Source organism: Ramlibacter sp. (assembly GCF_050250995.1).
GTDB lineage: Bacteria > Pseudomonadota > Gammaproteobacteria > Burkholderiales > Burkholderiaceae_C > Ramlibacter.
In genome coordinates this window covers 1-53,608 of the sequence record NZ_JBFWNP010000021.1, presented here as the reverse complement: position 1 = coordinate 53,608, position 53,608 = coordinate 1, and the positions used below count along the sequence as shown (strand labels likewise).

Sequence of the window (53,608 nt, the reverse complement as noted above, 5' to 3'; positions counted from 1 at the left end):
TCCAGGAAGGCATGGCGGCCTTCCGCGAAAAGCGCAAGCCGGTCTATCGGTCGCGTTGACTCTCTAACTCGGCTCGCGCGGCCCGGCGACTTTTTCCAGCAGCTTCTGCATGCGCTCGGGATCGGGCGGCTTGCCGAAGAAGACGCTCGGGCCGGGCAGCCACGCACGTGCGCGTTCGAAGGCCGTGCCGCCGTCCTTGACGACGACGACGTGGGGGATTTTCGGCTCCGCCTCGTCGAGCGTTCGCAGCAGCTCCCAGCCGCGCCCGCCGGGCAGGGCGTGGTCGATCAGCGCCACGTCGTAGGACGTCCCACGGATCAGCTCCATCAACTGCTCCGCCGTAGCGGCCTCGTCGGCCAGAGGAAGCCGCGACAGGGCGAGCTTCGCCCGCCAGTAGAGGCGCTCGTCGCGGTCGGCGCTGGCGATCAGGGCACGCTTGCGCGGCTCCTCCAGCTGCGACGGCTGCGTGTCGGGCGCATCGGGCGGAACGTCGTCGCCGCCGCCGAATTCGAGGTCGAAATCGAGCGGCGCGGGCGCGAAGCGTTGTTCGATCGTCTGCACGACCTCGGCCCAGGCGATGGGGCGATGGAACACGCGCCAGGCATTCGCCGGTGCGCCGTCGCCGACCCAGACCAGCGGCACATCGTCGCGGGCAAGCGCGTCCGCTTCGGGGTGCGACTCGGCGGTGTGGCCGTCGAGCAGGCCCAGCCGTGGGGCCTGCGGCGCGTCGGGCATCCACAGCGTGTACGCCGTCTCGCTCTCCTCGGAGAGCCGGAACACGGTGTTGAGCGCGTGCCGCTCGACGTCGGTGAAACCCACGACCTTGATGAAAACGCGCTCGGCCATCCTTATCCGTCCGCCTCCGTAAAACGCCCGCGAAACCGCACGGGGCGCGGCCCATAAGCTTATCCGCATAACGGGCGAATTAAAAAGTAGTTGGTTTCCATAAGGGTGGCTCGTAGATTCGCTCCCCATGTATCAGTACACCGAATTCGACAAGCAGTTCGTGCGCCAGCGCGCAGCCCAGTACCGGGACCAGCTCGAGCGCTGGCAGGCGGGCACGCTGGGCGACGACGAATTCCGGCCGCTGCGCCTGCAGAACGGCTGGTACATCCAGCGCTACGCGCCCATGCTGCGCGTCGCGGTGCCTTACGGCGAGATCTCGAGCCCGCAGCTTCGGACCCTGGCGAAGATCGCGCGCGAGTACGACCGGCCGGACCCCGAACTGCTTCGCGACGCGCAGGAAAAGCAGCTGGCCCTGGGCGAAGTGCCCGTGCCCGGCGGCACGCCCGTCGTCACCAAGCTCAAGTACGGCTATGGCCACTTCACGACGCGCACCAACGTCCAGTTCAACTGGATCCCCATCGAGAAGAGCGCCGACGTGATGGAGCTGCTGGCTTCCGTGAACATGCACGGCATCCAGACCAGCGGCAACTGCATCCGCAACATCACGAGCGACGAGCTCGCCGGCATCGCCCCCGACGAAGTGGCGGACCCCCGCCCCTTCTGCGAAATCCTGCGCCAGTGGAGCTCGCTGCATCCCGAGTTCAGCTTCCTGCCGCGCAAGTTCAAGATCGCGGTCAACGGCGCGACCGAGGACCGCACGGCGCTCGGCTGGTACGACATCGGCCTGCAACTGCACCGGAACGCCGCGGGCGAGCTCGGCTTCCGCGTCCACGTGGGCGGCGGCATGGGCCGCACGCCCATCATCAGCACGGCGGTGCGCGAGTTCCTGCCCTGGGACCAGGTCATCAACTACGTCGAGGCCTGCATCCGCGTCTACAACCGCTATGGCCGGCGCGACAACGTGTGGAAGGCGCGCATCAAGATCCTCGTGAAGGCCGAGGGCCAGCGCTACATCGACCAGGTCGAGGCCGAGTACAAGGCCATCGTCGAGCAGGACGGCGGCCCGCACACGATCACGCAGGCCGAGTACGACCGCGTGGCCGCGAACTTCGTCGCGCCCGAGCGCAAGAGCGTGCGCACCGGCGCCGACAAGAACCTTCACGAGATCGTGCGTGCGGACGCCGAAGCCGACCCCGCATATCGCCGCTGGATCGAGCGCAACGTGCAGGCGCACAAGAACCCCGAGCTCCGCGCCGTTACCCTGTCCTTCAAGCGCCTCGGCCAGGCGCCCGGCGATGCCGATGCGAGCCAGCTGGAACTGGCCGCCGACCTCGCCGACCGCTTCTCCGCAGGCGAGGCGCGCGTCACTCATATCCAGAACCTGCTGCTGCCCTGGGTGCATGTCGACGACCTGCCCGAACTGTATGCGGCGGCGCGCAAGGCCGGCCTCGCACGTCCCAACATCGGCCTGCTGACCGACATGATCGCCTGCCCCGGCGGCGACTTCTGCTCGCTCGCCAACGCGCGCTCGCTGCCCATCGCCGAGGCGATCACCCAGCGTTATCAAGACCTCGACGAACTGTTCGACCTGGGCGACATCGACCTCAACATCTCCGGCTGCATCAACAGCTGCGGCCATCACCACGCGGGCCACATCGGCATCCTCGGCGTCGACAAGGACGGCAAGGAGTGGTACCAGGTCACGCTGGGCGGCTCGAACGGCTCCACGCTCTCGGGTCCGGCGACGCCCGGCAAGGTGGTCGGCCCGTCGTTCTCGGCGGCCGAAGTGCCCGAAGTGATCGAGGCCGTGCTGGAGACCTACCGCCGCGAGCGCATCGGCGCGGACGTCGACGGCAAGGCCGAAACCTTCATCGCGACCCTGCGCCGCGTGGGCATCGAGCCGTTCAAGGCCGCCGCCAATGGCGCGCGCATCAAAGAGAAAGTGGAGGCCTGATCATGGAACAGGTCCTGAAGATCATCGACGCCGCGGCGCATGCGGCCGACTCGGCCGGTCACGTGCTGCGCCTCGCCAACGACGCCGATCCGGCCACCGTCTCGCTCGACGGCGTGACGCGCATCGAGCTCGACTTTCCGAAGTTCACGGATGGCCGCGCCTACAGCCAGGCGCTGCTGCTGCGCCGCCGCCTCGGCTTCAAGGGCGACCTGCGCGCCACCGGCGACGTGCTCATCGACCAGCTGGTCGCCATGCAGCGCAGCGGCTTCTCCACGGCCGTGCTGAAGGCGGGCAAGGACGTCGGCGAAGCGCGCCGCCAGTTCGAGCGCTTCGCCCGCTACTACCAGGGCGACGTGACGGCGAAGCCGCACTTCCTGGCGCTCGAGGCGGCATAAGCATGGGCGCGATCGCACTCTACGCCCGGCCTTCCGCGGCGTACGGGGAAAAACTTGCCGCCACGCGCGCGCTGCTGCTGCGCGCAGCCACGGAGTTCGCGCCGGTGACGCAGGCGTCGAGCCTCGGCGCCGAGGACGTCGTCATCACGCACCTCATCAATTCGCTGGCCGTGGACATTCCCGTGTTCGTGCTGGAGACGGGCACGCTGCATCCGCAGACGCTCGAATTGCTGGAGCGCACGGTCGCCACGTCGCGCGTGCCGGTGAACGTGTACCGGCCGGTGCAGGAACACGTGGTGCGGTTCGTCGAGCGCGAAGGCGCCGAAGCCATGTACCGCAGCATCGAACTGCGCAAGGCGTGCTGCCACCTGCGCAAGATGGAGCCGCTGGAGCGCGCGCTCGCCGGGCACCGTGCCTGGATCACCGGGCTGCGCCGCGAGCAGTCGAACGCGCGCGCCGACGTGCCGGCCATCGACACCTCCGACGCACGCCGCGTGAAGATCAACCCGCTGGCCGACTGGACCAACGGCGACGTGTGGCACTACATCGCGTCCAACGCGGTCGACTACAACCCGCTGCACGACGAGTTCTACCCCAGCATCGGCTGCGCGCCCTGCACGCGCGCCGTGGCGGTGGGCGAAGACTTCCGCGCCGGCCGCTGGTGGTGGGAGGACGAAGCCGCGAAGGAATGCGGACTGCACGTGAAGGACAACCAGGAAAGCGCGACCGCATGAACGCCCGAGCCGAACCCCAGCTGCTGCGCCAGATCAGCAACCGCCACCTCGACTCCCTCGAGGAAGAAGCCATCTTCATCCTGCGCGAAGTCGCCGGCGCCTTCGAGCGGCCGACGCTGCTGTTCTCCGGCGGCAAGGACTCGCTCGTGCTGCTCAAGTGCGCCGAGAAGGCCTTCGGCAGCGGCCGCCTGCCGTATCCGCTGCTCATGATCGACACCGGGCACAACTTCCGCGAAGTCACCGACTTCCGCGACGCCCGCGCGAAGGAGCTCGGCGCCGAGCTCATCGTGCGCAGCGTCGAGGATTCGATGAAGCGCGGCACGGTCCGCCTCGCGCGTCCCGACGAGAGCCGCAACGTCCACCAGTCGGTGACGCTGCTCGAAGCCATCGACGAGTTCCGCTTCGACGCCCTGATCGGGGGCGCTCGCCGCGACGAAGAAAAAGCGCGCGCGAAGGAACGCATCTTCTCCCACCGCGACAGCTTCGGCCAGTGGCAGCCGAAAGCGCAGCGCCCTGAGCTCTGGACGCTGTTCAACACGCGCCTCGCGCCCGGCGAGCACTTCCGCGTCTTTCCCATCAGCAACTGGACCGAGCTCGACGTGTGGCAATACATCGAGCGCGAGAACATCGCCCTGCCCTCCATCTACTACGCGCACCAGCGCCAGGTGGTCGAGCGCAAGGGCCTGCTCGTGCCCGTGACCGAACTCACGCCGCCGCGCGCGGGCGAAGAGGTCGTGACCCGCACCGTGCGCTTCCGCACCGTGGGCGACATCACCTGCACCTGCCCCGTGGCGAGCCCCGCGGCGAACGCGAGCGAAGTGGTGGCCGAAACGCTGGTCGCCGACGTGAGCGAGCGCGGCGCCACGCGCATGGACGACAAGACATCGGACGCCTCGATGGAAAAGCGCAAGAAGGATGGGTATTTCTGATGAGAATCGATTACGACGCGGTGGCTGCGCACGCCGGCAACGGCAGCCCGCATGACCCGGCCCACGACCACGACGCCGCGCTGCGCTTCATCACCTGTGGCTCGGTCGACGACGGCAAGAGCACGCTGATCGGCCGCCTGCTGGTCGACAGCCGCGCGGTGCTGCAGGACCAGCTCGCGAGCGTCTCGAAGTCCGGCGAAGCCGACCTCGCGCTGCTGACCGACGGCCTCACCGCCGAGCGCGAACAGGGCATCACCATCGACGTCGCGTACCGCTATTTCGCGACGCCCCTGCGCAAATTCATCATCGGCGACGCGCCGGGCCACGAGCAGTACACCCGCAACATGGTCACGGCCGCTTCGAGCGCCGACGCCGCCGTGGTGCTGGTCGATGCGACCAAGCTCGACTGGCGCGATCCCGCGCTCGTGCTGCTGCCCCAGACGAAGCGCCACACGCTGCTGGTGAGCCTGCTGCGCGTGCCGTCGATCGTGTTCACGATCAACAAGCTCGATGCGGTGGAAGACCCCGCCGCCGCGTTCGCGAACATTCGCGGCGCGCTCGAAGCGTTCACGCAAGCCGCCGGCATCGAAGCGCACGCGATCATCCCGATTTCCGCGCTCAAGGGCCACAACGTGGTGGAGGCGCAGCCGGGCTGGTGCGGCTACGCCGGCCCGTCGCTGCTCCAGGTGCTGGAGAAGCTGGACGTGACGCCTGCCGAGACCGCCGAAGCGTTCTCGTTCCCCGTGCAATGGGTCGAGAAGTTCTCCTCCTCGTCCGACACCTCGCAGGGCCGGCGCGTGTTCTGGGGCCGCGTCGCCACCGGCGTCGTCGAACCCGGGCAGCAGGTCACGGTGCTGCCGGGCGGCCAGACCGCCACGGTGGCCCAGGTGCTGAACCACGTGCGCGAACCGGGCGCCGTGCCCGCGCGCCACAGCGCGGGCATCGTGCTGGACCGCGAGGTCGACGTGTCGCGCGGCGACTGGCTGCTCGCGCCCGGCGCCATCGAAGCCACGCGGGAAATCTCCGCGACCGTGGCGTGGCTCGACGACGAGCCGCTGGTCGCGGGTCGCGCCTACTGGGCGCTGCACGGCCATCGCTGGGTCAAGGCACGGATCCGGTCCATCGCACACAAGCTCGACGTGAACACGCTCGAGGAACATTCCGCCGAGCAGCTGGAGCCGAACTCGATCGGCCACGTGCTGATCGCGCTGCAGGAACCGCTTGCCACGCTGCCCCACGCGCGCTCGCGCACGCTCGGCGCGCTGGTGCTCGTGGACACGGCCACGCACAAGACCTCGGCCGCGGTGCTGGTTCGCTGACGAGCCATCCGGCCGCGCGCCGGCCCAAAGTTAGAATGGAGGGCTTCGTTGCCCTCGCTGCACTTTCGCAATTCGAATTGCCTGCATTGCCATGACCCACGTCGTCACCGAATCCTGTATCGAATGCAAGTACACCGACTGCGTGGACGTGTGCCCGGTCGACTGCTTCCGCGAAGGGCCGAACATGCTCGTGATCGACCCCGACGAATGCATCGACTGCGCGGTGTGCATCCCCGAGTGCCCGGTGAACGCGATCTTCGCGGAGGAAGACACGCCGCCGGACCAGATCGCCTTCATCAAGATCAACGCCGATCTCTCGCGTGCGGCGGGCTGGACCAGCATCACCAAGCGCAAGCCGGCGCTGCCGCAGGCCGACGAGTGGAAAGACAAGACGGGCAAGCTCGACAAGCTGGTTCGCTGACGGCCGCGACCGGCGCATGATCGAGACCGATGCGCTGATCGTCGGGGCCGGCCCGGTCGGCCTGTTCCAGGTCTTCGAGCTCGGCTTGCTCGAAATCCGCTGCCATGTCGTCGACTCGCTGCCCCACGTGGGCGGCCAGTGCGTCGAGCTCTATGGCGACAAACCCATCTACGACATTCCCTCGGTGCAGGTCTGCACCGGGCGCGAGCTTGTCGACAACCTGATGCGCCAGGCGCAGCCGTTTGCGCCGGTGTTCCATCTCGGGCAGGTCGTCACGCGCGTGGAAGTGCGGGACGATGGCCGCTTCGTCGTCGAAACGTCGCGCGGCATCCGGTTTCTCGCGCGCACCGTGTTCATAGCCGCGGGCGTCGGCGCGTTCCTGCCGCGCACGGTGAAGGTCGACGGCATCGATGCGTTCGAAGGCAGCCAACTGTTCCATCGTGTCGAGGAAGCGGGCGATGCCGTGGGACGGCACGTCGTGATCCTCGGCGATGAGGATGCGGCGGTCGATGCTTCGGTGGCGCTTGCGAACGAAAGCCAGGCCGCGAGCGTGACGCTGCTGCATCGTCGCGACGTATTCCGCGCGGCGGCGCCTACGGTGGATGCGATGCGTGCGCTTGTCGCCGCGAAGAAGCTGCAACTCGTGATCGGCCAGGTCACCGGCTTCCGACGGCAAGACTCGAAACTTACCGCGCTCGAAGTCGCCGCCAGCGATGCGACGAAGCGCGACATCCCCGCGGACACGGTCCTCGCCCTCCTCGGCCTTTCTCCCAAGCTCGGGCCCGTCGCCGACTGGGGCCTCGACATCGAACGCAAGCAACTGAAGGTCGACACGGAGTCGTACGCCACGAGCGTGCGCGGCATCTTCGCCGTCGGCGACGTCAACACGTATCCGGGCAAGAAGAAGCTCATTCTCTGCGGCTTCCACGAAGCAACGCTCGCGGCCTTCGGAGCGGCGGCGCTGATCTTCCCGGATCGCAAGACGCCACTGCAGTACACGACGACGAGCCCTCGCCTGCACGAGCTGCTCGGCGTGTCGCCCACCATCGAATAGAATCCGCACGCGCTCCCGCTCGCGTGGGTGCGCATCCGCTAGGGGTGTTGCCGCGTGTTCGCCATCGAACGCGCGTCGACTGAGAAAGTCCCTTTGAACCTGATTGAGGTAATCCTCGCGCAGGGAAGCAAGCTGTTCGCCGAGTAGCACGCCTTCCTGCCATGACTTTGAAGGAAGAAGTCCGTGGCGCCATTCAAGCCCTCCTGTCTCGCCGTCGCCCTGCTCGCGACATTCCCTGCGCTGCACGCGCAGACCACACTGAAGCCGGTCACGGTCACCGAGCGCGCCGCGCCCGTGGCCGACGTCACGGGCTTCGGCGACTTCCCTCTGCGCGAGGTTCCCGTCTCCGCGACGGTCGTGGACCGTCGGCAGATCGAAGCCATGGGGGCGCGTCGCCTGGCCGACCTGACCGTCCTCGACCCCGCCATCGCCGACGCGTACAACTCGCCGGGCTACTGGGACCAGATGAGCATTCGCGGCTTCACGCTGGACCAGCGCTTCAACTACCGGCGCGAGGGCCTGCCGATCAGTGCCGAGACCTCGATCCCGATCGAGAACAAGGAGCGCGTCGAGTTCCTCAAGGGCACGAGCGGCATCCAGGCCGGCACCAGCGCGCCGGGCGGGCTCGTCAACTACGTGGTGAAGCGGCCGACGCAGAACGACATCCGCGAAGTCCGGCTCGAAGCCACGCAGCGCGCGAGCCTGCTCGGCGCCGCGGACATCGGCGGCCGCTTCGGCGCCGACCGCGCTTTCGGCCTGCGGCTGAACGTCGCGCACGAGCAGCTGCGGCCACGCGTTCGCAATCTCGACGGCGAGCGCAGCCTCGTCGCGGCCGCGGGCGACTGGCGTGTGAGCCGCGACTCGGTCGTGCAGGCCGAATTTGAATGGAGCCGCAAGACGCAGCCCAGCGTGCCGGGCTTCAGCCTGCTCGGCAGCGCCGTGCCCCGCGTCCCCGACCCGCGCCTGAACCTGAACAACCAGCCGTGGTCGCTGCCCAATGAATTCGACGCGCTCACGGGCACCTTGCGCTACGAGCAGGCGATCAATACCGACTGGCGCTGGTGGGCGCAGCTCGGCTCGCAGCGACTGAAGACGAACGACCGTCTCGCCTTCCCCTTCGGCTGCAGCGCGGAAGGCGCGTTCGACCGCTATTGCTCGGACGGCAAGTTCGACCTCTACGACTTCCGCAGCGAGAACGAAAAGCGCCGGCAGGATGCGGCGTCGCTCCATCTGCAAGGCAAGCTCGCCACCGGCGGCGTCACGCACGACCTGTCGTTCGGCCTGCTCGCGAGCCGCGTGCGCAACCGCTTCCAGGGCGAGGCGTTCAACTACGCCGGCGTCGGCAATGTGCAGGGCACGGCGTTCACGCCGCCATCGCCTGCGATCACGGGCGCGAGCACGAATCGGGACGAGCGCTCGCTGGAGTTTTCCGTGAGCGATGCCATCCGCTTCGATCCGCGCACCACGCTGTGGCTCGGCGTGCGCCACACGCGGCTGGATCGCGACAGCGTCGCGACGGACAACACGCGGCGCACGTCCTACGGCCAGTCCCTGACCACGCCGTGGGCCGCGCTCAGCTATCGGCTCGCGGACGCGACGACTGCATATGCGAGCTATGGTCAAGGCGTCGAGTCGCAGGTCGTGCCCAATCGTGCGCTGCAGTACACCAATGCGGGCGTCGCATTGCCTGCGCTGAAGTCGAAGCAGTGGGAGCTGGGCGTGAAAGGCGGACGCGAGGCATTCGACTGGCAGGTCGCGCTGTTCCACGTCACACGGCCGATGTCGAACATCGATGCGTGTACGCGTCTCTTCATCACGCCGTGCGTCGGCCAGTACGATGGCCAGGCCGTGCATCGCGGCATCGATGCGAATGCGCAGTGGACGCAAGGGCCGTGGCGCCTCGGCGGCGGGCTGATGTGGCTGGATGCGAAGCGCGAGGGCAGCGTGCTGGAGCCGGCGAACAACGGCCGGTCGGCCGCGAACGTGCCGGAGCTCGCCCTGCGAGCGAACGTCGCGTATCGCTTCTCGTCGGTTCCGGGCCTGGAGCTCGAGGGGCGTGCGTCGCACGAGGGCTCGCGCTCCGTGCTGCCGGACGGCTCGATCACCCTGCCCTCGTGGACGCGCGTCGACGCGGCGCTGCGCTACGAGCGCAAGTGGGGCGGCGTGCAGACGAGCTGGACCCTGGGCATCGACAACCTGCTCGACCGCCGGTACTGGCGCGAGTCGCCGTACCAGTTCGGCCATGTCTACCTGTATCCCGGCGCCCCGCGCACGGCCCGGATCACGTTCACGGCGGCGCTCTGAGGAGCACCGAAAAAATGACGCTATAATCGAAGGCTTGTTCCCCGATAGCTCAGTCGGTAGAGCGCCGGACTGTTAATCCGTAGGTCCCTGGTTCGAGCCCAGGTCGGGGAGCCACCTACACGTACTGCGAACCGAGGTCCCGGAGCCTGCATCCAGCAGGGCCTCCGGGCGATAGTCGACCGTGACGCCATCGGCGTTCACGGTCACCCGCTCGAGAAGCGCACCCAGAAAGGCGCGCTTTTTTTTCACGTCAGCCCGTAGCACGACTTCGCCCATCACCTCGGCGGCGATCCCGGGCTCGATGTTCCGGCGCCGTGCCGGCATCGGCGCAGCTTCGAGCGCCACCAGCTCGGCCTGCAGCTGCTGCAGTTCCGCCTCGCGTTCACGCAGCCGGCGGGTGACCACGGGAAGGTCGGGCGTGTCGCGCCCGCCACGCTCGAGCAGGTCGAAAAGCCGCTCCTGGCGCCCTTCCACGTCCCGGATGCCCGCCACCAGCTGGGCGCGTCGCGTTTCTCGCTCCTGCACCCATTCCTCGCTCGCGCTGGCCAGGTCCTCGAGCGCCTCACGCATCGCCGCCGGCGTCAGCACGTGCTTCAGGATCTGGTCCAGCAACCAGTCGTCGAAGACGTCGGCACGCATCGCCCGGAAGTGGCAACGCGGCGCACCCGACTTGTGCGCCAGGCACGCGTAGTAGCTGTAAAGGCCGCCATTGCCGTTCCCAGTCCGGATTTGCAGTCTGCCGCTGCAAATTCCGCAGTGGATCAGGCCCGTGAACACGAACATGCTCCGGTGGCCGCCGCCATGCTCGTGGTGGGGAATGCGTTCTTCCATCATCGCTTGAGCCCTTTCGAATTCGCCATCGCGTACGAGCGCGGGATGGCTGGCCACCTTCACCCATTGTTCGGGCGGCTTCGTCTTACGCGTGCGCCTATGTGTCTTGTTGAAGATCCTCACGCCCGTGTACACCTCGTTTTTCAGCAGGTAGTTCACGCCGTTCTTCGTCCAGCGGCTACCGCGGCGAAGCTGCCCGGCCTCGTTGAGCGCGAGCGCGATCGCTTGGCTGCCGCTGCCGGCCAGGCACAGCGCAAAGATCCTGCGCACCACCACCGCCTCCTCGTCGGCGATCGCCAGCCGGGCCCTTGCCCCATCCTTCACCGTGCAGTACCCGAACGGCACCCCGCCGCCGGTGAAGTAGCCCGCGGCGGCCGCCACCTTCTGCGAGCGCAGGGTGTCGCGTGCGACCTGGCGGGAATACATCTCGTCCATCAGCCCGTGGATCGCCTTGTTGACGAAGCCGGCGTCGGTCTCGTCATCGATGTCCGCGTTCAGGCATTCGAGCTTCGTGCCGATCTCCTTCAGCTCCTCGCCGCTGCGGAACAGGTCCAACATGTTGCGCGCGAAGCGCGACGTCGACCAGGTCACGAAGAAGTCGACGTTGGTCGCCTCGCAAAAGGCCTTGGCGCGCTGGAACGCACTGCGGTTGCGCGTCTCGCGCCCGCTGATGCCCTCGTCGAGGAACACCTTCACGACGTCGGCGCCCAGCTGGTGGGCACGCGCCGTGCATTGCTGGATCTGCGCCTCGATCGAGACGCTCTCCTCGCGCTGCTTGCTGACACGGGCGTAGATGACGGCACGCTTCATCGCTGGCCCACTTTACGGCGACCGGCTAGCCGAAATATGTGAGAGAGGCTCAGCGTCTCACCAAGCTGCCGAGCGACCATCTCCTGAATCGCTTTGTCGTCGAAGCCCATCGTCACCAGGCACTCGATGAACCGGTTTCGCTGGAAGCGGTGGAACGACGACAGCCGGCGCAGCTTGACCTCGATCATGGATTCGCTCTCCGAGCGAAGCACGAGCGACCGGTCCAGGATGCGCCACATCGTCATGAAGCTCTCGTACCCGATCGCGCGCGCGACGTCGATCCACACGCCCGGCATGCCCATGACTTCGAGCTCGCGGATTTTGGCCACCTCCCAGACATCCGAGGAAGTGCGTTCGTTCAGGTACCCGCCCCCCCTCCGGCGGCGATGGCCCCCTGACCGCCGAGCCCCCACCCCCTGCCCAGGTGCCTGCTCGAGCCCGTCGATCTCTGCTTGCGCCTGCCAGCTGCTGCGACTTTCATGCATCGCGGACCCCCATCGCTCCCCCTGAGAGCTGCCCCGACGACTGCGCCTTTTGCCAGAGTGCGCAGCGGACCCCGTTCCGACTTTGGCCGTTCCTGTTACAGCTTTGGGAAACGCACGAGATCACGCAGCGACGCCGTGTGTAGCTTCGTCGGAGGGTCACCCTCCTGGATTTGTGTACCCGTGTTGTGAGGACGCGCATGGATGGCTCTCGTCGTGGTGGTCAGGGGGTGGACCCGGCTATCCGGGCGGCAGGCGCTTGAGCAGTTCGCTCACCGGCGTCCGGATCTTGGCCAGGGGTGCGGCTCGGTCGATCGTGGCTGCCTTGCGGCGCTGCGCCAGGTGGATGTAGACCTGGGTGGACTTCACGTCGACGTGGCCCATGAGCTCCGCCGTGCTGGCCAGGCTCACATCCTCCTCGGTCAGCTCGGTGCCAAACAGGTGGCGGAACGCATGCGGGTGCAGCTGCTCTGCCGGCACGCCGACACGGTGGCCATATCGCTGCACCATGTCGTGTATTGCCTTGCGCGTCAGGCGGCGCTTCTCGCCGCGGTGCTCGTGCGGCTGCAGCTTGGTGTTCCTGGTCGACACGAACAGCACGTGGTCGCGCCTAGTGTTCCCCGCCTCCTTGACGAGGATCTCGCGGTCGATCGCCTTCAAGTCCTCATGACCGAGGTAGACGCGAACCAGCATCTCCGCTTCCTTCGGCATCGGGATCAACCGGGTGCGGCCGCCCTTCTCGGTGAAGCGGATCGCGAGCCTCACCTCTCCTCCGAGTTGCGTCGCCTGCAGGTCGCTGTCGTTGAGACGGGTCACGCCCGACACGCGCGGGCCGCACCCGACCAGGATGGCAAGCATCGCCGCGTCCCGGATCCCGATGAAGGTGTTCATGTCCGGCGCCCACATCAGCTTCTCCGCGTTCGAGAGCGACAGTGCCCGGGGCAGCGGCGGGATGTAGCGCGGGTGCTCGAGGCCCGTGGCCGGGTTGCCCTTCACGATCGCAGCCTTCTTCCCCGATGCCCAGGCGAAGAACCCACGTACTGCGCTGATGTAGGGCACCCGGCTGCGCGCGACGACGCCCTGCTTGTGAAGGAACACCCCGGTGAACACCTCCAGGCGCTCGTGGTCCGCATCGAGCAGCGCAATGCCGTCCTCGGCCAGGAACTCGCGCAGCTTGCGTAGCGCCATGGCGTAGGCCTCGACGGTTCGCTTGCTCCGGTTCTTGTTGATCCGAATGAACTCTAGCCACGCATCAATCGCGGCGTCGTCCGTCCAGTGCTTGTCACCCACGGCCACCTCCTGCCTGGTCCGACGCAGGGTACCCAGGGGCATTCGACCCGTGGACACGTGGATCGCACCCCCGATAGGCCGCAAGTCCGCGTCGGCATTGGGAATTGCTCATTTTTTGAGCCACGGAAAACCCGTGACCGCAGAGCTGAACCCGTGGATACAAATTTTCGCGCGAATTCGAACCCGTGGATCGCCTTGCTCGGCGTCGATCGACCCTTTTCTCCTCTCTTTCCTCTGAAATTTCAAAGAAGAATGAAGAAGAAGGGGCGACACCTCGAAAAACGACACATGGAAAAAATTGCCCAACCCGTGGAAGGAACCACCGAACCCGTGGAAGCTGGAATCTTGCGAATCGGCCGATTCGCTTAGTCGAACCTCGATCAGCATGGTGACAGTGGGCTCGATCCACGGGATTCTCCCGCACTCCCTGCCTCCCTTTGCCGATAAATTGGCTCAATCGGTCCACGACCCACCCCTCCCACCTGGCGACCGGGCCTCCAAACCTTCGCGTGGGGGTGCGGGGGAGGACGGGCAGATTGATGCGCGGATGGAATCGATGGTGCGAGCGCCGCGCGGTCGCGGAGCCGCCCTGCACCTGGTGGCGCGTGCGAATGGTCATGAGGGGGTCCGGGGGATCTGAGGCGGCCAGCGCCATCGCTTATGCAACGCGGCTGCGACGCACGCCGGCGAGCAGCGCCTCGAGCTCGTCGGGGTCGCAATCGAGGCCGGCGCCGCGCTCGACCTGCAGGAGGGCCAAGGCTTCGTGCTCGTGGCCACGCAGGGCCTCGGCGACCGCGCTCCAAGGCCGTGCGCCCTGGTCTTGTACCTGAGAGTCCAGCCACGTGAAGAGCGCGCCGTACGGGCCAGCCTGCCCGCACAGGAGGCCCTGATCGTCGTGGCTGAGGGATTCCCATGCCGCCGAGTCCACGAGGAGCACCTGCAGGAGCCTGGCGAGCCGCGTTTCGGCCGGCGACGTGCCGCTGCCGGCCACCGGCGGGGCGCTCAAGCCCGCGCCACGCGGTCGCGCCGGCGCCGCGCCTGGCGCCTGCAGAGGGACGCCCCACAGCGCCAAGATCTCGCGCGCGCCAAGCCCGACCAGGCGCCCGATCTCCGCGAGCAGCTGGTGCTTCAGCGCGCCGGCCGGAAGCTGCGACCACAACGGCTTCGCCGCCGCGGCGAGCCGGGCCCGCCCTTCGGCGGTGGCCAGGTCGCAGCCTTCGCCGGCGACGTCGACGAGGAATCGGGACAGAGGCGTCGCGCCCTTGACGCGATCGCCGAAGGCGTCAGCGCCGTGCGCCCGGATGAAGCTGTCGGGATCGTGCTCCGCCGGCAGGAACAGGAAGCGAACGCTGCGCACGTCGGTGGCGAACGGCAGCGCGCCCTCCATCGCCTTGCGTGCCGCGCGCTGCCCCGCCGCATCGCCGTCGAAGCTGAAGACGACGTTGTCCGTGCTGCGGAAAAGCTTCTGCACGTGTTCAGCCGTGCAGGCCGTGCCGAGCGTGGCCACGGCGTTGGCGAAACCCAGCTGCGCCAGCGCGACCACGTCCATGTAGCCTTCGGTGACAAGCACGAAGCCCGCGGCCTGGATGGCCTCGCGCGCTTCGAACAGTCCATACAGCTCGCGCCCCTTGCTGAAGACCGCCGTCTCGGGCGAATTCAGGTACTTCGGCTTCTCGTCGCCCATCACGCGGCCGCCGAACCCGACGCACTCGCCGCGCACGTTGCGGATCGGGAACATCACGCGATCGCGGAACCGGTCGTAGCGCCTCCCGTCTTCCTCGCTCACGATCACCAGCCCGCACTCGCCGAGCAGGGGGCTGTCGTACTCCGGGAACACGCTGGCCAGGTTGCGCCAGCCTGGCGGCGCGAATCCCAGGCCGAAGCGCCGCGCCGCCTCGCCCGAGATCCCGCGGCCGCGGAGGTAGTCGATCGCGGGCTGCGCGCTGCGCAGCTGCGTGCGATACGCCGCCGCCGCGCGCTCGAGCACCTCTGTCAGCGCCACCTGCTTCTCCCGGACGGCAGCCGCCCGCTCTCGATCCGCCGGCGTCGCACGATCATCCGGCATCTGCAGGCCACAGCGATGTGCCAGGTCCTTCACCGCGTCCACGAAGTTCATTCCGGCGAAGTCCATGAGGAAGCCGATCGCGTTGCCGTTCTTCCCGCATCCGAAGCAGTGATAGAACTGCTTCGACGCGGTCACCGTGAACGACGGGGACTTCTCGCCATGGAAGGGGCACAGGCCGGCGTGGTTCGTGCCGCCCTTCTTGAGCTCGACGTGCTGGCCAACAACGTCGACGATGTCGACGCGCGAGAGCAGCCCGTCGAGGAACGACTGCGGGATGGCCATGCGTCAGTCCGCCGTGGCGGCCGCCGACAGCACCTTCGACGTCGACGTGCCTCCCGTCCCGCCGATCGGCTTCTCGACGGGGATCGTGGCGTGCAGCCCATAGTGCGCGAGCTGCTTGAGATTCAACGCCACCATGTGGCTCACCCGCTGGCCCTGAACGGTGCGCTCCACGTGCATCGGCTTGTTCGGCGCGCCGCGCTCCATGAGCAGCACGCCGGCGGACTTCAGCTGCTCCTTCAGCGCCCTGTCGCTCTTGATCGTCATGCGGTCCCAGAAGGGCCGCAGGTTGTTCGACGAGCTCAGATGCGCCATCACGTGATTGGTGCGCACGCAGAGCACCTCGGCACCGTCCTCGGTGTCGAACTTGAAGGGGAAGCGGAACTGGTTGCTCGCGATCTCCGACAGCATCTTGTCGACAATCAGCGCCCACGGCTGCCGCTCACTCGTGCTCTCGGTGATGTGCGTGTTCATCTCCTCGACCAGGCTGTCCATAAGGTCGTACGAACCCTCGGGACAACCGGTGAAATCGCAGAGCAGCCGCCACGCCAGACCGAGCGCCGCGTAGTTCGTCACCATGCGCTCGGCGCCGGTGTCCGACGCGGCCACGCAGTTGGCCTGGAAGTGCTGCAGCAGCTGTGCGTGCATCTCCAGCACGGTGTCCTTCGACAGGCTGGCTAGGTACTGCAGCCACTGCCGCACCGGGAACACCGGGAGCTTCTGGTCCATCAGCGGCCCGCGCTTCGTGCGAGTGAGCTGGCACCGCACCAGCTTGCCCGTCAGCCCCTCGACCGGAACGTCCTCGCCGGCAAGCAGCACGGGCGCGCATAGCAGGAACTCGGTCATCTCCGACCCGCGTCGCGTGTGGCTGTGCTGGTAGCTTTCCTGCAGCTGCGCCACGGCCTTGTCGATCAGCTCCTGCTTGCCCGCGGAGATCTCCTCCCAGCCCACGGGGTGGCTCGTGTAGCTGATCGAGGTCAGCATGCGAAACTCGCTGCCCATGCTCTGCCGCGAGAACATCGTGAACGCCAGCGACCGCTCCATGCGCTTGATCAACGTCGACTTCCCCGAGCCCTTCTCCGCCTGCATCACAAAGTGCGGCCAGAAGCCGAGGAACGCTTTCAGATGGCCGCCGAGGGCCCACACCAGCGGGATCGCAGCGGCGTTCTGCTTGAAAGTCTTCTGGTACTCGCGAATCACCGCGCGCCCCTGCTCGGGTGTCCCCGACGGAAACGTCAGCGAGTGATACGGGCACTGCTGCCGCGGATCCTGAAAGAAGCAGTCCGGCCCCTCGTTCACGATCGGCCGGCCATCGCGCCAGGCAATGCCTACGAAGTTCACCGCCTCACGCGCCCCGATGTCCGCCGCCCGCTCCCACACGTTGACCAGGCGCGAGAATGCCGCCGGCGCGAACACCGGACCCACTTTCTTCCAGCCGTCGAGGTTATGCAGCTTCTCGTCGTCGACAACACGGCGCAGCAGGCGCGCGCCGTGCCGGGCGGTCTGCACCGAGATCGAGAAAACCGTCGTTGGCGAAAGATCCTTGTCGCCCGTCATGGTGGACGTCGCGCTCGCGATCTGCACGCGACTGATCGCTGCGATCCTGAAGCCGCACGTGTCGTTGTACGTCCAGCGCATGGTGCCCGTGTCCTCGTCCTTCACCTGCTTGTCCAGCGTGCGCGTGAAGTCGGGCTGCACCCGGTACCGGCGGTACGCGAACCAATCGTGGGAGGGAAGGTACAGCCTTGACTTCCCCTCGCGCTTGCCTTCCGCCGGCAGGCCAGGGACCACCCACTCCTCGAGCGCGCGCAGCGCCACGGCCAAGTCCAGGTGGCCACGCAGCTGCAGGAACGCATTCACGTCGCGGATCGGCTTCTTTCTCTCCTGATCCTCGTACCACGCCGCCTGGTCGACGTGCATGCAGCTGGTGTCCAGTGCGGTCAGGATCTCGTGCAGCCGCCACCCCGCGCGCGCGCCAGCGCTGTAGCCGAAGTCCGGCCCCTTCTCCGCCGGCGGATCGTTGCTGAAACAGGCCACCACGGACTTCCCGCGCATGAAGCTCCAGTCGATCCGTGCGACGTTGGCCAACCCGCGGGTGGCCACCACCGCCGAGCCCGGCAGCACACAGCTCTCGATCGACAGCGCATCGATGCCGCTGGCCACCACGTACACGGTCCTGGCGTTCTCGAACTTCTGCCAGTCGCTGCACCACGGGTAACCCGTGCGCTCGCCCTTCACGCAGATCTTCTGCCCGCCGTTGGTGGCCGGCTCGATGTAGTGCATGTCCACCGCGACGGCACGACGGTGCGTCTGGTCGCGCACGATGAAGGCCGCGGCGGGGCCGCCGTAGCCGATCGCACCTGGCGCGATCTCCGCGTGGTGCCAGGTGCTCAGGCTGAGCGAGCCGCGGTCCACGGCGCGCTCCACTGCCTTTTTTTCGATCTTGCGCTCGCCGACAAGGAAGTCGAACAGCGCGTTGTCGTCCTGCTGCGCGGCCGCTGCGCAGCGCGCGACGATCGCGTCGACGAGCACGTGATCTTCCGCTGCTGCGCCGGTCGCCTCGTCTCCGCCGGCGCCGGGTTCTTTTGCTGTTGCCATGTAGTACCGCTATTTCTGGTGATAGCTGTCTGCACGCCGGCCGCGTGCGGGCCAACGCACTAGCCGTTGAACAAACTCCCGCTCGACCCTGTCTGGGCCTTGCGCTCCTGCTTTTCCTTGACCGCCGCCACCGCCCTCGTCACCGCATCCCTGTGCAATGCCGTCGCGCCAGGCTCGCCGGCGACGCGCGCCATGTTCGAAGCCACCACCTCGCGCCGCAGCGCCGCCGGCACCATGCGCCAGTGGTCGACGCACATGAGCAGGGCCATGCTGATGACGTGCTGACAGCCGCTCGCCGCGCACTCATGGGTCTGGAGCGTTCTCCTCACGAGGCCCCCTCCCCGCCCGGGACGGAAGCACCGGCGATCGCGGCCTGGGCCGTCTTAGCTCGCCGCTTGGCGGTGCGGTTCACCATGCACGGCATTTCGCTGCAGCACTCTCCCGTCTCGGGCAGGCCTGCGCCAGCCGGCAACTCACGCACCCAGGCCCACAGGTCGGTACTCAAGTCGTGGTTCAGCGCTTTGCAGTGGATGCGCGCCTCGTCCCGCTCGTCGTCGTCATAGATGTCGATGAGGTCGCCCGTCGCCAGTCCTACGCGTGGGTTGCGCAGGTCCAAGCCGCCCCACAGTTCCAGCACGATCCATTGGCCCTCGCGCGCCTCGCGAATGGTGAAGTGCTCCTCAGGCACAGGGCATCTCCCCACCGCCGCCGCCCCCAATTGCGCGCATCGCACGCAGCTTCGCGCGGGCCCGCTCCATCACCTCGGGAAGCTTGTCCGCCTGCCACTCGGTATCGAGCAGCCATGCGAGCTGGACCAGCGCCTTCACCGATACGGCCTGGTAGCCTTCCGGCGCCGCCGTAGAGGCGCTCGCATTGCCGGCACGCAGGAAGATCTCGACCTGCTCGACATCGGGAAGCAGCCGGAATTCCTGGCGCTCTCCGTACACGACCGCGCTGCCCTCTTCGAGCAGTTCCGCGAGGTCGTCTTTGCAGATCCAGCCGACGCGGACCGTGCCCGGAGGGGCGGCGCATCCGCAGTCACTGACCTCGACCTGCTTTTCGGTGGGGACGTTCTCCGCGGCCATCAGTGCGTTCCCGGGTTGAACCGGCTCGGATCCGGCGTGAAGCCCTTCTCCGTGTGTTCCGCACCGAGATGTGCGTCGAGCATGGTCGAGAGCTCCAGGAACTGCAACCCGCAGCCGGCCATCGAGGTGCCCAGCGTGTACACCATGCCCGCAGTGTTCTGCTGGTGCTCTCGCTGCACCTGCACGTTGCCCAGGTAGTCCGCCAGCTTCGACTTGACCCGGATCGCAGGGAAGTCGCCGATCAGGCACGAGTGCGAAGGCCAGATGTTCCAGAACGTCTCGCCCCACCCGGGCGCGTGCAGGGTCACGAATCCAGCGATGTCGTGCTTCTTGAGCACGCTCTCGATCTCGGCACGAGCGGCCTTCAGCATCTCTTGCGTAGGGTGCAATTTCGTCATCGGTTTTCCTTCGAAGGTTCGGTCGACGCGGCGAGCACGTCGCCGGTGCGATTCAGGTCAGGCCACGGGAGTCCGCCGCGGCGGAATTCGAGGATCAGGTCGCGCAGCACAGCGCACTGCATCGCGTCCAGGTCCGGCGACTCGCCGCGCGGGGCGGCGCGCTCGAGCTCCCCCAGAATCTCGCCCCATTCCTCAGGCGCGCAGAAGGTCAGCAGCGGAGCGGCGTCGGGCAGCGCGGCTCGGGCGCGGCCGTACCAGCGGAAGCCCTCACGACCCTCGCCGACAATCGGCGCGCCGGCGCGCTGCAGGTCATCGATGTAGCGGAAGACGCTGCGCTGTGAGACTCCGATCTCATTCGCGACGTTGCGGCTCGTGATCAGCCCGGCCTGCCGAATGACGAGATACGCAGCTTCGAGACGCTGTGCGTGCCCGTTGCCGCTTTGCAGGACGGCGGCACCGACGATGTGCTCCACGCTGGGTGCGGCTGTCGTGCGTCGTTGTTCGCTCATCGCAGCACCTCACCCAGTGCTTCGTCACGCGCGGCGTTGAGCTCGGCCATCTTGACGGGGTCGCCACCGCGGTCGGGATGGTGCTGCGCCGCCAGGCGCCGGTAGCGCACCTGCACATCCTCAGTCGTGAGTGCGCGCGGGGAGTCGAAGAATTCCAGCACCTCGCGCCACGGCCGCCTCATCCCCGCGACGATCGGCGCCGGCAGCGCGGTGAAGCCCGTGAAGGCGCGGTCCAAGATCGCCGCGCCGCCGTGTCGCTCGATTGCGCGCATGGCTTCCAGCGTCGCGGCGATCGCCGCCAGGTTGTCGGCGACTCGGTCGTAGCGGTCGATCGCCATCACGCGGTCTTCCCTCGCCCTGGTCCGCCAGTACACGGCAACGCCGGGATCGCCGGGCGCCGCGCGATCCGAGCGCGGCAGGCCGTCGAGCCGGGTCTCGACGTTCGTGCTCACCACGACGTCGTTCTCTCCGATTCCGATGCGCTCCAGCTCGCGCAGGACACGCATGACGCCGTCATAGATCGAGAGTTCCATCTTCCCGCGGCTGTCGTAGCTGGACTTACCGAACTTCGCGGCCTGGCGATGATGGCCCGCCGTGCGCTTCCAGCCGATCGGCCACTGCAGCGGGTATCGAGTCGGTGTCGTCATGCGTGCTGTCCTCCCTGCTGGGTCCAAGTCGGCGCAACCGGGCGAACGAAGCGCGCGGTGCGCCAATACTCGGTCGCCCGCGCTCGCAGCCCGGCCCTTGGATACCGCCAGCCCCCGCTCGTTTCGATCCGCTCGAGCTCTCCCGCCTCCACCCATCGCATAAGGGTTGTCCGGCTCACCTTCGACTCGCGCGCTGCCTGGTCGAGGGTGAGGCTGTCGGCGGGCGGCGGAGGCAGCGGCTCGGGCGCTTCCAGCGCCGCCTCAAGCCGCGCCAGCTGCGGCTTGGTCAGGTACTTCCGCCGGCGGTCCCACGGCGCGCGAGCCACGCGCACGGTGCCATCGGCAATGCGCGCTTCCACCCACTCGATCGGCTTGCGCACGATGCGCGCGGCATCCGCCAGGTCGAAGCCCTCACGCGAGGCCAGGCGCTTCTGCACAGCCTGCAGTGTCACGAGCGGGATCTTCGGGCTCGGCCGCCAATCCACGCCCTTCAGGAACCGCTGCAGGCGCGGGACCGAGATTCGCAGCCGCTTCGCGGCCTGCTGCTCGGTGAAGCCTTCGCGCTCCCGCAGCTCCGCGCACTGCTGACGCAAGACGTAGCAGATGCCCCGCATCGCCCCGTCGGTGCCCACCTTCGACTTCAGTTCTCCGCTGCGGATCTTCGCTTGCATCTCCGTTGCGGTGAAGCAGTATTGCCTGCACGCGGCTTCGACCGAAAGCCACGACCGGCCACCATCTCCGGTCGGGCATTTGCGCGTGATCCACCGGGTGGCATCGGTTTGCGTAACGTGCTGGCTTCCACGGAAATCGTGAGCCTTGAGTGCGCCTTGGACAACTGCACGCCGCACTTCGCTCAGCGGGCGCTTTGCCAACTTGGCCACGGCTGCGAGCGTCAGCCCCGGGGTGAAGACGCGCGTGAGGTGGCGCTTCGCGCCGAAGGCCAGCGGCGGGTATCGCTTCGCATAGTCCTCGAACGACGTCGGCGGACCTTCTGCGCCCCAGATCGCAGCGCAGGTCTCGCACTCCACGGGATGCACGCGCTCCTGCAGCAGCCGCCAAGTCACCTGCAGGTTGTGCAGGTTCGGCTTGCCGTGCCAGGGCATCGGCTTGCCCGCATGCCGATCGGCGACGAGTTTCTTGGCAACGTCGGGCGCGATGAACCAACTACCGCGCCCGCTCCGGTTCTCGCTGCCAAAGGGGCGGCACAGCACCGCCGTGGGCACGAGCCCGGACTTCGCGAACTCAGGGAGCTTCGCATCGCTTCGAATGCCCAGTTGCTCGCGCAGGCTGGCCAGCGGCACGAAGCCAGCCGGCGGCAACGCGCGCGAGGTCTTGAACGCCGTCCACGCCGCGCGCGGAATCACCAGCCGGTGGCCAACGCGCTGCGACTGCAGTTCGCCGGCGGCGATCGCGCTGTAGACCGTTGCCATGGAATCGATCTCCTGCGCGGCTTCCTGCACCGTCAGACCACCGACCAAGTCGCCCGCCTGCATCCCCACGCCGTTGATGCGCATCCGAACCGTGTTGACCGAACGCACTGCGGCCGGATCACCCGTGAGCTTCCGCAGCCGCTCGGTCAGCAGCGCCGCAATCTCGGGCACGCTCGACCTGCCGACAAGGCTCACCAGCAGGGTGAGCTCCCTCTCTTGCCATTCGTAGCAGCCGTTCCGGTACTGCGCCCGATGGGCCGGCCAGTCCGCGTCGATCGGCGCACGGCCGTGCCACAACATGAACAGCTCGGGAAACGACTTCCCTCTCTCCACGTCGTCGCACACGCCCCGGCCGCGGAATACCTGCACCTCGTTCACGGTGCGTCCGAGCACGTGCGCCAGCTCGTACGCCTGGGCGCGCGCGCCGTGTCGCACCACGAACTCCTCCCAGGGCTGAAGCGCCCTATCTGGTGCGCGCCTCATGTCCGCAGCCCCAGCTCGTCCTGCAGCGCATTCGCGCCGTCAACCATCTGCTGCGGGGTGAGGCCCGCCACGGCGCCCATCAGGCTCACGACGTCGTCCGACAGCGCCTGCAGGCGTGGCAGCGGAATGGCCGACATCGCGCGCGCCCACTGGCTGAAGTTCGCGGGCAGCACTCGCTTCGGCGCCCGGGCGCGCCGCGCCACCTTGCTCAGCGCGCCGGCCATGGGCATCTTCACCTTCTCCACGCCCTGCCGGCTGAAGCAGAAGAACTCGCCCGGGCTCAGGCTGTTCACGTCGCTGAAGGAGATCTTCGAGCCGCGGAACTGCGGCGCGAGCGAGGACCACACCGTGGGATCCTCCTGAACGCCGATCAGCGTCAGGTTCTTGTTCGCGAACACCTCTCGATGCACCGTGCCCGTGTACCGCAGCGCCGTCATGAAAAGATCCAGCGCACGCTTGCGGCCACGGCCGACGAAGTCGTTGATCAGGTCCGTGGCCCGGCCGATCTCGCCCTTGCGCTTCTTCACCGCGGAGAACAGCTGGCCCTCGTCGATCATGCAGAAGATCGGCTGGCGGTGCGTGTCCGCCGCCTCCAGGATGGCCTCGCCGTACGGGACGAACTCCTCGGCGTCTTTCGCGCAGACGACGAGGATCTTCCGGTCTCGCGTTCGCAGGCACCGCTGCAGCTCGCCCGGCGACGACATCGCCTCGCCGTACAGCGACTCGAGCTCGAGCTCCGGATCCACCAGCACGCTCACCCAGCCCTGATCCGCGAGCTGCTCGGCGATCAGCAGGCCCGCGTTCGTCTTGCCGCTGCCGCGCGGGCCTACGGCCACGCCCACCAAGCCGGTGGTCGCGTAGTCGGCCAGGTCGATCGGGCCGCCGCCCAGGTCCAGCACCGCCGTGAGCATCTCGTCGCGCCGGATGACGGGTCGCTTCGTCATTGCTCGTCTCCTCGGTCGGACAGCAGCGTGTCCTTCAGCGCCATGACCTGGCGTGCGTTCAGCCCCCACACGACGGCGAAGTCGTCGATCACCTGTCCCGTGACCTTGGCGAGCACGCCGTCGCGCTTCGCCACCGCGAGGAGCTTGCGCAAGCTCGCCCAGTCGTGGCCACCGGCCGGCGCCGTCGGCGCGACGCGGTCGACGATTTCCTGCAGTTGCGCCATCGTGTACGGCCGCGCGTCATCCCCGAGATCGCTGCGCAGACGATCGTTCAGGATGTCGAGCAGCTGCTGGGCCGGCATGAAGCCATGCACCTTCGCGATCAGCGATTTCTCGGCAAGAGTGAACTCGCGCGCCGACCGGACGGACAGGGAGCTGGCCACGTGCGCGCGCTTCGCCGCGGCAGGCGCACCATCGCCGCGGGAGTAGACGTAAACGCCCTCCTTGTCCCGCTCCCGTTTCACCTGGCCGGCTTCGACCGCCTGCGCCAGGCACGTATGCGCCGCACTGCGCGCACCGCCGAACTTCGCCGCGATGTCCTCGGCGGTCAGGATCTCGTCCGGATTGGCACTGAAAAACGCCACCGTCTGTTCGGCAATCCAGCCAGGTGGCCGCCCGGAGGGGTCGAAGGCGCGCGCCGGCGCCGCTGTCAGAGTCGCATTCATGGTTGTCCTCGGTTGTTGTCGTTGCAAAGCCGCGGCGCCACCAGCCAGTTCCAGGTGCCGTCGACCGCCAGGATGAAAAACACCAGGTGCTGGGCGAAGAACACCCAGTTGCCCTGCAGCGCCATGAACGTCATGGCGGCGGGGTTGCTCACGAGCCAAGCCACGAAGCCCCACGGCGCCGCGGGTCCGGGCTTGCGCAGGAGGTAGGTGCCGAGCAGCGCGAAGCCGCTGGCCAGGATCTGCAGCGCGAGCATCATTCGGCCGGCTCCCCCTGCACCAGGTAGCCCAGCCGCCATTGCGCCGGCGGCCGACCCTGCCGTCGGCCCGTGGCGGCGCGTTCGTCGGGATCGGCCCGGTCGACCAAGCCGATCTCCTCCATGCGCTGCAGCTGCACCAGCATCGTCGACACGCTGCACTTCAGCCGCTGCGCGAGTTGCACCGTATCCAGCGAGTCGCCGGCCTTCAGCTCGCCCAGCGCGGCGATCACCTCGCGGCGCGGCTCGTGCAGGCGCACTGCCCGGCGCGCGAGCTGCAGGGCCCGCTCCGCGGCCGCGCAGCGCGTCTTCCAGTACTCGGAGCTGGCCGGCTTCATGTCGAGAGCTCCTCGGCGCGGGGCGCGGCCTCCGCCGCCGGGGTTTCGTCGAACGGCCGCAGCCAAGCATCGGGAATGCCCACGCACTCGTACACGTCGGTAGCCGTGACTTCGCCGAGCGGCGACACAACGCGCCGGACCAGCGTCACGCACTGGGATGGCGTGACGTCCCAGCACGGCCCGTTTACGGGGTCATCCGGGCCGACCAGGCGCACAGTCCGCACCACGTGGCCATCGATCTGGTCCAGGCCCCAGCGCAGGTTATGCGGCGTGCGCGGCACCGCGACCCACGCCAGTTGTTGCGGGCGGCAGTTCAGGCTCGGCATGCTTCCTCCTGCACGGCCAGGAACAGCACCGTGTCGGCCTCTGCCAGCGGCTTCGCACCCCCGGTGTAGTGCCAGTTGCCATCCGACGTGCGCCGAACCAGGTGCGCAGCCGTCAGCGCGGACATCATCGGACCCACGTCCCACACGGGCACGGAGATCGCCGCGGCGATCTCGCGGGGTCCCAGCCCGGCGGGCGCGGACTTCAGGGCGTCGACGATCGCGAGGCGCTGCAGGCTCTCGGGTCCCGACGGCGAGTCGAGACTCTCCGCGGCCACCACGCCGAACTCGTACATCCGATCCACGAGCGCGGCAAAGTCGACGCCGTCGACCATCACCTCGTGCGTCACGCGTTCGCCGACAACCGTCTCGGACACGCCGACGCGAAACTCCCGCCCGAGCCGCTGCGCGATCGCGGCCGCCGGCACGCCGCGCTCGCGCATCAGCTGCGCCGCGCGGCGCGTCAACGTGGTCCCGGCGAGCCGGTATCCCACGCTCTGCCAGAACTCCACCTTCCGCTCGACGACCAGGTCGGCGAGCGTATCCTCGAGTGCAACCTGGCTGCAGCTCAGGCGATCCTGCAGCTCGGTCGACGTGAGCCAGCCGCCCGACTCGATCAGCTGGTCGACCACGTTGGACCGCAGCGTGCGCATGCCGCGTGTCATGTGTGCGCCGGCGCCGCGTCGGACTCGATGGAGTCCGCGCGTGGCGCGGTCATGCCATCGAGCGTGCGGCCGGCGGACCAGCGCTCGTACTCCGGGCTCCCCGGCGGGAAAGTCACGAGCAGCACCGCGATGCAGCGCCCCTCCTCGTACAGCCGGGTCTCCTGCTGCACTGCGCCGGCGACCTGCTTGACAGGGCTGTGCTCGAGGCGGTCGGCCCTGAGCATGATGAAAGCGTTCTTCGACATCGCGTCTCCTCAGGATGAATGGCGCTCGACGTGCTGGCGCTGCGCGATCCGCAGCAGTTCCATGTCGGCACTGCTTTCGACGAAGCGCGCGCGCACGGCGAGCCAGTTGCAGGCCCTGGCCACGGCGCCGGAAAGCCCGGCCGCGCAGTGCAGCACCGTGCGGCGCAGTACGGCGGGGCCGGCCAGCGCGCGCACCAGGCGCACGATCACGGCGCGCGAGGCCTGCGCACTCGACTCGCACGCACGACCCTGAACGCACGTGCGCGTGCAGCCTTTGCAGCGATGGATCGGCCGTTCCATCACCCAGCCCCCTGCGGCAGCGGCACGGGCAGGCGCATCACCATGTCCGCCGGGTACATCAGCGTGAGGGCCCGGCCGTCGTGCAGCGTGAGTTCCAGCACGGCACCGCAGCGCAGCTGCCTGTGATTGCGCACGCGCACGCCGCGCCAGATCTCAGCCTGCGCCGGCCGAGACGCCAGCACGACACCCTGCGCATCGAGATCCCACTCGGTGAACGCCTGTCCGGCGTCGTGCAGCCGCACCCTGGTGGCCACCGGGGTGGTCGGCGGCACGCGTTGGGCACGCGCGATGGACGCGATCGCCATCACACGGCACCCGCCGTCGCCGCTTCCCGCCGGGCGGCAGCGACCTGGCGCAGGTGCTGTTGCATGTCGTCGAGGGCGGCCTTCTTGCACCGCCCGCGCAGGCGCTGGTCGAACCCCCACCGCTCGAAGATGAAGCTCATGAGCCCTTGCGGCTTGGGCAGCACGATCGCCAGCTGCACATGCACCTCGCACTGCGGCGCGTAATCCATGTGCAACACGCGCATGCAGGCTTCGAACATGCCCAGGTCGAGCCGGCGCAGATCGGTGAGGCCGAAGGGGAATCGGGCGCCGTTGTACAGGCTCAGTAGAAACCGCTGGCAGACCTTCGCACCGCCGTGGTCGCCACCGTCCGCCATGTTGAAGACCTGCACGAGCGCGGCGAGCTGGTCGCTGGTCGGCGTTGCCATCACGCAGCTCCCTGCGACAGCGCGATCGCCCGGGCGAAGCGCCGCGGCACGCGGCCGCCGTCGACGATGCGGATCTCGTTCTCGTACTCCTCGCGGCTCATCTGGGTGTAGATGCCCGTGGAGCGCAGCGACTGGTGGTTCAGCGCCAGCTTGGCCACGCGCAGCGCGTCCTTCCCGCGGCTGCGCCGCATGATGTTCATGCCACGCGTGTGGCGCAGCCAGTGCGGGCTGATGCGGCCATCGAGGCCCGCGGCGGTCGCCCACTGCTTCAGCCGCGCCTCGTAGCTGCGCACCGACAGCGCGCCGGCCACGCCGTTGCGATCGCGCCCCCACACGAGCGGCTGCATCTGTCCGTCCGACAGCTCCAGGTGGGCGGCCAATTCGTCAGAGAGCGCGAGCAGCGCCTGCAGGTGCTGGCGCAGCGGGTGCGTGACCAGGTAGTCGTTGGCGTGCCGCTTGCCTTTGCAGTGCTCCTTCAGGCTCACGAGCCAGCCGTTGTGCAGGGCCAGGCGCACCTGCGCGGAGGTCAGCCGGCTCCACTCCTGGATGCGCATGCCGGTCAGGATCAGCGCCGCCATCCAGTGGTAGTCGCGCTGCGCGAGCGGGTCCGCCGTGCGCTTCGCGGAGAGCAGCAGCTGGCGTTGCTCGGTCTCGGTCAAGTACCTCTTCATCGTTCATCCTCGGTTCGTTGTGGCGATGTGCTTCGCGGGGATCCACGGTCGCCGCGCACATCAAGGCGGCAACCGCGAGGGCGCCCAACACCGAGGCGGTGAGCGATTTCTCTTTGACGAAGAGCGGGCGCATCAGCGGCGGGCCCGCTTAGGGACGTTGAGGAAGCGCGGGCCCGAGGCGCGCGGCGGCGGCATGTGCTGCACCGCCAGGCACAGGAGGCGGCGCGTCAGCGGGTCCTGCATCGCTTCCTCGTACGGCTTCGGGTGCCAGCGGCTCCACTGCGACTCGAAGAGCGAGCGCATCTCCTGCTCGAGCGCGTCGGCGTGATCGAGATCCAGCTCCGGCTGCGGAGACCGGTGAGGGTCCAGGGGGTTGCTCGACATCGGCTTGCCTCCTCTCCACTGCCGCGACGAACTCGCGGCCGAACAGGGACACGAGCGCGGCTCGAAAGACGATGCCGCCGCGCTGGCGGTGAGTGACGGGGAGCTGGCGCGGGTCAGTCATCGAGCAGCGACTCCAGACGCGCCAGAAACGCCATGACCTCGCTCACGAGATCGAAGGCTTCCGCTCTTACTTTTTGCAGATCGTCGACGGTGAATCGCCGAGCGCCGAGCGCGCGACGCACAGCCTCATGCAACTGCCCGTTCTCGCTACCGACGCGGCACAGAATTTCGAGGAGGTGCTCGTCACTGCAAACGCTTTGAGGTGGCAGGTCGAAACCCGCTCGGTCAAAAAGGCGGTCGAGACTTTCGAGGATTCGCGTATCGCCCGTGGCCCGCGTAACGTTGATGACGTCCCGCAGCGTCGGCTGGTGATGGCTTTCCGCATCGGCGTCGGCTTTGTTGTAGAGCGTGCCCTCGCGATAGCCGAGCTCCGCCGCGAGTTCCTGAACTCCGAATGCGTAGACGACATCGCGGAAGGCGTGCAGCGGGTTCACTGCCACTGCGGCCTTCGGCGATGTTGGTGACTCGACGAGACGTCGGTCACTTTTAGCTCGAGCACGGGCGCGAGATGCTCTCATCACGCCGCGAGCCTCAGAGGGTTTTTCTCCTTGAGGCTCGCCTGCAATCGGAGTGAAACTTCGGACGAGCGATCGCGTTCTTGCGCTTTGGCAGCTGCATCGATTTTTCGAAGAAGTGCTTCAGGGATTGAAAGAAGAACTTTTTTACGCTTTTGTTTCATTGTCGGTATATCCGTGGATATCCATGGATAGCCGAGCATATACGTTGTGACGGTTGGACGCAACACCGGCGGACAAGTCGTCCATTTGCCTCTGAAAATGACGAGGCGAGATCCCATGAAACCTGCAAAGAAACAAGCTGACCCAGCTGAAGAACTTGACGCTGCGTCCGGAGCAAAGCGCCCCGGACGAGTTCTGCTCAAGTTGCCCGATGAACTACGCGCGAGCCTCCAGCGCAGCGCATTCGTTGGCCATCGCACCCTGACGGCCGAGATCACAATGCGACTCGCGTCAACGTTTACGGTCGCGGACTTCTCCACTTCGCACCGAGTGGCTGAGCCTGCGCCGCAGTTGGGCGGACTTACAGCGGAGGATCGCCTGTTGATCGAGCGTTTCCGCGACCTCCCAGAAGAGAAGCAGCGCGCGTTGCTGGCGCTATTGGCCTAGGCGCTGGCCGTGAGACAAGGAGGCCACGCAGGCGCACACACATTCGAGCGAGATTAGGAGAAACGTCTGATGGCACTCATTGCTTGCTGGGAATGCGGGCGACAGATAAGCGATGCAGCAATTGCATGCCCCGCGTGCGGAGCACCAGCTAGGGCGCGCACGCTGACCACCGAGATCACCCGCCATCCTGACCCAGACTGGGACGCGACTTGTCCAAACTGCAAGAAGGGAGTCATGTCAGACGCGACAACGTGCGCACGGTGCGGGGCGATGTTCGAGGGCACTGCTTGGAAGCCAACTCCAGGAGCGCCTGCACCGACGGTGGGCCCGGCGAGTGCCGAACCGCAGGCCGCACTGCCCCCGAGGAAGACCAACTGGATTGCATGGGTTGTCGGGGTGCCTGTCTTGGCATTCCTGGGCCTGCTGCTCATCGGAGCGTTGATACCCAAGGAAGAGGCGCAGCGGCTGGCGCGAGAGAAGCGTGTGGATGATGAGTGCGAAAAGATGATGGCCGATAGCGCGCTCGGCGACGAGCGACGACTAACAAGGCAGATCTGCGAGCAAGCCAAGGCAGCGGCACGAAAGTAAAAGGGCCTCCGCAGCTCGCACCGCGGAGGCCGTGAAGACGGGCCAGGACCGACCCCAACCCGCCGCGCTTCATGGCTACCAACCATGATCACTTCGGAGGCGGGTGCCTCCGGTCCTCGATGTCGAGGATCTCGTCCAGCTGCTTGCTCACCTTCCCGTATTCGGTCCGGCAGTAGGCGATGTAATTTCCGACGCTGATGTTGCTGGCCCAACGAAGTCCGCCTCCAGCGGCCGAAGCGGCTTCGGCCGGACGCGCAGGTTCGCCGGCAGCGGCTCCGCGGTTGTCAGGCACCCCTGTGTCGTTGAGCACGCGGACAGTCCGATCGTCGAGACAAGCAGCGCGATCGAGGCGAGCGATGTGCGCATAGGCATCTCCCAGCTTTCCGTTGAGAACTTCGAGCCGCGCCGCGTGACGGCCGGCCACCAGGTCGTTGAACTGCCGCTGCTGGCGCGCGTCGGTCTGGCGCGCCAGCTGCGCCTCGACGTCGCGCTGCGCCTGTTGCCCCAGCTCCCATTCGCGGCCCGACCATGCGCCGGCGGCGAAAACGAGCACGGCGGCGACGAGCGGCCACGGGCTCACTCGTCCCTCCACTCGGCCGGCAGCTCCGGCAGCGGAACGGTCTGGCCGGCCAATACATGGGTGCAGTCCGGCAGGAACTGCACCATCCCGTCGCGGACGAAGGTGTGGCAAACCTTGTGCTCGTCGTACGCCAGTTCCTCGTTGGTCATGTAGCGGCCGTGCTCGAGATAGTGCTGCCGGTTGCGCTCGCGCCCGGCGGCGCTCATCTGGTCCCACGACACGCGCACCGACGGCGTGAAGGTCGGCTTCTCGGGATTACCGTTGTAGCCCCAGCGAGGTCCCGCGCCCTCGCCGATCGCCACCGAGTGCAGCATGTCGCAGCCCTGGCAGAAGTAGCCGAGGCGCCCTCCCTCCATGCTGCGCAGGAACCGGGATAGCTGGATCACATCAGGCCCCGGTACCGCGGCATCCGCGCCCAGACGTCGCGCACGTGGTGCCGGTTGATGTCGCAGGCCGAGCGCTGCCCGTACATGGCGGCCTGGCTCTTCATGCAGTAGCGCTCCACGTGCGCGAACCATCGGCGAGGGTCGCAGTCCGGGGCGAGCTTGCACGCGCGCATCTCCTGCCGCACGCCGCCGGCGCCGCCGTTGTACGCGGCGTCCGCGAAGGCCAGCGCCTCCATCGTGTCCGCGGCGCCGGGCGCGAACCGTTCGAACTCGCCGCGGGCCAGAAGCACGACAGCGCGCACCTGCAGATCCGCGCGCTCGAACACGTTGGACCACGTCCACCCCTGCAGCTGCGGGTGCTGGTCGACCAGCTCCTGCAGCTTGTCGAATCGCTGCGTTCCGTCCTTGCGCCAGGTCCGGGTGATCTGCCCGAGGCCTGCGCCCTCCTCCCTGGCGCTCTTCAGCCGCGCCTTCGCGTTCCAGCACTGGGTGCGGCGCGGGCAGGCGCTCTCGTGCGAGATCAGTGCCGGCACGTACTCCCGCCGCGGCGCGCCGGGCCAGTGCGCCTGCAGCTCGCGCTTCACGGCGGGCAGGTGCTGCGCGGCCAGCTGCAGCTCGAGCTCGCCGGCGGCCGCGCGCGGGCTGAAGATCAGCGCGAAGCCGAGGAAGAAGATCGCGATCGCCACCAGCGCCAGGCCAGCGCCGTTGGGCGTGCCCGCGGCCGTGGCGAACAGCTTGCGCATGTCCGTGTGCGCGCCGTAATCTAGGTAGGCCTTCCGAGCCACGTGGCAGATCGTCACGAGCGCGATGCCCGTGCAGACCTCAATCAGCCAGGCGGCGCTCTTGGCGAGCCCTCCGGTGTCGGTGAGCATGCGCACGAGCAGGATGGCCAGCGCGGCCACGAAGACGAACCAGGTGCGGTGACGGGGAATTTTCATGGGTAGGCCCTCCGGTTGAAAACTGCTACTGCCCGCGCTTCGGCGTGGCGCTGCGCACGATGTCGTTGACGGTGCGCTGCACGTCCTTCACGTCGTTTCGGATCTCGCGGATCACCTCCTTCTGCTCGGCGACGCGCTCGTTCGTCTGTGCCTGGCGCTCCTCCTGCAGCGCCAGGCGGCGCTCCGTGGCCGACCAGATGCCCGCCCCGCCGCCAGCGATCGCGATGGCGGTCAAAACGTGCCCGAGGTTGATCGTCGGGTCGAAGATCGGCTTTCTGGATTCGTTGTGCATGGCGTAATCCTCCTGTCCTTGCCATCCCATGGGCGGCTGCGGTAGATCGGGCTCGATCGACGTCGGGTGCCGGTTCATCACCATGCTGGCCAGGTTGGCCGCACGCAGCGCACGCGCGCCATCCGTTTCCTTGGCCTCGACGTCGACGACGCTCATATCCAGTCTTTCCCCACGCCGCGCGCCGGCGCGGCCGGCGGCGGCTGCTGGAAGCGGCGCTGCTCGCGCAGGGTGGGCCCGGTGCGCCAGGACTTGCATTCGCGGCTGTACGGGTCCACGCCCGGCGGGCTCATGCACTGCACGCCCGTCTGCAGCGGCGGCGGCTTCGATGCACAGCCGGCGAGCGTCAGCATCGCGACCAGGTAGAGCACGTGCTTCATGAGGGTTCCTTCGCGAGCTGCCCGCGGATCTGGGACTCGGTGAGGCCGAGCATGTACAGCCGGCCCGACAGCGCGCGTGCGCAGCTCTCGATCGAGCGGCCGCCCGCGATCTCCTTCTGATAGGCCTCGACCTCCATCAGCAGCCGAAACGCACGATTCGTCGCATAGCGCCACCAGAACGTCGCTGTGCCGAAGCGGCGCATCTGGTCGCAGTGGACGGTCTCGTGCGCCAGCAGTTGCTGGTCACCCTCCAGCCGCGCGTTGATCAGCACCAGGTCGGGCGTCAACGTCATGCCGTCGGCCCAGAAGATCAGTCGTGTGTGGATGATGCGCATCACGCCACCTTCACGATGATGCGGGCGCGGCCGTCGTCGCCGATCGCGATCACCTTGCCCACTGCCTGCCCAAACTCCTCGAGGCTCAGCTCGGCCAGGTCCTTGGCCACAGCACCGATCCCAACGCCGTCTCGCAAGGGGATGATGTACTGCCCGGGTGCCGCACCGACGACGTTGACGGGGACCTGGCCAGCGAAGGCGATCCGATCGACTTGCTGGCGAGCGGCTTCCAGCGCCGCGTTGAAGAGCAGGAGCTCGGCCTCATACTGCGGCAAGTCGGTAACCGTGTCCGGCTGCACAGGCCGGCTCATGCCCAGTGCTGCCTCTGTCCCCCAGACGTCGCCGCCCACGTAGCTGGGGTCCGTCGACTTCACAACGAAAGAGATCGCATCGTCCCACAGGTCTGTGAGCTCGCCGTGAACGTCGATCCCGCAGATTTGCCCTTTCACGAGGACGCCGCAGGCAGGCGCCTTCCGCATGTACTCCGCATAGTCAGCACCGCTCGCGTTGACTGTGCCGCCTGCATTGATCGTGCGCGAAGTCGTCCCGTCTTTGCCGAGGACGAGCGAGCAGGCGGCACCACTCGCGGTCGCTGTTGATCCGGCCAACGGATTCAGCGTCATCACGGCCGTGAAGCTGATCGTGTTTCCAGCCGTTCCAGAGGGGGCGGTGTACCACGAGTAGTTTCCACTCGTCTCGAGGCCGTAGAGCAGCGCGGCACCCGTGCCGAGATACTTCCACACCCCGGACTGCCGGATGCCGTTGTAGACGCTGTATCCAGCGGCTCCAGCGTTGTTCTCCAGTGCAAAATTCGCACCCACTTGGACTACGTTGCTTGACCCTGACCACGCGCCCGGGCTGACGCCGATACCCAGGTTCCCGCTCACCGTGCGATCGCCGACCGCGGGCGAAAGATTCGTTGCGTATTGCACGGCAAGAGCACACGCGTTGATGACCTCCTGGGACATCGCAATGAAGAGTGAGTTGTAGCCGTAGCCGTTGCTGCTGGCCATGCCATTCGCGCCGGTGCCGTCGCTGTATGCCGTGTTGGTCCCGCCGAGCGCGATCGGGATGGTTACCGTTGCCATCAGAGAATTCCTTCCACTTGGAACGCGGTTTCGAAGTTGGCGAACTTGGGGTGCGTGACGCGATCTAGCTTCGCGAGGCGGCCCATCAGGCTTCTCTGGAACCAGTACGCGGGGTCGCTGTGGTCCCAGATCGCAAACACCTCGCCATGGGACTCCACGGTCGCGTCGAGCTGCAGCTTCTTCATGCCCTCGATCGCGCTGAGCTGCGGGAACGCGAAGGGCATGACCAGGTTCGCCCGCATCACGTCAAAGTACGGCGTCCCGTCGCGCGCGACATCGACGCGCGTGCGTGGTTCCAGACCGACGGCTGCACCGTACTGCGCGTTGCGCCGCGGCTGGAAGGCCTGCGCGCACATGAAACGGCCCGCACTGAAGTACCCATCGGCGTTGGCCGAGTCGAGCAGGCGGAACTCGCCGTACTGCGCGTACTGCCAGGTCGAGAGCACGTGCGCGATGTTGCGCTGAAAGAGCGCAATCTCCGACGGCAGCGGCCGCCCCGTCCACCAGTTCGGCGCACCCCACGGGATCGCGCCGAAGGGGATCGTCCCCAAGGGGTACAGGTCAAGCACGCCGCTGTCGTACTTCGCCGTCGTGAAAGTGTTGTCCGTGTAGAGCAGCCACTGGAAGCGCGCGTCGACGCTCGCGTTCGTGTTGGCCAGGGCAAGCATGCTGATGAACGCCGGCGCGGCGAGCGAGAAGCGGAACTTCGTGTTGGCCACCGCAGCGTTCGCCGTTTTCGCGAGCTTCTTGACGCGGTAGTCCTGCAGGTTGATCAGCGGATACGGCGTCTGCCAGGCCGCGCTCCCCGGCGCCGCCGAGAGCGTCGCGCCATCGGCCTGGTTGTCGTAAGCAACGAGGAAGTTCTTCACATCATCCCCACAGCATCAGGGCCACGCGGTTCGTGGCGTGATTCGGCGTCATCTCGAAGACGATGGTCTTCTTGCCCGCAGCCAAGCCATGGCGCGGGTCGACGAGCTTCACGCAGTCGTTCAGCTGCAGGGTGGACGTCGGCGTGGGCAATCCGCGCGTGACCTGGATCGGCACGTCGACGGCGTAGAAGCGGCGCCGCACACCGAGCCGGGCAAGCAGCGCGTCAGCCTGGTCGGCCGCGCCGGCGCTCGTCGCCAGGTGCGACTGCAGGTTGAGCTCTCGAGCCTTCGGGTACTGAGTCTTAATCGCCGCGCTCTCGCGAGTCACGGTTCGATAGGCCCGTTCGCAGAATGCCAGGTCCGCATCGCTCGCGCCGGGTATGTCCGTCTTCGACATCACCGTGCCGTTGTGCGCGTAACCCATGTTCACGCGCCAGATGGGCGCGCCCTCGAACTCGTCCTGCGGGGGCAGCGCCTGCAGGTTCTCGCCGAGCTCCGTCGCGGTCAGCGTCAGCACCTCTGTGGAAGTCGCCGGGTCGACCGGGACGACCAGGTCGACGCGCGGATCCACGTTCGCGCTGGTCGCGGTGCCGTAGGCCGGCGTGCCGGCGCCGACGCCACCGGCCAGCTGCGCCAGCAGCTCGCGCGCGGTGATCTCCTGCGTGATGAAGATCCCGCCGTCGCTGTCGCCGGGCAGGTTGTAGGTGTAGACGCCGGCGTCAGCGATCCGCGACAAGATTTCGTGCGCCACGTAGCCCAGGGAGACGCCGCTCGTGCCGAAAGGCGAAAGGTAGCTGGGCGCGTTGTTGCGCGCGTTGAAGGTGACCGCACCGGCCGGCTTCGAACCGAGCCGGAAGTAGACGCCGGTGCCCACGTTGCAGACGTCGTAGCGGCCGAAGGGCGTGCGGTTGATGCCGACCTGGATTGCGCCGCTCCCGGTGCTCGAGATGCTCACCTTGTTCGTGTTGGCCACGGCATCCGCGCTCGTGGGATGCAGTGAGATCACGTACGTGGAGACGCCGCGGGCGTAGTAGTACTGGGTGTCGCTCAAGCCACCCGGCATCGTCGTGTCGCTATGCACATGCACAGCCACGCCGTTGCCGCTCACGTAGCCGACGGTCAGCGTCAGCGTATCGGTCACCGTGTCGACGACGCTGACGTCGTGCTCGTACGCAGCGGTCTGGAAGTCGCCGAGCGGGCGCAGCTCGCCGAGGCTGAGTGGAATGCGCCGGTCCATCACCTCCAGGCTCCACGGCGTGCCGGTGGACGAAAACTGGAACAGCTTGTCGTGGACCTGGTAGATCTCGCGCACCGCGTTGACGCGCACGGGCGTTTCGTTGAAGACGATCCCTTGGCAGACCGGGATCGGCTGGCCAGCGATGTCGTCGGGGGTCCCGTCCAGGCCATTGGGCGCGACGTTGGTGCCGCCGTACTTCAGGGGTTGCACCGGCTGGTCGAGCCCATACAGCTTGTCGCGCACGGGCACGGTGACCACGCCGCGGTCGAAGTCCGGACGGCCCATGAACCCGACGAATGCCACGTCGTCCGCCGTGGTGATGACGCTGCTCGGCGCATAGCGCACGAGGACGGGCTGGCCATCGAAGTTGTAGTCGTCCCAGCCGTCGAGAGCGCCGTTCCTGTTCTGGAACTGCAGCGAGCCGGCGCCCATGTCGGTGCGTCCGATCGCGCGGTTGCCGCCGAAGATCGCCCGGCGGATCACCCCGGCGTTCAGCACGAGCCCTTCCATCCACACGTCGTAATCGTCGTAGGCGACCGTGCCGAAACTCACGATATGCGGCGCGTAGACGCCGCGGGTCGCAAAGCGCAGCTTGACCTGGTTACCCGAGGCGTCGAGCGGGTACATCTCCACCCAGTAGAGGTGCATCACCGGAGCCGTCATGCAGCGGCCCTCTCTTTCACCGGCAGGCCGCGCGTCACCAGTTGCTCGGCATGGCTGCGCTGCGCGCCGACCGCCATTGCGGCCGTGTTCACGCTCACCTCGCCGAAGCCCTGGGCGCTCACGTTGGTGAGCCTGTCGAGCTTGTCTCCGAGGAACTTCACCTGGGCGATCAGCGCGGACATCAGCGACGGCATTGCGTCGGCCGTGCGCGCCTGGTCGGCGGTCAGCACGCGCTCGGCACGGTGCAGCGTCGCGGGATAGTTGTCGTACGGCACGTAGTGCAGGCCGTCCGCGTGGCTGTTCGCCCGCATGGCCGCGATCTCTGCCTGGGCCTGCTCGAAGGCTTTCGCGTAGTTCGAGGCCGTCGCGCCGATCGCGTCGTTGTAGCCGCCGCCGTTGACCTCCAGCAGGGCGGAGATCATGCGTTCGGCGGTCACCCCGCTCTCGATCAGACCGCGCGCGATGTCGACGGCAGAGGATCCGGCGCCGATCGCCTGGTTCACGCGACCGATCAGATCCGCGGACCCGTACTGCCAGCCGCCCGACGTTGAGCCGCCGGTGTCGTCGGGCACGATCATCGAAAGTCCGCCGCCGCCGATCACCGGCACTGACTTCAGGCCGCTGCCAGGCGTGCCCGCCTTCTCCTGCAGCAGCTGCTCGGCGAGCTTCAGCACGGCTTCGCGCACCGACAACACGCTGCCGTCCACCTTGATCATTGGTGCGGTCAGCGCGCGCAGCGCATCCAGCTGCAGCTGCGCCACGTTCACCTGCGCCGCCGCGCTGATGCGCGCGGCGGCCGTGGCCTGGCGGATCTGCTCCAGGTCGGCGAAGTACTTCGTGCCGCTCGAATTGCTGGCCTGGCTCGCGGTCGCGAACTCGCGCGCCGCGGCGATGAAGTCCTCATACACCGACGGGTCCGTCTTCACCTGTTCGGCGAGCTGCTCGAACCGGCCCCGGTTGGCGCGGTACTGGTCCTCCACGGTCAGCATGGCCAGCGGCCCGCTGGCGAGCTCGCGGCCGAACGCGCGCAACGCTTCCACGGCGCCGTTGCTGCGGCTGATCACGTCGCGCAGCGCGCTGCTTTCCCGGGTGTAAGCGGCCTCCAGCTCGCGCCGGCTGGTCGCGATGTCGGCTTGCAGTTGCGCCTGGTGCGCGGCCGCGGCGGCCGTGGCCTCCGCGGTCGCCTTCTTTTCGTCCTCCAGGGCGTACACCCGCTCGAGCAGCGGCAGGTTCATCGCGTCGACAGCCTTGCGCTCCAGGTCGCGCACGTGCGTGAGTTTCTCTATGTCGCTGGCCTGCAGCTGGAAGAGGCGCTCTTCCAGCTGCTGCTTCTCGGTGGCCGCCTTCGTGACGCGCGCCAGCGCCGACTCGGCGGCGTCGCCGGCGAGGCTGGCCAGGTCGCCCAGCGACATCAGGTAGGCCTCCAGCTCGCCGCCCAGGTTCGCCTCCCGCAGGCCGCGCAAAACCATACGCGCGCCCTCGGCCTTGATCGCGGATTCCATCGCCTCGGGCGAGCGGCCCACGTCCCGGTTCAGCGAGGTGAACGCGGTCGCGCCGCCGCGGCTCGCCGTGATGTCCAAGAACGACGACGAGGTGCCCTTGGGGTCGGAGCTGAAGCCCAGGCCGTACTGCAGGTCGCTGATCCGCCCGTACGCGCCAAGGACCTGGGCGTACGTGGACTGCAGGCCGCGCGCGGCCGCCGCCGCCGTCGCGTTCGACTCCGCGTCGGTGCCTCCGACGCCGATGCCGGAGTTGAGCAGGCCCCAAGCGCCGTCGACCTTGGGCCCGCCCGCCTTCTTGTTCACCAGGTTGTAGATCAACGCGGCGCCCATTCCGATCGGCCCGAGGGTGCCCAGCGCGGCGCCGGCGGCGCCCATCATCGCGCCCGAGCTGGCCAGGCTGCCGGCCAGCTCGAGCCCGCCCAGAAGGCTGTAGCCGCCGGCGGCGCCCACACCCAGCCCGCCCATCACGCCGGCGCCGAACGTGCCGCCGATGGTTCCGGTCAGTGCCGACGCGCCGAGGCCCAGAGAATTCAGGATGCTGCTGCCGGCGCCCGCGGCTCCGAGCACGTTGCTGCCCCCGCCGTTGCCGGAGCTGAATCCCAGGATGCTGGTGCCGACCTGGGCACCGAAGCGAAGCGTGGTCGTTGCCGCGGCCTGCTCCAGGCCCTTGAAGAACGCCTTGGAAAAGCTCTCGCCCTTGCGCAGCCCAGCCTGCACGCCGCCATACAGCGCGTCCTCGATCACCTGACCGGTGCGCTCCCACTCCTTGGCGGCCTCGCGCGCGGCGTCGATCGCTTCCTCCTTCACCGAGCCGGCGCGCGCGGCCTGGGCGCGCGTGCGCAGCGCCGCCGCTTCGCGCCGCATGGCATCGCCCATCTTGCCGCTGATGTCGATCAGGTCGGCCTCGATCGCCAGCCGCTCCTTGCTGACGGCCATGTCCTCCAGCTTCGCCGCCTGCAGCTCGGCGACGGCGCGCTTCGTGAGTCCCAGCGTGGCGACGTGCTCGAGGTCCTTCTTCGCCGCGTCTTCCGTCTGCTGCGCGGATTTCTCCAGTGCCTCGAGGCGGTCGGCGTTGGCCTTGGCGTTCTCGTCGAACTCCTTGGCCTCACGCTTTGCCGCTTCCTCCCGGTCCTTCGCTTCCTTGGCCCGCTGTGCAATGGCCTTGTCGCGCACGACAAGCTCCTCCAGCTTCGCCCTGTACGCGCGCTCCGACCCTTGGTTTTCCTTGGCGTAGCCGTTCGCGAGATCGGCCTTGTGCTTGATCAGCGTCCTTTCGGCGTCCGTCAGCTTTTCGGTCGCTTCCTCCTCCGCCTTGAGCACAGCGAGGCGCTGCTCCGCCTGGCGCAGCAAGGATTCGTAGGGGTCACGCGGCGGCGTGCGGCCCCCGCTCTTATCCGCGTACTTCTCTCGCACGCGGCGCTGGGCGTCGACGAGCTCCGCGTCTATCCTCGCCAGCACTTCAGGGTCCTTCGTCACAGCGCTGCGCGTCTTTGCGCGATCTGCCCACCACTGCAGCTCGGCCTTCATGCGCTCAGACTTCGTGCGCAGGCCTTCCATTCCCTTCGCCCACTCGTCGTCGGCCTTGCCCGCGTTGATCGTTGCGTCCGCCACCTCGGTCCGCACTCGGGCCTCGACGCGTTCCACGGCTTGCAGGGCCAGCAACGCGTCGCGTTGGGCTTCAAGCTGCCGAATCTGTTCCTGTCCCCCTGAGCTTCGGCCGGCGAGGCCGCTCTGCATGCCCTCGATCGCGCGGTTGTAGGCATCGATCCGTGCATCCAGACCTTCCGTCTTGCCGACGCCCTTCATCGCCGCCCACGCAGCCGATGCGCCGCTCGTGATCTTGTTCCAGGCGCTTTCGAGCAGCCCGAGGTTCTGAACGAGATCCCCACCCAGGTGCTTGCTGAGTGCCTCGCTCGTGACGCGCATGGCAGCTTGCTTCTCACCTTGCTCATCGAGCTGCTTTATGTAGCGCAGCGTCTCGATGTTGAGGAAGTGGTAAGCCTCGTTGTGCTTCGCGGCCCACTTCGAAACGCCGTCGGCCATCCCGGCGAAGTCCTTCAGCACCTGAGTGTTGGTTTGCCCGCTGTAGCGCGCTACCAGCTGCACCGCTTCGCCGACTGATTCCAAGCTGTCGACCGTGAATCGCCCCGTAGCGACGAGGCCCGCCAAGACTTCGCGCGCGCTGCCCACGTTGCCGCCGATGCTGGCCGCGAGCGTCATGGCCATCTTGTCCAGTTGCCCGCTCATGAGACCGGCGTAGTTCCCGGTGAGCAGCAGCGTGTCGTTCAGCTGCTTCTGCTCTTGGTTGCCCTGGTACGCCGCCACCGCAAGCGCCCCGATCGCCGCCGCTCCGGCCGCGGCGCCGGCGGCGACGGCGGCCAGGCGCGGCACGCTGGTGCCGAGCGCATCAGCCAGCGCCGTCGCCTTGTCCTTCGCTTCGCCGAGCGCTCCAGTCTGCTTTCGCGCCGCATCCGTCAGGCTGTCGGACGCGCGCGCCGCGCCCGCGGCCTGCGTCTCGACCTTGCCCACGCCCTCACGCGTCGCCTGCTCCGCCTGGCGCCATTGCTCCTTGTATTCCTGCAGCTCGAGCGCGAGCCGGACGACCAGGCTGCCGATGCTGCGGTTCATGTCAGCTCACTCCCGCTGCGCGCGCTCGGCTCGCAGCTCCGCATCGCGCTCGAGCACGGCGCGCTCCATCCGCAACACGTCCGCGTACATCTCCGCGCGACGCGCGCGCGCCACGCACTGCAGGCGCAGGGAACTCTCGACGCGCTCCGCCGGCAGGCCGGCGCGCTGGATCTCGGGGAGCGCGACGAAGTTGCCGCCCGGCAGCGGCCGCATCTCGGTGTATGCCAGCATGTTCCACTGCCCCGTGAGCGACAGGAAGAACAGGAACGTCTCCCAGTTCACGCCCCACACCGGGAAGTCGTCGTCCGCCTCGCGCTCCGCGATCGCCTCGGCATCGGCAATCTGCGCCCTCGCCTGCGCGAGCGCCTGGGGCGTGATGCCGGGCAGGCCTGCGAGGCCCTCCAGATCGTTTTCCGAGAGGGGCTGGTCCGGCAGCGCGCGCGGGCCCTCGGCCCAGCGCTTCGCCGCCTCTACAAGTTTTTTGCGCGCGCACCGTTCACCTGTTCCCAGAATGCCATCGCCGTGAACATGACGAAGTTCGGGACCTTCACCGCGGCCGCCAGCGTCTCGTCGTTGAACGGCACTTCCTGCTTCGTGTCGTCGTCGCGCATTTGCCAGCCGATCAGCACCGCGCCCTTGCGCTCCTGCGTACCGTCGCTGACGCTGCCGAGCACGAGCTCGTCGTTCGCGGTCGCGCGCAGCGTCTTCAGCTCCTCAGCATCCGGGTGCCGAAACACCGCGACGTAGTCGCTGACGTCGTAGCCGCCTTCCTTGTTGGCGACGGGAACCTTGACCTTCGCGGTGAAGGTCTCGTCTTTCGAAAACTTGAAGCCCATGGTGTCGGTCCTGTGGTGGTAGTGGTGAGAAGGGTGGCCGCCCGGCTACTTCCAGGTCAGCACGAGTTCGTCGTTGCCCGCATTCGGATTCAGCGAGAGCTGGCCGTTGAGGAACACGCGGTTGTTGACCGTCGTGAGGTCGGGGTCGGCAGTGAACTGCGCCTTGGGCATGTCCATCTGGACCTGGTTGCCCGCGCCCACGCCGTGGATCATCTGGATCGCGGCCTCGGTGTTCAGCCGCACGGTCTCCGCCCAGTTCTTCGTCGACACGCTGGTGAGCTCGAACGTCACTCGAGCGGACGGCTGGCGGTCGTTGCTGTTGACCTCGCTCTCGTTGATCAGCTCGCTCCATTCGAGCTGGTTGCCCAGGTCCCAGCTGAAGGCGGAGGCCTTCACGGCAACGCCATGCACCGTGAACGTGGGCGTGTTGACCTTCTGCACCGGCAGCGGCTTGAGGAACGCGCTGAAGTCGTAGTCGGTGGGGAAGGTTGCGTCGGCCGGCGCCACGTACTTGCCCATGGCGCGCCACTTCAGCACGGGGATGCCCTTCGGGTTGAGCTCGGCGCTCACCGTGGTCCAGGCGTCCTCGATCTTGAAGACGACGCCGTCGACGTAGCACCACAGCGTGAGGTACGTGTGCGCGCTGCTGTGCAGGTTGTACGCGGCGCTCGTGTCGGCGACGAGGGTCTCGGCGAAGCCCGCACCCAGCAGCAGCGGCTTGATCGGCGGCGCCGTGCCGGCCGCGGTGGATTTCGCGAGCTCGGTCTCGAACTCGATCATTCCGTGCTCGCCGGTGGCGATGGTGCCGAAGTTGCCCTTCACCGCCTTGACCAGGTTGCGCTGCAGGTACTCCATCGCGATCGGCTTGGGCATCGCCGTGCGCGTCTGGATCGAGTTCGACGCCGCCGTGGGCGAGCCGGGCGAGCCGAGGCCCGCCTGCGCGACCGCGATTACGAGCATCCGTCGCATGAGTTTCGCCATCGTGGTTCTCCTTCGGCCGCAGCCGTTTACTGGCCTTCGGCCGGGGGTTGGGGTTGGGAAGCGGCGGCGGCCGTCTCGGCGGCGTCCTGTTCGGCCTGCACGGCACGCGCCGTGTCGTCCGCCGGCGTGCGCACGCCCGTGCGCGGGTCGCGCGTGTAGCAGCCGGGCATGCCGGTGTACCGGTCGCGCGGCCAGCCGCCAGCGGGCTCGCTGGGCGCGTTCTCCGCGCTGGTGTCGCCGGCCGTATCGAGGGTGCCGCCGGCGGCGGGTGCGCCGGCACCTGGGGCGGTGTCGTTGACGCGGGTGGAGGTGTTGCGTTGCTTCATGGAGTTCTCCGGTTTCAGGCGTCGACGGCCAGCTTCAACAGCAGCCAGCCATAGGGGTGCTCGAGCTGCTTGCTCAGGACGAACGAGCCGGGGAGGACGTCGTCCGCGGGATCGAAAGGACCGGTCGCGCACCAGGCGGTCAGGTCCTTCAGCCACTGCAGCTCGGCGCTCTCGACGTCGGCGGGCGTCGAATCGTTGGCCACCTTGAGAAAGACCACGAGCGCGACGTCGGCCTTGCCGAGCTCGCCTTCGCGGCCGAGGTAGTTCGCGAATTCGCCGCCGCCTTCGGCAACCAGGCAGATCACGCCGTGCGCGAGCTGCTCGTCGCCTTCCTGCGCGGGGTCGATCAGGTCGCGGGTGACCTTCACCGGCGACGGGAACGCCGCAGCGAGGCTGTCTTTCAGGCCTTCGAGCACGGCGTCGAGGTCGAAGCTCATGCCGTAGCACCTCCCGCGGCGCGCTGCGTTGCGCCTGCGGCGGCCGCCTGCAGGCGCGACGCGATGACGGGTGCCAGCTCGTCGAAGGCGGGCTTCATGTACGGCCCGGGTTTCACGCCCTTGTGGCGGATGTGCCAAGCCAAGCCCTCGTACCGGTCGCGCAGTTCCAACTCACGGCGCACCGCGGCCATGCTGTTCGCGCGCGGCTTCGCCTGGCCACGGAACGCGGTCGTGCGCAGCCAGGCGATGATGTCCGCGGCTTCGGGGTCGCTGAAGCGCGGAAGGCCCTTGCCGCCCGGCTTGACGCCCTCTTCCTGCGGCACCGCATAGTTGGCGGAGGGCGCGATCTCGTGCACCAGCTTCGTAGGCGTCGACACCTGGATGCCGTTCGCCAGAAGCGTGCGGAACTTGCGCGCCTTGAAGCGAGCGCGGCGCGCGACCAGCTGCGCGCACACGTCCAGCTCGGCGTCCAGTTCCTTCTCCGTGGCCTCCGGGATCTGGCGCATGGCCATCACCAGGCGCGACTCGCCGACGATTTTGCGAGTGGCCATCAGCGCGCCTCCCTGAAAACGTCCATGAGCAGCTGGAACAGCGCCGCGGGCGTGCTGTTGCGCGGCGTGCCGGAGAGGCCGTCGCGCATGCTCACGGGCTTGCCGGCGTTGCGGTTGGCCATGGCGAGCATGGCTTCGGCCTGCGCACGCACGAGCAGCAGCCCGCGGTCCTGCGGGTTGACGGTGGTGTCGGCGGCCGTGGCCGAGATCACGTGCGTGGCGAAGTACCAGTAGCTGAAGGTCGAGCCGAGCACGCCGATCTGCGCCGCCGTCGGCGCGGGCTCGAACTGGATCCACCAGGCATCGCCGTCCCAGGCGGCGGCGGTGAATGGCAGCGGGCCCGGGTACGTTGGTTCCCAAGGCTTCGGCAACCGTGCAGGATCGCGCCACAGGTCGATCTTCAATGCGGCGAAGTCCGCGGCCGGGGCGTACCTGGGCGTGCCGGCGACGAGCGCGAGCTGACCCAGCCGCGTCAAGGGCTTCTTCACCTGCATGTCGGGCAAGGCCTGCTGCAGGAAGCGCTTGAAAGCGGCGTCGTTCGCCTCCGTGAAGGCGTTCGCTGCGTCGAACAGCGAGGCCTTCAGGTCGGCGACCAGGTCGGCTTCGGACATCGTGCCCGGCATGGACTTCCCCTACGCGGCGGGCGGCGAGATGTCCGCCAGATGCTGACGCAGACGGGCCAGATCGCCCTCTGCCTCGCTCACCGCGGTGTCCGCATCGAAGCGCTCGACCTCGGGCGCGTCCGCGGTCAACGCGGCGAGCTTCGCCCTGGCGGCCTCGAGCGCTTCACCGGCGGTCGCAATCTGCAGCTGCGTGTCGCCGCGCTCCAGGAGGAGTTCCTGGATTGCGCTCGTCACGCCCTTGCGGCCGGCGGCCGACTGCTCGAGCGCGTCGAGCGCGCGCAGCTGCTCGTCGTCGAGCAGGTGCAGCTCGGGCAAGAGCGCCTTGATGGAGAGCTCGAGCAGCTTCGCGAGCTCCGAGGCGGCGTCGGGTTGCTCCACGTCGGCGGCCGGCGCGGACGACGCGGCGGACGGAAGCAGGTGGATGGGGATCTCGCGGCCCTCGCCAGGCGGGATCATCTTGCCGCCGACGAAGATCGTCTGCGCGGTCGGGTTCTCGACGTACTTCACGCTCATGCCAGGCTCCTGGTGCGCCCTGTTCGCATGCCCCGCCCGGGCTCATGCCGGGCGGGGGGCAGCTCTCAGGACGGGGGTTATGCGAAGTCGGATCAGCGGTCGACGCGACCGTTGCCGCTGTACAGCACGACGCTGGTCGCGGCGAGCTTGCGGTTCACCGGCGTGTGCGACGCGATGAACTGCTCGCCGTAGCCTTCCTTGGCGGCGATGAAGTTGCCGTTGCTGTTGCGCGCGTCCTGCAGCGGGCCCATGGACCAGGGCTTGAGCATGCGGAAGTGGCTGTTGCCGCGTTCGGCGACGACGATGCGGTTGTCGTTGATCAGCAGGCCGGGCCCGCGGACCTTGAACGTACCCACGCCCTTCGTGACGCCGACCGTGCCGTCCGCGTTCAGGCTGGTGCCCGTGCGCGCGCCGTTGGCGGTGAACGTGGTCGCCTGGCCGAGCGCGTTGTCCACGCCGCCGGTCATCAGCACCATGTTGGCGGTGTAGTAGCGATCGTCCTCGATCACCGAGCGGCGCGTGCCGATCGCGGTGAGCAGGTTGTCGTACTTCGCGCCGACGGTGAGCGAGCCGAGATCGATGTCGAACTTCGAGACGTTGGTGCTGTACGAGTACGACGCCACGATTGCGTGCGTGTTCGGAGGAACCACGGCCACGCCCGCCTGGTTGACGAACCGCACCTCGCCGAGGTTGTAGTCCATCACCCAGTAGGTCCCGTTCGCCAGCGCCGTGCCGTCCGGGTTCGGCAGGTATTCGCCGGCCGTGGCCACGCTGTTGATCGACACCGAAATGGCGTTGACCGTGCTTCCCACCTGGGCGCCCTGCAGGTCGAAGTACTTTCGCGGCTTGGCCACCGGGAAGTTGTTCAGCGCGAAGATCGTCTTCGTGCCGTCGCCCGAGGCCACCGCCTCGTTGCTGACGGCGACCACGGCGTATTCGTCGGAGGCCCGCACGATCTCGTTGAGGTTGATCGCCTCGGTGTCCTCGCCGACGATGCGGACCATGTTGGCCACGTTCTCGGCGATCGGGTCGAAGTTGATCGGGCTGGCCGCCAGCAGGTACTGCATCTCGTTCGAGACGTTGAAGGCGAGCTTCTGCGGGATCGGGTAGGCAATGTCCCAGTCCTGCTTGATGCCGGCCTTCTGGATGGCCTGGCGTTCGTAGATCCGGGTGTTCACCGTGCCGGCGGCGGTGGTGTCGCGCCAGCTGTACGGGATCATGACCTGGGGCGCCATCGCGGCGGTGCCCACGTTCATGAAGTTCAGGCTGATCAGGTTGTACAGCGCCTCGCGCAGCACCGTGCGCTCGACCGAGTACGGCACCTTGATGTCGCTGATGATCCCCGTGCCCGCCGCCAGTGCCTTGTGCTCGATGTGCAGGTGCGCTCCGTGGGCACGGTCGTATTCGGCCAGCACGCGGTCGGCGTACTCCTTGTTGGCTGCCAGCAGCCTGCCGCCGGTGGCGTAGAAGCGCTTCTCGTCGCCTTCGGTGCGCGTGTAGCCGAGCCGCTTGTCGACCGTCTCCTGCAGGCTCTTCACCTCGTTCGAGCTGTCGACGGAGATATGCACGCTGCCCGAGGGCGGGGCGTAACCCAGGGTTGCCAGCTTGACCGCGGCCGACAGCTTCTTGGCGTTGTCCACCACCATCGCGGCGAGCGCCTTGACCTGGTCGTCGGTGGACACGGCGGTGATCAGCGCGTGCATCGGCGTGGCAAGCGCCGTGACGCCCTCGTCCGTGAGCGTGCTGTCGCCGGCCTTGATCGTGTCGGCCAGGAGCTTGTGCTTGGCCTGCAGGGACGTCTTCGCGTCGTCCGCCGCCTTGTCGCGGGCCGCGAGCGCCTTCGTCACGGCGTCTTCGACGTTGGCGTCCGGCGTCGCCAGAGTGATGGTGACGTTGCCGCCACCGCCGGCGGCCGCCAGCTTCTTGACCTCGGCGTGAACCGTCTTGCCGGTCTCTTCCCAGGCCAGGACGATGGCGTCTTTCGCCTTGACGTCGGCCGCAGCGTCGATCTGCTTCTTGGCCTCGGCCAGCAGCTTGGTGACGACGGCGTCGCTCAGGCCGAGCGCCTTGAGCTTTTCTTCGAGTTGCTTCAGGTGATCCATGTCCGACTCCTGTGAAAGTTGGGTGAGTTCGCGCAGGAGGGCGGGCGAGATGCAGATCCGCGCGGCGTCGACGTGATCGCCGTCGTCCACCGAGAGCTGGATGGGGTCCAGCTGCTTGATGACGGGGCGGATCGTCAGACCGGCGCCGAGCAGGACGCAGCCGTGCTGCAGCTGCTTCTCGTTGTCCGTGAATTTCTCGTGGAACTCGGCGCTGAGATAGGTGAAGCCGCGGTTGCGCACGGCATCGATGCCGAACGCGGTCCACTCCACCAAGGCGCGCAGTCGACCCGTCTCGATCGCGAGTTTCAGGATCTTGGCGGCGGCGCCGTCGCTCGGGCGGTGGCTGACGTCGATGAAGATGTCCTGTCCCAGGACACGCTTGTCGAAGTTGCCCACCATCTGGTTGAGCATGTCCAGCGTGATGCTGAAACGCCCGTAGCGCGGGTCGCTGAAATCGCCCACCCGCGTCAGAGTCACCCAGCTTTGCTTCTGCCCCTCGGCCAGTTCGACCGCCTGCGAAAGAAACCGTACGCGGCCGATCGCGGCCGAGGCTTCCTCCAACAGGAAGTGCCGGCCCCCGAAGGTGCCGGCCTGGCTGGCGATCGCCGCGGCTGTCGCAGCCACGTGCATCGCCCTGAGAGCGTTCCGCTTCATTTTCGAGTCCCCTGAGCCTCCTACAGCTCGGAACCGATGCTCAGCCTTTCGTCATTGCAAAAAAAGGAGGTAAAACGGTGGACCCGGAGAATGCCGCCAATGAACATCGCACCAGAGACCATGCGCCGACTGGCGTTCACCAAGTACCTGCATGCTTCGGCGGAGCAACAATCCCGAGCGCCTGGCTTGCGCAACAGCGCATCACTGCTGGAGTTTCACGACGCGGTGGAGATGTTCTTGCTGCTGGCGAACGAGCACATGAATACGGGCCTCCCCGCTCGCGCGACTTTCGAGCAGTACTGGGCCCCGCTCTCTGAAAAGTTGGGGGCTGCTCTCCCGAAGCAAACCGCGATGAGACGGCTCAACGATGCCCGGGTGTCGTTGAAGCATCGAGGCCAGTTGCCCAGTGCCGCCGATGTCTCGCTCTACAGGGAAACGTGCTCCGAGTTCTTCGCGCTCGCGACACCGCTGATTTTCGGTATCGAGTTCAGTGCGATTTCCCTCGCGGCATTCGTTGAGCCGCATCGCGCCAGAGTCTTTCTTCAGGCCGCTGCGTCCTGCCACGCCTCTGGTGACAAGCAAGGTTCCGCCGAGAACTTTGCCATGGCGTTCGACGCGCTGTTGAAGCACTACACCGATCACGACCCGCTTGAAATGGGTCGGCAATCACCATACGACTTCGGGCGTGATCTCCGCTTCGCCAGGTTTTCATCGAGTCGACGCGGTGACGATAGAGCCCTTGAAGATTTCTCACGCGCAGTGATCGAGTCCATCGAACCGATGCGGCGATCGCTGAAGATTCTCGCGCTGGGGCTGGACTATCGAAGCTATTCGCGATTCAAGTGGTTGACCCCGATCGTGCATACGTTCGCGGCGGGGAATACCAGCGTCGAGTGGAACCGGCTTTCGCCGGAAGATATCGACGACGTCTCACTGGACTTCTGCGAGTCATTCGTGGTCGATTCAGCACTGCGGCTAGCGAGCGTGGACGCTTAACGCTGAACGCGACGGTCAACCTCTCGCAAGGTCGCGCGGATCGCGCCCTTGGTCAACAGGCCTCGATCGAAGTAGCTGGCCTTCTTCTGTCCCAGCACGCCTTCACGGATCGCGGACCCCAGCCGCTGCAGTGCCTCCAGCTCGGTCTCCTTCCCGGCGCGATCGGCAGGCGTGATCTCGTCTACGAAGACGATCTCGAGAAAGCTCAAAGTGTTGGGATGCGCGGGCCATGGGGTGAGCTCACGCGTCGGGTAGACGCCGGCGCCCAGGCCGTGCAGGTTCTGTCTGGCCAACAGGTCACAGATGTCGACCTCCGGGTGCGCCGGGCTGAGCAGGAATCGGAAGCCCGAGAAACCTGGAGTCTTCTCCGCGCCGGCCATGAAGGCCTCGCCATGCGCCCGATTGAGTTCGGTGCGGAAAACCCGCTCCGCCTTCCACACCTCGCCACCGTCGCGCGACGTCAGCAAATCCGCGAGTTTCGCGACGTGGCCCGCGGCGCCCGCGCGATCGAGCTGCTGCATGGTGGCCGGTACCGCACGGCCCTGCAGGGCGAGCTCCTGCGCCGCCCGGGCCGCGCTGCTGCCGCGGATCACGGCGCTGGCCACGGCGCGGCGCAGCGCCTCCTTCGCGCCCTCGTTCAGCCGCCAGACGCGCTCGGAGAGGTTGAGCCCATCCGCCTGCGTGAACCGGACGACGAAGTCCACCGCGGCCTCGCTGACGCGCTGCGCGGCCGCGCCCTCGAGCACCGCCTCGGATCCACCGACGGCGATCACGCCCTGGGCGGTGTACGGACGTACACCGAGCTCCGCTGCGCGGCCGATCGCCTCGCGCAACATCGAATCGCGCTCGGCCCCCAGCCTGTCGATCGCCGCCTCGATCTGCTGCAGCAGCTGCCGCAGGCGATGCTCGGGCACACGGTCGCCGGCGTCCGCCGCGGCGTAGATCTCCCGCCGCACATCTTCGGCCGACCGCTCGTACAGCAGCTTCAGCTGCTCCACCGACTGCAGGTCGAGCTCGCGCATGGCATTGCGAGCCTGCTGGGACGCGCGCTTGATCGCGGCGGCTTGCTTCACGGTCCGGCCTCGCTGGCAGCGCTCAGGCGCGGCCGCGGCCGCCGTTGCCGCCGGCGTTGCTGATGCTGGTCGAGCTCTCCTGCTTCGGCGCGTTGCCCGGCGTCACGCTGACCTTCGCGCCGGCCTGGCCGCCGCCGGCGCTGGGCAGCGGGTAGGGATCGGTGCGCTTCGCCTGCTCGGCGAGCTTCTGTAGCACGAAGTCAGGATCCATGCCCATGTTCGACCAGATCATCTCCCACGGAATGCCCAAGGCCATGTACTTCAACGCGAGGTCCGCCACCTGGTTGGGCGTGTCGGTGCGCCGCTGGGCGAAGCGCAGCGTGAACTCGTCGGGATCGGGGTCGACGCCTTTGAACAGCAGGTGCATGCGGAACGCGATCGCATACGCGCTCGCCTGGCAGTCCTGCAGGCCGTCGACCTCGTCGTAGTAGTCGCGCTTCAGGTCCTCGAGGATGTCGCGGTTCAGGCCATCGGTGTAGCCGAAGAGCGCCTTGGGCGCGGGCCCGCCGGCATAGAACGAATCCAGGAGGTGGACGACGTCCGTGATCTCGCCCAGCGTCGAGTCGCCTTGCACGGGCTGCACCCCGCCCTTCCGGTTCAGGTAGAAGTCGGTCGTGATCTCACCTTGTTTGGCCTCGTGGTCCTGCCGATACTTCGCCAGATCGTCGTCGGTGGCGCCCTCGAGGACATGCGCGAGGCGAAGCGGCGCGCGCATCCGCCGGCGGATGACCAGGTCCTCTTCGGTCATCGTCAACTTGCGCCACGTCTTCGCGCACGAGTCGAGGAACGGGCGGCCCATGCTGCCCAGGTCGTCGAAGTTGTCGGGATCGAGCCGGGCCATCACCATCTGCCACGCGGCCCAGGAGCCGATCGTGCGGCCCGTCATCACGTCACGCTGCTCGAAGGCCTTTGCCGGGTCCTGGAAGCGGCCGCCCAGGTCCGTCATGGGCTGGATCGTTTCGCTCGGCATTCGCACCCCCGCCACGACGTTCATCGTGCTGTCGAAGAGCAGCTGCAGCGGCAGGTTGCCCTCCATCACCAGGCCGCGGCCGTCGCTTTTCAGCTTCTCGACGTTGTCCAGCTGCAGGCGTCCAAGGAACGCGGACCACTCGCGCTTGAGGACCTCGCTGCTGTGCCGTTCCTTCACCTGCAGCACGAGCCCGCCGCGGATGCAGTCGCGCGCGAGCTTGCTGTGGATCCGCTTCACGCGGCCGTCCTCGCGGTCCATGGTGCGAATCATCTGCACGAGCTCGCGGCGCTCGGTGTCGATCCACATGCGCGCGTACAGGCGATGCAGCGCCGTCTCGGCGTCGACGCGATCGCCCTGCTCGCCCTGCAACTTGCCGCCTGCGGCCGGAAAGAACTTTTGCCACGCGGCCCTCATGGACCGGCTGGCCACGGCCATCGTCTGCTTGATCGGAACGAGTGCGTTCATGCGGCGGCCCTCCAATGGCCTTCGTTGACAGGGGAGTACGCGCGCACCAGCCGACCCATGCCGCCGGGTAGGCCGAGCAGCTGGTCCCGCGAAACGCTCTTGGACTGGATCGTGGTCGGCGCGTCGGCGAGACCACGCGTCAGCAGCGCATAGACCGCGGCGCAGGCCGCGTCGAAGAAGTCGTCGCCGATCTTGGGGTCGGCCATCTTGAAGCTGCTGTAGCTCGCCTGTGTCGGCACGGCGCGGATGTTGTTCAACTGGCGAACGAACGCACGCCACTCCTCGGGCTCCGCGTCGTCCATCATGTCGACGTAGGGGAACGCCGCGCGGCCGTGGTGGAACACTTCGCGCAGCGCGCTGGCCATGACGTGTTTCGTCATTCCATCGAATCGCATCGGAGCGAACGCCCAGCCCGCCCAGGCCGTTGCGTTGCTCTGGCCATCGTCGACGGTCTCCCGATTGATGTGCGTGAGGCCTTGGCGGAAGAGCTCGTCGTTCAGCCCGGTGAGCATGCCGACGCCGTACGCGTCGCCGATGGCGTAGTCGGGGCGGAAGTAGTCCCACAGCGCGACCAAGTCCCGCGCCAGAACCTTGTCGTCGACGCCGGGCGGCCACCATTTCGCGAACGGAAACGTACACCAGTTGCCCATCTGCTCGCACACGACCAGCGCGCTCCGCGAAGCCTCGGGCCGCTCGCCGTGTCCAGTGTGGTCGTAGCCGAAGGTGACCAGGCCACGGCGCTTGTAGCGCTGTCCGGGCAGCGGCCCGGCACGCTCTAGCATCGCCTCGAGGCCCAACGCGCTTGCGCGCTTGAGGTAGCTCTCCCAGATCCAGTTCCGGGCCTGCACGTTGCGGCACAGGAACTGCCGCAGGTACTCATCGGCCGGCAGCTCGATGCGCATCTGGTCGGCCCATTGCCGGTTCACCAGACCCATTTCCACCGCGAGATGCACGTCGACGGACGGCAACTGGTGGTACTGACCTGTGGCGATCATGGCCGAGAGGACGTCGGCGCCCTTGAACACGCCAGTCACGCGGATCCGCGGCGTGAAGCCGGCCTGGCGCGGATCCGCGCCCATGCGTCGGGCCGCGCCGAGCATGGGCAGGAATCGCGAAAGCAGGCGGTCCAGCGGCATGTCGTCGACCTCCTCGAGGTCGGCGATCGTGATGCTGTCGCCGTCGACCTGGCTCATGATCCCGTAGGCCGCGGCGCGGCTCTTGTTCACGAACTGGAAGCCGGTGTCCTTCAGCTGCGGCCGCCCGTTGTCGTATTCGATGAACGCACGGAGGATCTCGCTGCGCTTGATCGCGTCGAGCATGTAGTTCAGGTTGTTCTGAGACTGCTGCATCCGCGGCGCGACGATGCCGCATTCCTGGTGCGGCTGCGTGGCGAGCTCTTCGAGGTTGTGCAGCTCCTTCACGGCCGTCTTGCCCGTGCGCCGGCACGAGAAGTCCACTGTGTTCGGGTTCTCGTCCATCTCCTGCATCTTCAGGACCTGCATCGGGTCCAATTCGACGTTGTGGACGTACTTGTGCCACAGGGCATGCGGGCGGATGCCGGTGGCCGGGTCGGGCTCGGCGAAGCGCATGATCTCGCGCTCTGCGAGCACGCTGCTCTTCCTGCGGTCGGCGGCCGAGGTCCTCACGCCTTGTCGCCCTGAGCACGATGCTCGATGAACACGGGATCCTCGCGTACGCGATCGGCCGCCCGACCGAGCTTTTCGCGCATCAGCTTCGTGGCTTCCAGCATGCGCTGGTTGAAGCCCTCGAGCGACTCCTTGGACGCCTGGTCCAGTCGCAACGTACCCATGCTCTCTTCCTCGGCAGCATCTGCGCGGCGGGCCGTGATGCCCAGATCGTCCATTGCCTATTCCACTGATCGCGGGCACCCATTCCACGCGATGGCGGGCAGCGTTCCATCGTGATCGCGGGCAACGTTCCGCCGTGATGGTGGGCAGTCGCGCGTGGCCCGGAGTGACGGTGGAATCGT

63 protein-coding genes, 1 tRNA gene and 1 pseudogene (1 of these 65 cut by a window edge) are annotated in these 53,608 nt (G+C 67.5%); 14 read left to right on the top strand and 51 right to left on the bottom strand.

Annotation, left to right across the window (positions count from 1 at the left end; all coding sequences use genetic code 11):
• Nucleotides 1-59, top strand: partial view of an enoyl-CoA hydratase/isomerase family protein gene (locus AB7E83_RS15070; RefSeq protein WP_428570817.1) — the end only. It extends 679 nt beyond the left edge of the window; only the last 59 of its 738 coding nucleotides appear in the window; its start codon lies off the left edge, out of view; the stop codon is at nt 57-59.
• A gap of 4 nt (nt 60-63) precedes the next feature.
• On the opposite strand, the gene AB7E83_RS15065 is transcribed toward AB7E83_RS15070, so the two are convergent.
• Nucleotides 64-846, bottom strand: a complete 783-nt coding sequence (locus AB7E83_RS15065) for a response regulator (RefSeq protein ID WP_428570815.1) — start codon at nt 844-846, stop codon at nt 64-66.
• Nucleotides 847-973: 127 nt separating this feature from the next.
• Here AB7E83_RS15065 and AB7E83_RS15060 point away from each other — a divergent pair, with 127 nt between their 5' ends.
• From AB7E83_RS15060 to AB7E83_RS15020, 9 genes are all read left to right on the top strand, one after another.
• Nucleotides 974-2,800, top strand: coding sequence for a nitrite/sulfite reductase (locus AB7E83_RS15060; RefSeq protein WP_428570813.1), 1,827 nt, complete (start codon nt 974-976; stop codon nt 2,798-2,800).
• A 2-nt stretch (nt 2,801-2,802) separates the two neighbouring features.
• A complete protein-coding gene (locus AB7E83_RS15055; RefSeq protein ID WP_428570811.1) occupies nt 2,803-3,195 on the top strand; it encodes a DUF934 domain-containing protein in 393 nt (130 codons plus the stop codon).
• A 2-nt stretch (nt 3,196-3,197) separates the two neighbouring features.
• Entirely contained in the window at nt 3,198-3,929 is a 732-nt protein-coding gene (locus AB7E83_RS15050; protein ID WP_428570807.1) for a phosphoadenylyl-sulfate reductase, read from the top strand.
• The gene (gene cysD / locus AB7E83_RS15045) at nt 3,926-4,858 is read left to right on the top strand and encodes a sulfate adenylyltransferase subunit CysD (RefSeq protein WP_428570805.1); all 933 of its coding nucleotides are present in this window, start codon (nt 3,926-3,928) and stop codon (nt 4,856-4,858) included. The genes AB7E83_RS15050 and cysD overlap by 4 nt, the downstream gene beginning before the upstream one ends.
• Nucleotides 4,858-6,177 carry a sulfate adenylyltransferase subunit 1 gene (locus AB7E83_RS15040; RefSeq protein WP_428570803.1) on the top strand — a complete coding sequence of 440 codons (1,320 nt, stop codon included), beginning with the start codon at nt 4,858-4,860 and terminating at the stop codon, nt 6,175-6,177. Before cysD ends, AB7E83_RS15040 begins: the two co-directional genes overlap by 1 nt.
• A 91-nt stretch (nt 6,178-6,268) precedes the next feature.
• Nucleotides 6,269-6,598: a ferredoxin FdxA gene (gene fdxA, locus AB7E83_RS15035; protein ID WP_428570801.1), complete on the top strand. Its 330-nt coding sequence runs from the start codon at nt 6,269-6,271 to the stop codon at nt 6,596-6,598.
• Between the two features lie 16 nt (nt 6,599-6,614).
• Nucleotides 6,615-7,652, top strand: coding sequence for an NAD(P)/FAD-dependent oxidoreductase (locus AB7E83_RS15030; RefSeq protein WP_428570799.1), 1,038 nt, complete (start codon nt 6,615-6,617; stop codon nt 7,650-7,652).
• 183 nt (nt 7,653-7,835) lie between these two features.
• Complete coding sequence (locus tag AB7E83_RS15025; protein ID WP_428570797.1) at nt 7,836-9,956, top strand: TonB-dependent siderophore receptor; 2,121 nt, start codon at nt 7,836-7,838, stop codon at nt 9,954-9,956.
• Between the two features lie 38 nt (nt 9,957-9,994).
• Nucleotides 9,995-10,070: transfer RNA gene (locus AB7E83_RS15020), tRNA-Asn, on the top strand.
• On the opposite strand, the gene AB7E83_RS15015 is transcribed toward AB7E83_RS15020, so the two are convergent.
• The 27 genes from AB7E83_RS15015 to AB7E83_RS14885 all read right to left on the bottom strand — a co-directional run bounded on the left by AB7E83_RS15015 (nt 10,029) and on the right by AB7E83_RS14885 (nt 29,163).
• On the bottom strand, nt 10,029-11,597 hold the full coding sequence (locus AB7E83_RS15015) for a recombinase family protein (RefSeq protein WP_428570862.1): 1,569 nt from the start codon (nt 11,595-11,597) through the stop codon (nt 10,029-10,031). The genes AB7E83_RS15020 and AB7E83_RS15015 overlap by 42 nt on opposite strands.
• Nucleotides 11,594-11,926, bottom strand: coding sequence for a hypothetical protein (locus tag AB7E83_RS15010; protein ID WP_428570795.1), 333 nt, complete (start codon nt 11,924-11,926; stop codon nt 11,594-11,596). Before AB7E83_RS15010 ends, AB7E83_RS15015 begins: the two co-directional genes overlap by 4 nt.
• Before the next feature lie 393 nt (nt 11,927-12,319).
• Nucleotides 12,320-13,411, bottom strand: coding sequence for a tyrosine-type recombinase/integrase (locus AB7E83_RS15005; protein WP_428570793.1), 1,092 nt, complete (start codon nt 13,409-13,411; stop codon nt 12,320-12,322).
• 66 nt (nt 13,412-13,477) lie between these two features.
• On the bottom strand, nt 13,478-13,756 hold the full coding sequence (locus AB7E83_RS15000) for a hypothetical protein (RefSeq protein WP_428570791.1): 279 nt from the start codon (nt 13,754-13,756) through the stop codon (nt 13,478-13,480).
• A 271-nt stretch (nt 13,757-14,027) separates the two neighbouring features.
• Entirely contained in the window at nt 14,028-15,716 is a 1,689-nt protein-coding gene (gene dnaG, locus AB7E83_RS14995) for a DNA primase (RefSeq protein WP_428570789.1), read from the bottom strand.
• Between the two features lie 3 nt (nt 15,717-15,719).
• Nucleotides 15,720-18,311, bottom strand: a complete 2,592-nt coding sequence (locus AB7E83_RS14990; protein ID WP_428570787.1) for a toprim domain-containing protein — start codon at nt 18,309-18,311, stop codon at nt 15,720-15,722.
• A 59-nt stretch (nt 18,312-18,370) separates the two neighbouring features.
• Complete coding sequence (locus AB7E83_RS14985) at nt 18,371-18,580, bottom strand: hypothetical protein (RefSeq protein WP_428570785.1); 210 nt, start codon at nt 18,578-18,580, stop codon at nt 18,371-18,373.
• A gap of 56 nt (nt 18,581-18,636) precedes the next feature.
• The gene (locus tag AB7E83_RS14980; protein ID WP_428570783.1) at nt 18,637-18,999 is read right to left on the bottom strand and encodes a hypothetical protein; all 363 of its coding nucleotides are present in this window, start codon (nt 18,997-18,999) and stop codon (nt 18,637-18,639) included.
• Nucleotides 18,992-19,396 (bottom strand): hypothetical protein, encoded by a 405-nt coding sequence (locus tag AB7E83_RS14975; RefSeq protein WP_428570781.1) that lies wholly within the window; start codon nt 19,394-19,396, stop codon nt 18,992-18,994. Before AB7E83_RS14975 ends, AB7E83_RS14980 begins: the two co-directional genes overlap by 8 nt.
• Complete coding sequence (locus AB7E83_RS14970) at nt 19,396-19,794, bottom strand: hypothetical protein (RefSeq protein WP_428570779.1); 399 nt, start codon at nt 19,792-19,794, stop codon at nt 19,396-19,398. The genes AB7E83_RS14975 and AB7E83_RS14970 overlap by 1 nt, the downstream gene beginning before the upstream one ends.
• Entirely contained in the window at nt 19,791-20,303 is a 513-nt protein-coding gene (locus AB7E83_RS14965) for an HTH domain-containing protein (RefSeq protein ID WP_428570778.1), read from the bottom strand. Before AB7E83_RS14965 ends, AB7E83_RS14970 begins: the two co-directional genes overlap by 4 nt.
• Nucleotides 20,300-20,950, bottom strand: coding sequence for a hypothetical protein (locus tag AB7E83_RS14960; protein WP_428570776.1), 651 nt, complete (start codon nt 20,948-20,950; stop codon nt 20,300-20,302). Before AB7E83_RS14960 ends, AB7E83_RS14965 begins: the two co-directional genes overlap by 4 nt.
• Nucleotides 20,947-22,815 carry a helix-turn-helix domain-containing protein gene (locus tag AB7E83_RS14955; protein WP_428570774.1) on the bottom strand — a complete coding sequence of 623 codons (1,869 nt, stop codon included), beginning with the start codon at nt 22,813-22,815 and terminating at the stop codon, nt 20,947-20,949. The genes AB7E83_RS14960 and AB7E83_RS14955 overlap by 4 nt, the downstream gene beginning before the upstream one ends.
• 44 nt (nt 22,816-22,859) lie before the next feature.
• On the bottom strand, nt 22,860-23,807 hold the full coding sequence (locus tag AB7E83_RS14950) for a hypothetical protein (RefSeq protein ID WP_428570772.1): 948 nt from the start codon (nt 23,805-23,807) through the stop codon (nt 22,860-22,862).
• Nucleotides 23,804-24,472, bottom strand: a complete 669-nt coding sequence (locus tag AB7E83_RS14945) for a hypothetical protein (protein WP_428570771.1) — start codon at nt 24,470-24,472, stop codon at nt 23,804-23,806. Before AB7E83_RS14945 ends, AB7E83_RS14950 begins: the two co-directional genes overlap by 4 nt.
• On the bottom strand, nt 24,469-24,729 hold the full coding sequence (locus tag AB7E83_RS14940) for a hypothetical protein (protein ID WP_428570769.1): 261 nt from the start codon (nt 24,727-24,729) through the stop codon (nt 24,469-24,471). The genes AB7E83_RS14945 and AB7E83_RS14940 overlap by 4 nt, the downstream gene beginning before the upstream one ends.
• A complete protein-coding gene (locus AB7E83_RS14935; RefSeq protein ID WP_428570767.1) occupies nt 24,726-25,064 on the bottom strand; it encodes a hypothetical protein in 339 nt (112 codons plus the stop codon). Before AB7E83_RS14935 ends, AB7E83_RS14940 begins: the two co-directional genes overlap by 4 nt.
• A complete protein-coding gene (locus AB7E83_RS14930; RefSeq protein ID WP_428570765.1) occupies nt 25,061-25,390 on the bottom strand; it encodes a hypothetical protein in 330 nt (109 codons plus the stop codon). Before AB7E83_RS14930 ends, AB7E83_RS14935 begins: the two co-directional genes overlap by 4 nt.
• Nucleotides 25,378-26,052: a hypothetical protein gene (locus AB7E83_RS14925; RefSeq protein WP_428570764.1), complete on the bottom strand. Its 675-nt coding sequence runs from the start codon at nt 26,050-26,052 to the stop codon at nt 25,378-25,380. The genes AB7E83_RS14930 and AB7E83_RS14925 overlap by 13 nt, the downstream gene beginning before the upstream one ends.
• On the bottom strand, nt 26,049-26,297 hold the full coding sequence (locus AB7E83_RS14920; protein ID WP_428570762.1) for a hypothetical protein: 249 nt from the start codon (nt 26,295-26,297) through the stop codon (nt 26,049-26,051). The genes AB7E83_RS14925 and AB7E83_RS14920 overlap by 4 nt, the downstream gene beginning before the upstream one ends.
• Before the next feature lie 9 nt (nt 26,298-26,306).
• On the bottom strand, nt 26,307-26,597 hold the full coding sequence (locus tag AB7E83_RS14915) for a hypothetical protein (RefSeq protein WP_428570760.1): 291 nt from the start codon (nt 26,595-26,597) through the stop codon (nt 26,307-26,309).
• The gene (locus AB7E83_RS14910; protein ID WP_428570758.1) at nt 26,597-26,851 is read right to left on the bottom strand and encodes a hypothetical protein; all 255 of its coding nucleotides are present in this window, start codon (nt 26,849-26,851) and stop codon (nt 26,597-26,599) included. Before AB7E83_RS14910 ends, AB7E83_RS14915 begins: the two co-directional genes overlap by 1 nt.
• A gap of 50 nt (nt 26,852-26,901) precedes the next feature.
• The gene (locus AB7E83_RS14905; RefSeq protein WP_428570757.1) at nt 26,902-27,309 is read right to left on the bottom strand and encodes a DUF7673 family protein; all 408 of its coding nucleotides are present in this window, start codon (nt 27,307-27,309) and stop codon (nt 26,902-26,904) included.
• Entirely contained in the window at nt 27,309-27,980 is a 672-nt protein-coding gene (locus AB7E83_RS14900) for a tyrosine-type recombinase/integrase (protein ID WP_428570755.1), read from the bottom strand. Before AB7E83_RS14900 ends, AB7E83_RS14905 begins: the two co-directional genes overlap by 1 nt.
• Before the next feature lie 132 nt (nt 27,981-28,112).
• The gene (locus AB7E83_RS14895; RefSeq protein ID WP_428570753.1) at nt 28,113-28,364 is read right to left on the bottom strand and encodes a hypothetical protein; all 252 of its coding nucleotides are present in this window, start codon (nt 28,362-28,364) and stop codon (nt 28,113-28,115) included.
• A 113-nt stretch (nt 28,365-28,477) separates the two neighbouring features.
• A complete protein-coding gene (locus AB7E83_RS14890) occupies nt 28,478-28,918 on the bottom strand; it encodes a phage regulatory CII family protein (RefSeq protein WP_428570751.1) in 441 nt (146 codons plus the stop codon).
• A gap of 83 nt (nt 28,919-29,001) precedes the next feature.
• The gene (locus tag AB7E83_RS14885) at nt 29,002-29,163 is read right to left on the bottom strand and encodes a hypothetical protein (RefSeq protein ID WP_428570750.1); all 162 of its coding nucleotides are present in this window, start codon (nt 29,161-29,163) and stop codon (nt 29,002-29,004) included.
• 115 nt (nt 29,164-29,278) lie between these two features.
• On the opposite strand from AB7E83_RS14885, the gene AB7E83_RS14880 reads away from it, so the two are divergent.
• The 3 genes and pseudogenes from AB7E83_RS14880 (at nt 29,279) to AB7E83_RS14870 (ending at nt 30,196) form a co-directional block, all read left to right on the top strand.
• Nucleotides 29,279-29,608: a hypothetical protein gene (locus AB7E83_RS14880; RefSeq protein WP_428570748.1), complete on the top strand. Its 330-nt coding sequence runs from the start codon at nt 29,279-29,281 to the stop codon at nt 29,606-29,608.
• A 69-nt stretch (nt 29,609-29,677) separates the two neighbouring features.
• Nucleotides 29,678-29,863, top strand: a pseudogene (locus AB7E83_RS14875) (double zinc ribbon domain-containing protein); the annotation flags it as partial.
• Between the two features lie 150 nt (nt 29,864-30,013).
• Nucleotides 30,014-30,196 carry a hypothetical protein gene (locus AB7E83_RS14870; protein ID WP_428570864.1) on the top strand — a complete coding sequence of 61 codons (183 nt, stop codon included), beginning with the start codon at nt 30,014-30,016 and terminating at the stop codon, nt 30,194-30,196.
• Nucleotides 30,197-30,284: 88 nt separating this feature from the next.
• Here AB7E83_RS14870 and AB7E83_RS14865 read toward each other — a convergent pair whose 3' ends face one another.
• From AB7E83_RS14865 to AB7E83_RS14775, 19 genes are all read right to left on the bottom strand, one after another.
• Nucleotides 30,285-30,776 (bottom strand): hypothetical protein, encoded by a 492-nt coding sequence (locus AB7E83_RS14865; RefSeq protein ID WP_428570746.1) that lies wholly within the window; start codon nt 30,774-30,776, stop codon nt 30,285-30,287.
• The gene (locus tag AB7E83_RS14860) at nt 30,773-31,162 is read right to left on the bottom strand and encodes a DUF6527 family protein (RefSeq protein ID WP_428570745.1); all 390 of its coding nucleotides are present in this window, start codon (nt 31,160-31,162) and stop codon (nt 30,773-30,775) included. Before AB7E83_RS14860 ends, AB7E83_RS14865 begins: the two co-directional genes overlap by 4 nt.
• Nucleotides 31,159-32,100: a hypothetical protein gene (locus tag AB7E83_RS14855; RefSeq protein WP_428570743.1), complete on the bottom strand. Its 942-nt coding sequence runs from the start codon at nt 32,098-32,100 to the stop codon at nt 31,159-31,161. The genes AB7E83_RS14860 and AB7E83_RS14855 overlap by 4 nt, the downstream gene beginning before the upstream one ends.
• Before the next feature lie 25 nt (nt 32,101-32,125).
• Nucleotides 32,126-32,548, bottom strand: coding sequence for a hypothetical protein (locus AB7E83_RS14850; protein WP_428570741.1), 423 nt, complete (start codon nt 32,546-32,548; stop codon nt 32,126-32,128).
• Nucleotides 32,545-32,769: a hypothetical protein gene (locus tag AB7E83_RS14845; protein ID WP_428570739.1), complete on the bottom strand. Its 225-nt coding sequence runs from the start codon at nt 32,767-32,769 to the stop codon at nt 32,545-32,547. The genes AB7E83_RS14850 and AB7E83_RS14845 overlap by 4 nt, the downstream gene beginning before the upstream one ends.
• Entirely contained in the window at nt 32,766-33,104 is a 339-nt protein-coding gene (locus AB7E83_RS14840) for a hypothetical protein (protein ID WP_428570738.1), read from the bottom strand. Before AB7E83_RS14840 ends, AB7E83_RS14845 begins: the two co-directional genes overlap by 4 nt.
• A complete protein-coding gene (locus tag AB7E83_RS14835; RefSeq protein WP_428570737.1) occupies nt 33,104-34,192 on the bottom strand; it encodes a hypothetical protein in 1,089 nt (362 codons plus the stop codon). Before AB7E83_RS14835 ends, AB7E83_RS14840 begins: the two co-directional genes overlap by 1 nt.
• Nucleotides 34,192-35,061, bottom strand: coding sequence for a hypothetical protein (locus AB7E83_RS14830; RefSeq protein WP_428570735.1), 870 nt, complete (start codon nt 35,059-35,061; stop codon nt 34,192-34,194). Before AB7E83_RS14830 ends, AB7E83_RS14835 begins: the two co-directional genes overlap by 1 nt.
• A 1-nt stretch (nt 35,062) precedes the next feature.
• Nucleotides 35,063-36,961, bottom strand: a complete 1,899-nt coding sequence (locus AB7E83_RS14825) for a hypothetical protein (protein ID WP_428570734.1) — start codon at nt 36,959-36,961, stop codon at nt 35,063-35,065.
• Entirely contained in the window at nt 36,958-41,091 is a 4,134-nt protein-coding gene (locus tag AB7E83_RS14820) for a phage tail length tape measure family protein (protein WP_428570732.1), read from the bottom strand. The genes AB7E83_RS14825 and AB7E83_RS14820 overlap by 4 nt, the downstream gene beginning before the upstream one ends.
• A 6-nt stretch (nt 41,092-41,097) precedes the next feature.
• Nucleotides 41,098-41,373 (bottom strand): hypothetical protein, encoded by a 276-nt coding sequence (locus AB7E83_RS14815; RefSeq protein ID WP_428570730.1) that lies wholly within the window; start codon nt 41,371-41,373, stop codon nt 41,098-41,100.
• Between the two features lie 188 nt (nt 41,374-41,561).
• A complete protein-coding gene (locus AB7E83_RS14810) occupies nt 41,562-41,927 on the bottom strand; it encodes a hypothetical protein (RefSeq protein ID WP_428570728.1) in 366 nt (121 codons plus the stop codon).
• A 45-nt stretch (nt 41,928-41,972) separates the two neighbouring features.
• Nucleotides 41,973-42,908, bottom strand: coding sequence for a hypothetical protein (locus AB7E83_RS14805; protein ID WP_428570727.1), 936 nt, complete (start codon nt 42,906-42,908; stop codon nt 41,973-41,975).
• 26 nt (nt 42,909-42,934) lie between these two features.
• Nucleotides 42,935-43,234, bottom strand: a complete 300-nt coding sequence (locus tag AB7E83_RS14800; protein ID WP_428570725.1) for a hypothetical protein — start codon at nt 43,232-43,234, stop codon at nt 42,935-42,937.
• A 14-nt stretch (nt 43,235-43,248) separates the two neighbouring features.
• Nucleotides 43,249-43,671 carry a hypothetical protein gene (locus AB7E83_RS14795; RefSeq protein ID WP_428570723.1) on the bottom strand — a complete coding sequence of 141 codons (423 nt, stop codon included), beginning with the start codon at nt 43,669-43,671 and terminating at the stop codon, nt 43,249-43,251.
• On the bottom strand, nt 43,668-44,222 hold the full coding sequence (locus tag AB7E83_RS14790; RefSeq protein WP_428570721.1) for a hypothetical protein: 555 nt from the start codon (nt 44,220-44,222) through the stop codon (nt 43,668-43,670). The genes AB7E83_RS14795 and AB7E83_RS14790 overlap by 4 nt, the downstream gene beginning before the upstream one ends.
• Entirely contained in the window at nt 44,222-44,833 is a 612-nt protein-coding gene (locus AB7E83_RS14785) for a hypothetical protein (protein WP_428570719.1), read from the bottom strand. The genes AB7E83_RS14790 and AB7E83_RS14785 overlap by 1 nt, the downstream gene beginning before the upstream one ends.
• Before the next feature lie 21 nt (nt 44,834-44,854).
• Entirely contained in the window at nt 44,855-45,358 is a 504-nt protein-coding gene (locus tag AB7E83_RS14780) for a hypothetical protein (protein WP_428570717.1), read from the bottom strand.
• A gap of 92 nt (nt 45,359-45,450) precedes the next feature.
• Entirely contained in the window at nt 45,451-48,114 is a 2,664-nt protein-coding gene (locus AB7E83_RS14775) for a phage protease (RefSeq protein ID WP_428570715.1), read from the bottom strand.
• A 99-nt stretch (nt 48,115-48,213) separates the two neighbouring features.
• On the opposite strand from AB7E83_RS14775, the gene AB7E83_RS14770 reads away from it, so the two are divergent.
• Nucleotides 48,214-49,110 carry a hypothetical protein gene (locus tag AB7E83_RS14770; RefSeq protein WP_428570713.1) on the top strand — a complete coding sequence of 299 codons (897 nt, stop codon included), beginning with the start codon at nt 48,214-48,216 and terminating at the stop codon, nt 49,108-49,110.
• On the opposite strand, the gene AB7E83_RS14765 is transcribed toward AB7E83_RS14770, so the two are convergent.
• Genes AB7E83_RS14765 through AB7E83_RS14750 form a run of 4 tightly spaced genes read right to left on the bottom strand, consistent with a single transcriptional unit; the run spans nt 49,107 to nt 53,482 of the window.
• A complete protein-coding gene (locus tag AB7E83_RS14765; RefSeq protein ID WP_428570711.1) occupies nt 49,107-50,183 on the bottom strand; it encodes a hypothetical protein in 1,077 nt (358 codons plus the stop codon). The two genes, AB7E83_RS14770 and AB7E83_RS14765, sit on opposite strands and share 4 nt — an antisense overlap.
• A 22-nt stretch (nt 50,184-50,205) precedes the next feature.
• On the bottom strand, nt 50,206-51,618 hold the full coding sequence (locus tag AB7E83_RS14760) for a hypothetical protein (RefSeq protein ID WP_428570709.1): 1,413 nt from the start codon (nt 51,616-51,618) through the stop codon (nt 50,206-50,208).
• A complete protein-coding gene (locus AB7E83_RS14755; RefSeq protein WP_428570707.1) occupies nt 51,615-53,264 on the bottom strand; it encodes a hypothetical protein in 1,650 nt (549 codons plus the stop codon). Before AB7E83_RS14755 ends, AB7E83_RS14760 begins: the two co-directional genes overlap by 4 nt.
• Complete coding sequence (locus tag AB7E83_RS14750; protein WP_428570706.1) at nt 53,261-53,482, bottom strand: hypothetical protein; 222 nt, start codon at nt 53,480-53,482, stop codon at nt 53,261-53,263. The genes AB7E83_RS14755 and AB7E83_RS14750 overlap by 4 nt, the downstream gene beginning before the upstream one ends.
• Nucleotides 53,483-53,608: the final 126 nt, after the last annotated feature.

Excerpts from the sequence above, each read along its gene's own strand:
- AB7E83_RS14915 (WP_428570760.1), bottom strand. The coding sequence starts at position 26,597 with ATGGAACGGCCGATCCATCGCTGCAAAGGCTGCACGCGCACGTGCGTT.
- AB7E83_RS15060 (WP_428570813.1), top strand. The coding sequence starts at position 974 with ATGTATCAGTACACCGAATTCGACAAGCAGTTCGTGCGCCAGCGCGCA.
- AB7E83_RS14990 (WP_428570787.1), bottom strand. The coding sequence starts at position 18,311 with ATGGCAACAGCAAAAGAACCCGGCGCCGGCGGAGACGAGGCGACCGGC.
- AB7E83_RS15050 (WP_428570807.1), top strand. The coding sequence starts at position 3,198 with ATGGGCGCGATCGCACTCTACGCCCGGCCTTCCGCGGCGTACGGGGAA.
- dnaG (WP_428570789.1), bottom strand. The coding sequence starts at position 15,716 with ATGGCCATCCCGCAGTCGTTCCTCGACGGGCTGCTCTCGCGCGTCGAC.
- AB7E83_RS14895 (WP_428570753.1), bottom strand. The coding sequence starts at position 28,364 with ATGTCGAGCAACCCCCTGGACCCTCACCGGTCTCCGCAGCCGGAGCTG.
- AB7E83_RS14945 (WP_428570771.1), bottom strand. The coding sequence starts at position 24,472 with ATGAATGCGACTCTGACAGCGGCGCCGGCGCGCGCCTTCGACCCCTCC.
- AB7E83_RS14930 (WP_428570765.1), bottom strand. The coding sequence starts at position 25,390 with ATGCCGAGCCTGAACTGCCGCCCGCAACAACTGGCGTGGGTCGCGGTG.
- AB7E83_RS15000 (WP_428570791.1), bottom strand. The coding sequence starts at position 13,756 with ATGCTGATCGAGGTTCGACTAAGCGAATCGGCCGATTCGCAAGATTCC.
- AB7E83_RS14810 (WP_428570728.1), bottom strand. The coding sequence starts at position 41,927 with ATGGGCTTCAAGTTTTCGAAAGACGAGACCTTCACCGCGAAGGTCAAG.
- AB7E83_RS14965 (WP_428570778.1), bottom strand. The coding sequence starts at position 20,303 with ATGAGCGAACAACGACGCACGACAGCCGCACCCAGCGTGGAGCACATC.
- AB7E83_RS15015 (WP_428570862.1), bottom strand. The coding sequence starts at position 11,597 with ATGAAGCGTGCCGTCATCTACGCCCGTGTCAGCAAGCAGCGCGAGGAG.
- AB7E83_RS14855 (WP_428570743.1), bottom strand. The coding sequence starts at position 32,100 with ATGAAAATTCCCCGTCACCGCACCTGGTTCGTCTTCGTGGCCGCGCTG.
- AB7E83_RS14840 (WP_428570738.1), bottom strand. The coding sequence starts at position 33,104 with ATGCGCATCATCCACACACGACTGATCTTCTGGGCCGACGGCATGACG.
- AB7E83_RS14885 (WP_428570750.1), bottom strand. The coding sequence starts at position 29,163 with ATGAAACAAAAGCGTAAAAAAGTTCTTCTTTCAATCCCTGAAGCACTT.
- AB7E83_RS14820 (WP_428570732.1), bottom strand. The coding sequence starts at position 41,091 with ATGAACCGCAGCATCGGCAGCCTGGTCGTCCGGCTCGCGCTCGAGCTG.
- AB7E83_RS14845 (WP_428570739.1), bottom strand. The coding sequence starts at position 32,769 with ATGAAGCACGTGCTCTACCTGGTCGCGATGCTGACGCTCGCCGGCTGT.
- AB7E83_RS14780 (WP_428570717.1), bottom strand. The coding sequence starts at position 45,358 with ATGAGCGTGAAGTACGTCGAGAACCCGACCGCGCAGACGATCTTCGTC.
- AB7E83_RS14770 (WP_428570713.1), top strand. The coding sequence starts at position 48,214 with ATGAACATCGCACCAGAGACCATGCGCCGACTGGCGTTCACCAAGTAC.
- AB7E83_RS14790 (WP_428570721.1), bottom strand. The coding sequence starts at position 44,222 with ATGGCCACTCGCAAAATCGTCGGCGAGTCGCGCCTGGTGATGGCCATG.
- AB7E83_RS14835 (WP_428570737.1), bottom strand. The coding sequence starts at position 34,192 with ATGGCAACGGTAACCATCCCGATCGCGCTCGGCGGGACCAACACGGCA.
- AB7E83_RS14850 (WP_428570741.1), bottom strand. The coding sequence starts at position 32,548 with ATGAGCGTCGTCGACGTCGAGGCCAAGGAAACGGATGGCGCGCGTGCG.
- AB7E83_RS14960 (WP_428570776.1), bottom strand. The coding sequence starts at position 20,950 with ATGACGACACCGACTCGATACCCGCTGCAGTGGCCGATCGGCTGGAAG.
- AB7E83_RS14775 (WP_428570715.1), bottom strand. The coding sequence starts at position 48,114 with ATGAAGCGGAACGCTCTCAGGGCGATGCACGTGGCTGCGACAGCCGCG.
- AB7E83_RS14950 (WP_428570772.1), bottom strand. The coding sequence starts at position 23,807 with ATGACGAAGCGACCCGTCATCCGGCGCGACGAGATGCTCACGGCGGTG.
- AB7E83_RS14940 (WP_428570769.1), bottom strand. The coding sequence starts at position 24,729 with ATGATGCTCGCGCTGCAGATCCTGGCCAGCGGCTTCGCGCTGCTCGGC.
- AB7E83_RS14975 (WP_428570781.1), bottom strand. The coding sequence starts at position 19,396 with ATGGCCGCGGAGAACGTCCCCACCGAAAAGCAGGTCGAGGTCAGTGAC.
- AB7E83_RS15040 (WP_428570803.1), top strand. The coding sequence starts at position 4,858 with ATGAGAATCGATTACGACGCGGTGGCTGCGCACGCCGGCAACGGCAGC.
- AB7E83_RS14795 (WP_428570723.1), bottom strand. The coding sequence starts at position 43,671 with ATGAGCTTCGACCTCGACGCCGTGCTCGAAGGCCTGAAAGACAGCCTC.
- AB7E83_RS14825 (WP_428570734.1), bottom strand. The coding sequence starts at position 36,961 with ATGACGGCTCCGGTGATGCACCTCTACTGGGTGGAGATGTACCCGCTC.
- AB7E83_RS14800 (WP_428570725.1), bottom strand. The coding sequence starts at position 43,234 with ATGAAGCAACGCAACACCTCCACCCGCGTCAACGACACCGCCCCAGGT.
- AB7E83_RS14935 (WP_428570767.1), bottom strand. The coding sequence starts at position 25,064 with ATGAAGCCGGCCAGCTCCGAGTACTGGAAGACGCGCTGCGCGGCCGCG.
- AB7E83_RS14750 (WP_428570706.1), bottom strand. The coding sequence starts at position 53,482 with ATGGACGATCTGGGCATCACGGCCCGCCGCGCAGATGCTGCCGAGGAA.
- AB7E83_RS14925 (WP_428570764.1), bottom strand. The coding sequence starts at position 26,052 with ATGACACGCGGCATGCGCACGCTGCGGTCCAACGTGGTCGACCAGCTG.
- AB7E83_RS14905 (WP_428570757.1), bottom strand. The coding sequence starts at position 27,309 with ATGGCAACGCCGACCAGCGACCAGCTCGCCGCGCTCGTGCAGGTCTTC.
- AB7E83_RS14900 (WP_428570755.1), bottom strand. The coding sequence starts at position 27,980 with ATGAAGAGGTACTTGACCGAGACCGAGCAACGCCAGCTGCTGCTCTCC.
- AB7E83_RS14880 (WP_428570748.1), top strand. The coding sequence starts at position 29,279 with ATGAAACCTGCAAAGAAACAAGCTGACCCAGCTGAAGAACTTGACGCT.
- AB7E83_RS14920 (WP_428570762.1), bottom strand. The coding sequence starts at position 26,297 with ATGTCGAAGAACGCTTTCATCATGCTCAGGGCCGACCGCCTCGAGCAC.
- cysD (WP_428570805.1), top strand. The coding sequence starts at position 3,926 with ATGAACGCCCGAGCCGAACCCCAGCTGCTGCGCCAGATCAGCAACCGC.
- AB7E83_RS15030 (WP_428570799.1), top strand. The coding sequence starts at position 6,615 with ATGATCGAGACCGATGCGCTGATCGTCGGGGCCGGCCCGGTCGGCCTG.
- AB7E83_RS15005 (WP_428570793.1), bottom strand. The coding sequence starts at position 13,411 with ATGCCCCTGGGTACCCTGCGTCGGACCAGGCAGGAGGTGGCCGTGGGT.
- AB7E83_RS14760 (WP_428570709.1), bottom strand. The coding sequence starts at position 51,618 with ATGAACGCACTCGTTCCGATCAAGCAGACGATGGCCGTGGCCAGCCGG.
- AB7E83_RS15065 (WP_428570815.1), bottom strand. The coding sequence starts at position 846 with ATGGCCGAGCGCGTTTTCATCAAGGTCGTGGGTTTCACCGACGTCGAG.
- AB7E83_RS14970 (WP_428570779.1), bottom strand. The coding sequence starts at position 19,794 with ATGACGAAATTGCACCCTACGCAAGAGATGCTGAAGGCCGCTCGTGCC.
- fdxA (WP_428570801.1), top strand. The coding sequence starts at position 6,269 with ATGACCCACGTCGTCACCGAATCCTGTATCGAATGCAAGTACACCGAC.
- AB7E83_RS15055 (WP_428570811.1), top strand. The coding sequence starts at position 2,803 with ATGGAACAGGTCCTGAAGATCATCGACGCCGCGGCGCATGCGGCCGAC.
- AB7E83_RS14985 (WP_428570785.1), bottom strand. The coding sequence starts at position 18,580 with ATGGCCCTGCTCATGTGCGTCGACCACTGGCGCATGGTGCCGGCGGCG.
- AB7E83_RS14805 (WP_428570727.1), bottom strand. The coding sequence starts at position 42,908 with ATGGCGAAACTCATGCGACGGATGCTCGTAATCGCGGTCGCGCAGGCG.
- AB7E83_RS14785 (WP_428570719.1), bottom strand. The coding sequence starts at position 44,833 with ATGTCCGAAGCCGACCTGGTCGCCGACCTGAAGGCCTCGCTGTTCGAC.